Below are 57,671 nucleotides of genomic sequence, written 5' to 3' on the forward strand. Positions count from 1 at the left end.
TGGGTCTGCGCCCAGCGCCCGCCGTTGGAGGACTCCACGTTGACGTGTTTGACGCCCATGAGGCGCACGGTGATCTCGCCGTCGGAAACGCCCGTCTGGATGCGTACCGGGGTGGGCGAGTCGTTGCGGAACTGCAGGTCGATTGCGCCCTCGTAGACGGTGGCTTCGCGCCCGGCCGGGTAGCGGGAGATGTAGTAGGAGTGCGGCGTGTGCGCGATGTCGGTCATGCCGCCGAAGTAGGCGGCGTTGTACAAGGTGGTGGCGAACTGGGAGATGCCGCCGCCGACGGCCATGCCGGAGCGTCCGTTGATGATGATGCCGGATTCCACGTACCCCTGTGCTGTGCCGCGTGGGCCGGTGTAGCCGTTGAGGGAGAAGGTCTCGCCGGGGTTCACAATCGCGCCGTTGACGGCCTGGGCCACGAGCGCGATGTTGGTGCCTGAAGCTCCGGAGAAGCCGCCGGTGGAAAAGGAGCTGACCTCCTGGTCAAAGGTGGCGTTCTCGGCTTCCTCAGTGGTGAAGTCCGCTGGCACCGGTTTGTAGTCTGCGTCCCAGGTGCGCTCGCCGTCGCGCAGGAGGCGGTCCTCGAATCCTGTGAAGGTGGCGTCCCAGTCCACGGCGATGCCGTCGGTAGACGGCTCAACGCCGCCGCCTTCGAGCACGCGGGCGTTGCGCATCTCGGCCTGGGTGGCGTCGAGTGTTTCGCCCAGGATAGCGCCCGCGACGTCGCGGTGCACCTTGGGCACGATCGCGCCGTCCACGTTGGGAAATTCTACGACCTCGCCCATGCGCGCGGCTGGGATGACGGCGGTTGCGTCCTCGCGGCCGTTGACGGTCAGCGGTCCGGACAGCGCCGTTTTCACCGGCCCATCCATCGCTTCCTTGATCACTTCGTCGTTGATCGCTGGCTGCACGGGATCCGGTTCGACCTCGACGCCCTCGGGGTCGAGCCAGTTACTGGTCACGGCCTCGCGCAGCGTGCCCGGGTTGACCTCTTGGCCCAACTCCGGGTCCTTCACTTCGGCCTTGCCGCCTTCGATGTGGATGCTGCCGTCTTTCGGGGCGAGGTAGAGCTCGTCCTGCACGCGGACAAGTTCCGGGCGGAGCTTGGCCTCGTCGATGCTGCTTTGGGCCTCTACTTCGTGCGTCCGGAACAGTCCTACCAACCGAGGGATAGGGTTGGCGGACTGGGTACCGGCGGCGTCCACCGTGCCTTGCCAGTCAATGTCCAACCCCGCGTTGGCGGGCACGAGCTGCGCGCGCTTGCCTGCGGCGCTGATCTCTACCGGCGTGCCCGCTACCCCGCCGAGCTCCTCTTTGAGGTGCTCGCGTGCCTCGTCGGGGGACATCCCGCCGATGGCGACGCCGCCCACGGTGGTCCCGCGTGGGACGTTGCCGCGGTTGAGTGCCAAGTCCGCCAGGTAGATGGCCAAGACGACTGCGAGCAGGCCGAGGACGGTGCCGAGCGCGATCGTGCCCGCGCGGCCCCGGGACTTTTGCCGATGGGAAATACTCACCTCACACAGGGTACACAGGCCGCTATAACCCGACGTCGAGTAACTGCTGCTGGGTACGCACCGCAGCCTCGTCGACGCGCGCCTCGGACAGCTCCCCGGACTCCACAGCGGCGACCACCACATCAATCACGTGCGGGATATCCGCACCAGAGGACCACAGCGCCTGGTCGGCACCAGCGGCGATGGCGAGCTTGACAGCTTCCGGGGTCGGCGCGTAGTCCAGGATGCCGCGCATGCCGGACAAATCGTCGGTGACCACCACGCCGTCGAAGGGTGCCCCGCCCGGGTAGTCACCCTCGCGCAGGATGCGGTAGGCCTCAGGATTCAGCGAGCTGGGCACGCCCTCAGGCCCCATCCCGGGCACGATCATGTGCCCCATCATCACGCTGGCGCGCGGAAAGCGGGCAAGCAGCGGGCCGAAGGGGCGCATGTCTAGCTCGCGTACCTGGTCCAGCGGCGGGGTGACGGCAAGTTCGTGGTGCGTGTCGCCCGAGGCGCGGCCGTGGCCGGGGAAGTGTTTGAAGGTGGGGGTGACGTGGGCGTCGATAAGCCCTTGCGCGAAGAGGGTGCCGACCCGCACGACTTCCTCGGGGTGGCCGCTGAAGGCGCGGTCGCCGACGATGGCGAGCCCCGTGACGTCGAGATCCAAAAGCGGGGCGTAATCCACGTTCACGCCGCGGGCGCGCAAGGACCGCCCGATGTCGTAGCCGGTGCCTTGGATCACCTCGGGCGGGCGGGTGGCCAGCTCGCGTGGGGCCATGAACTGGCCGAGCACGTCGGTATGGCGCTGCACGCGCCCGCCCTCAAAGTCGATGGCGACGGAAAACGGGTAGCGGTACTCGGCGCGCAGCGCGTCGATGTTGTGGCCCTCGGCAGTAAGCAGCGCCGGGTCCGCCCAGCTAGGGATGATCAGCCCGCCGACGCCCTGGTCCAAAGCTGCGCGCGCCTGCCGCTCGTTGCTCACGCCCACCACCATCAGCGAGGCGACCTTGGCGCGCAGGTCTTGCGGCACCCGCTGCTGGGCAGGGCTCGGCGGGGGTGGTGCTGGCGGCGCGGGTGGTGCTGGCGGCTCTGGCGCTACAGACGGTGATTGCGGAGCGGGCGCTGCGACCTGGGGCGGTTCCGGCTCGCTGGGCACGCGCGCGCTCAAAGAGAAGGCGAGGACCGCCGCGACGACAACGCCGCCGACGGTGAGCGCCACCGCCCGCCACTGGGCCGGTTGCAGCGCCGGTTGTAGCTCCCGTGCCACGGACACACCCCCTCTACTTGTTCTGCGAAAACGCTACTAGTGTAGTCCTGCTGGTAGGCTTTCGCCCATGTCCCACCGAGTATTCAACCTGCCAGCGTCGTTGCCGCGTCGTGCGGCGAACCCGGTGCTCGCCTCCGCCGTCGTCGGGGTGATCCTGGGCGTGGCCGGGGTACTTGGCGTGGCGGCGGTCTCCGGGCAGAGCACCGTGCCGCAGGGCGGTGCCGTCACGGCAGATGAGGCTGTGCTCGGCGGGCCGGAGTACGGCTCCCGGGAGTAGCCCTTGCGCGCGCACGTCGTCGGCTGGCTGCTGCTGGCCTGCACCGCGTTGTTCCAGCCGCCAGGCGAGGTCGCCGCGGACACCAAGCTCAACCTGTTCGTCGACCCGGCGCGCTTCCTTTCCCGCGCCACCCACGCGTACACCGACGAGTTCCCCCTAGGCCAGGTGCAGAACCAGGCCTACGGTTACCTCTTCCCGCAGGGGCCATTCTTCTTGCTTGCCGACGCCATCGGCGCCCCCGAGTGGCTCGCGCAGCGCACGTGGTGGACGCTGCTTGTCTGCCTGGCGTACTCGGGCGCGCTCATCCTCGCGCGCCGCACGGGCGTGCGCGGGACACTGCCGCAGGCCAGCGCCGCCTTGTTGTACGCGCTCTCGCCGCGCATCCTCACCACGCTCACCGCGATCTCCTCGGAGGCCTGGCCGGTCGCGCTCGTCCCGTGGACGCTGATCCCGCTGACCCGCGCCCGCCCACGCGTGGCCGGTGCCGTGCTCGCGGTGGCGGCGATGGGCGCGGTCAACGCCACCGCCACCATCGCCGCCTGCCTGCCCGCACTCATCGTGTTGCTGTACCGCCGCGCCTACGCCCAGGCCGCGTACTTCACCCTGGGCGCGGCGGCGGTCTCCGCGTGGTGGATCGGCCCACTCCTCGTGCTCGGCCGCTACTCGCCACCGTTTACCGAGTTCATCGAATCCGCCTCCGTCACCACCGCCTGGCTCACCCCCATCGAGGTCCTGCGCGGCACCACCAGCTGGGCCCCGTTCGTCGACACGGAGCGCACCGCCGGCGTCCTGCTCGTCGGCGAACCGGTCTTCGTGCTGGCCACCGCACTCATCGCCGCCTTCGGCCTCGCCGGCCTCGCCCGCCGCAACACCCCGTGGCGCGGGGTCTGGGTGGTCATGCTCGCCTGCGGCTTCGCGCTGCTGTGCTCCGCCCACGCTTTCGCCCCGCTTCTCGACGGCCCACTCGCCCCCTTTCGCAACCTCCACAAATTCGCCCCACTCGTCCGCCTGCCCCTGGCCATGGGCGTGGGCCACTTGCTCGCGCGCGTCGACCGGCCCCGCGCCGCGGGCGTGGTGCTCGCAGGCGCGGTCGCCGTGGCCCCGGCCTGGTCGCTGCGCCTGCTGCCGGAGGGCACGTGGACGGAGATCTCCCCGCAGTGGGTCGCCGCAGGCGAGTGGCTTGACGAGCACGCCGCGGGCACCCGCGCCCTCGTCGTACCGGCGTCCTCCTTCGCCCGCCAGGACTGGGGCTGGACCCGCGACGAGCCGATCCAGGCGCTGACTGATACCCGCTTCGCCTTTCGCGACGCCGTCCCGCTCGTCGACCCGGAGGCCATCCGCGGCCTCGACGGCCAGGTCCGCGCCGTCGACCCGGAAGCGCTGCGCGCGATCGGCGTCGGCGCGGTGGTGGTCCGCCACGACCTCGAGGGTGCCGACCCGCACGCCGCCGACCGCGCCGCGCGCAACCTGGGCGAGCCCGCCGCCAGCTTCCGCGAAGATTCTGGCAGCGGTGTAGACATCTACATGCTCGAGCCAACCCGCGACGCCATGCTCACCGACGCGGAACCCGTGACTGTCGACGGCGGCGGCGAGGTGCTCCCGCTGCTGTGGGCTGAGTACGGGTATTTCCCGGCGCGGCTCGTCGAGAAGCAGGCGCAGCCCGACATCATCACCGACACCCCCGCCTTGGCCGAGCGCAACTACGGCACGCTGCGCGGCGCGCAGTCCGCGCAGCGTGCCGAGGGCGAGGGCGGCAACGTGGGCAACCGGCTCACCGACTACCCCTCGGCGGGTACGCGCGTCGCCGTGGCAGAAGACGGCGGAAAAGCGCGCGCCTCCTCCTCGGCGGCGGACGCGGGCGCGTTCGGGGGTGCTGTGCCCGGCGCGTCTCTGACCAGCGCCTTCGACGGGCTTGCCGAGACCGCGTGGTGGCCCGCGCCGGGTGATCGCGACCCCTGGATCGAGGTCCCGCCCGTGGACGCGCGGCTGACTCTTACTGCGACGCGCGATACCGTCGTCACGCTGTCCGGCGGGCCCGAGCGCCGCGTCACCCTGGTGGCGGGCGAGCCGCGCACGATCCACGCCCCCGGCACCACGCGCATCACGCTGACTGAGCGCACAGGCATCGCCGAGGTGGACGCGGGCCCATCCCGCATCGTGGAGGTCGAAGGCACCGCGGATACCTACTTCTTCCAGCGCCACTTCCCCGACACGCAGGTCATCCAGCGCCGCTTCACCACCGCCACCGACGCCACCTGGCACCTGAGCGCGCCCGCCACCATCGACGGTGTGCGCCACGCGGCCGGCGAGGTAGAACTGCCCGCCGGCACGCACGAGCTGTTCACCCGCCGCGAAACGATCACACTTACCCGCGACCGCGTGCCCACCGCCGCGTGGGAGCCGCTGCCCGCCACGATCGCGCCCGCCGACCACCCGCGCACCATCATCACCACCCGCGCCTTCAACTCCGGGCTGCGCGCCACCGTCGGCGGGAAGGAACTCGAGCCCTCGCTTATCGACGCCGCCACCCAGGCCTTCACCCTCCCCGCCGGAGCCTCCGGCGAGTTCCGCATGCACTTCGCCGGCGAGGCGACGTACCGGAACTCGCTGTTCATCGGCGGTGCGTTTTCCGCGCTGGTGGCGCTGGCCTGCCTGGTTGTCGTGGTGCGCCGGCGTAGTGGCGCGCCCTTTGCGCCGAAGGAGCTGCCCCGTATTGACCGCGCCGCACTACTGCTCGCCGCCTTCGCCGCAGGCCCCGTCACCGGACTGGTCGCCGGGGTGTCCGCGTGGGCGATCCGCCGCTACACGCTCCTGCCCGCCAGTTGGTTATCTTCGGGTGCGCTGGTGGTTGGCGGGCTGGTGCTGGCGCGGGCCCCGTGGCCGTCGGCAAGCTATGCGGGCTCGACGCTGCTCCCGGTCGTCGGCTGCTTCGCGGTGGCGTGCCTGGCGTGGCCGGACCGGGAGGAGTCGCGCCGCGCCAGCACCGCGCGCACCAGCCGCGCGCCGGGCACTTCCACCAACTCGTAGGAGATGTAGCCGACAGCCAGGCTGGCGGCCGCCGTCACCGCCAGGACGAGGACGAAGTTGCCGCCGAAGACGGGTACCCCGAGCACGGGGAAGACCAGGTCGAGCACCGCCATGTGCCACAGGAACACGGAGTAGGACCAGCGCCCGCTCAGAAGCGCGGGCCGCGAGGACAGAAGCGTGTCGTGGTCGCGGGGGCCGAGCGCGTAGGGCGCGACGAACATGGCGGCGAAGCACGCGCCGAGCAGGACGCGCACGTTGAACTCGGCCGGGGTGGGGTGGGTAAGCCCCTCCGGGCCGACAACGCCTGCGACCCACGCCACCGGCATCGCCAACAACGGGAACGGCCAGCGCGGCCCGCGGTAGCGCACCCCGGCGCGCTCGAGTTCCGCGCACACGAGCCCGACGGCAAACCAGGGGGTGTACGACGGCGGCCAGATCTGCAGGTTGACTACCTCGGGGTCGGAAAACGGCTCGATCGCCCACGGCCACACCAGGCCGACGACCACGCTGACGGCCAGCACCAGCCAGCGCGCCCGCCCACGAAACGCCAGGTAGAGCGGTAGCACCAGGTAAAAGGCCACCTCCACGCACAGCGACCACAGCTGAGTCAGTGCGGCGATGAGCCCATCGGGCACGTAGATCTGCACCATGAGCAGGTTCGCCACCGCCTGGCCCGCGCTCACCTCGCTGAGCGCGGGCAGCGCGAGCAGCACGACCGCCACGCACACCACGTACGCGGGCACGATGCGGGCTGCGCGCCGCGCGAAGTACCCGGGCCGCGGCCCGCGCCGGGCGAGCACGAACGCGGAGAGCGCGTAAAAAACAGCGACGAAGTAGTCGAAGCGCGCGAGCAGTGGCGAGTCGTTCGCGGTTTGGAAGGCAACGTGCGTGATGAGGATCCCGAGGGCGGCCACGCCGCGCAGACCCTCGAGTTCTGGCAGTAGGTTAGAGTTTCTGGTGTGGGTTTCGGTGAGCTGTTCGATGTGGACATTGTAAAGAAGCGCAAGCTGGCGTGGGCCGCCGGCATCGTGGTCGTCGCGCTGGCGTGTAACCTCGCTTCCCCCATCGTCATCGCTTACCAGCGCCCGCTTGAAACAGGCACGCAGTCCGTGATTTTTGACGGCCCCGACGGCCAGCAGTTCACGCGCACGACCACGCTGGACAAGTCCACCGAGCCAGACCCCGAGACAGGCAAGGAGAAGGACGTCTACACGCTGAGCACCGAGCAGGACGGCCCCGAGGCGTACACCGACTCCTTCCGGATCAACCCAACCACCGCGTTTCCGGAGAAGGAACGCCACGGCGTCGGCGTGTACCTGCCGTATCGCCCGGAGCGCCGCTCGTACCCGTACTTCGATCCGCGCTCGCAGACCATGGTGCCGCTCGACTACCTCGGCCCGGGCTCGGTCGGCGGGCTGGAGACCTACCAGTACCGCGCCACGCTTCCCGACGATGCCCAGCGCACCGTCGATGTGGAGCGCCGCACCGGCATGCTTCTCGACGAATCGTGGTCCCTCCCCTCCGGCGTCTGGACACTCAGCGAGGACTCCAAGGCCGACGCGGTCGACACCGCGCGCGGGAAGGTCACCTGGCTGCGGGCTTTACAGATCATGGCGTTGGTGACCCGGCTGATCGCGGTGGTTGCCCTTATCTGGGCGTTGGTGCTCCTTGCGCGGCGCAGCTAAATACCTGCTGCCCGCCTACGGCGCCCTGCTGGTACTCGGCCTGACCTGGCCGTTTTTCCTGCCCGGCGAGGCCCTTGCGCTGCGCGACATGATGGTGCTTCCCGACATGGCGCTCACCCGCGCTTCCCTCGGCTTCGGCGACCTGCCCGCGCGCAACGTCCCGCAGGACGCACTGCTAGGGATGGTCCCGTTCCCCGTTTTCTTCGTCCGCGCGCTGGTCATCAGCGCCGCCGCGGCCGCCGCCTTTGCCGGCCACCGACTCGGCACCCACCCGCTAGGCAAGGCCGCGGCGATGACGGTCGCGGTGTGGAACCCCTTCGTCATCGAGCGCCTCCTGCAGGGTCAGTGGTCACTCGCCGTGGCGGCGTGGCTTATTCCCCTGGTAGCGCTCGGCGGGCGGACTAGCCCGCTGGCGCAGTGGGTGGCGTCGCTGACCCCGACTGGCGCGCTCGCCGCGGCGTGCTTCGTCCGCAACCGGGCGGGCGTGGTCATCGCGGTACTGGCCTGCGCCCCGTGGGTGGTCTCGGGCGTGCTCGCCACCGGGGGTGGCACCGCCACTGCGGCAAGCGCCGCCGCCTTCGCCCCGCGCGCGGAGCAGTACGTGGGCACGCTCGGCGCGCTGATGGGCCTGGGTGGTATCTGGAATTCGGCAGCGGTCCCGGCCTCGCGTGCGGCAGGCTTTGCCCTCCTCGGCATTCCCCTGTTCATCCTGCTCGCGCTGGGCTGGCGCGCGGTCCCGCGCCGCTGGCTCGCCCTGGCCGGTGCGGGTTTTGCGGTCGCGCTCGCGTCGTGGGCGGGACTCACCGAGCCGGTCGTCACGCATGTACCCGGCGGCGGGCTTATCCGCGACGCGCAGAAGTCGCTCATCCTGGCCATCCCGGCCTTCGTCGCGGCGGCGGGCGCGCTGACCCCGCGTCGCGCCGCGGCCGCGCTCGCGTGTGCACTGTTGCAGGTGCCGGACGGTGCGGTGAGCGTCGAGAAGCTGCGGCCGACCGCGGTGGAGGCGCCGACCGTCGCGCACGCGGGCCGCGACGTCTTCTTCGCCGAGCGCGCCCCGCTGACGCTCGTGCGCGGCGAGCCGACCGTCGATCCGGCACCAAAGCAGATGAATGTGGTGGAGTCCGGGGCCCTGCTTGTCGACGGCACACTCGTCGACCCGCCCTCTCCCCGATGGGTCGCAGCGCACGAGGCCGTGGAGCAGGAGCCGGTGGATACGACGCGGCTGCGTGAGCTCGAGATCGGACTGGTGGTCTACCCGGACGGGCGCGTGCTGGAAACGGGTGCGGCCGCGCGCGGGCTGCCGCCGGTGGGGCTGGCGCTTTTCGCAGGTTACTTGGCGGCGCTGGGCTACGCCCTCGCTGCATTAAGGCGCTCGCGCAGTGCAGCGGCGAAAGTCGTGGGGTCCGCCACGGAAACGGCGTAGTCGCCATCTAGGGTGTTGATGCGTACTGTCGGGCCGCCGACGGAATAACACTCAGCGCCGTCGACCTCGCGTGGACCACTTACGTGCGGCGGGGAGAACATCCAGGTCCACACGCTCGGCTGCGGCCCCACCTCATCAACACCGGTGATGCGCGCAAGCGGAATTGCGGTTTCGCGGCCTGCCAGGCTCAAGTGCAGCGCTGTGTCATCTACGCGCACGTGCAGGGTGATGCGCGCGTAGAAGAAGGCGTACGCAGCGAAGAGCGCTAAAAGGAGCCAGTCGAACGGATCAGGACGGGGTCCACCTACAAGGGCCAAAACCAGCACCGTAGCCACAATCAGGATGGCTAAGGGAGCACCGTTTACCCTGCGGTTACCTTCGAGATTCGCCATACCACAAGCGTAACAACACTCACTCCTATTTTTATTCACAAAATCGTCCTCCCGCGAAAAACGCCGCTACCTGCACATATTTACACTTTAGTTGGCCGCTACCAATTAATGACAAAGTCCAATCATTGCCACCCTTGCACTATCTGCACGCCACGGCTAAAGTTAACTGCGGATGAACAAAAGGTTACATACCCGGTAGTCCGGGGGAACTACCACGAATAAAGGAGCACATCATGCAGGACATCAACAACATCGACTTTTCCATTATCCGCGAGCGCGCACTGCGCAACATCCGCGAGGACCTGATCACTGAGTGGTCGAGCGAGTTCCCCGCCGATGAGATCGGCGATGCTTTCGACGCGGTCCTCCGGGCCCACCGCCGTAGCGCCACCCTGGACCACTTCATCCCGGTCCTGGTTGAGGCAGAGATGAGCGCCCGTCTGCGCTCCGGCAACCTGTGGCCGGCCACCGCAGCCTAAATTTTCAGCAACCGCGGCCCTTTCTCCCAGCGAGAAGGGCCGCGGTTTTGTTATGCTTGTGCCCATCATGCTGTCGGTAGCGGGCATTCCCGGGACCCGCGGCGTGCGTCTTAGCGAACACTCACCCGCGCCAGTCCGGGCAATGGCTGGCGACTCTGATCAGGCCCTTCGCCGACGGGCTACCCCTGTACAACGCACCCGGCCTGCATCGAGTACACGAGCACTCCCCGCATGGGAACGCACGAATAATTGAGTATCACCGAAGTGTTGGAAGGCGCGCCCGCCCCTGGGGCCCGTGAGGGTTGGGATACGGGGACGCATACCTTTTAGCAGGAGGAAAGGGGCCACCATGTTGCTTGCAGAAGCACTCGCACAACGCGCCGAGGCGCAGCACCGCCTAGAAGAGCTGCGCTCCCGCCTGGTTGAGCAGGCGCGCGTGCAGGAGGGCGACGAGCCCGCCGAGGACCCAGCCGAGCTGCTCAAAGAGGCAGCGCACGTGCTGGAGCAGATCGAGGTGTTGGTGCGCCGCATCAACCACACCAACTCGGTCACACCGTTCGAGGGCGACGCCACGCTGACCGACGCAATCGCGCGCCGCGACGCGCTGGTCCGCGCGGGCCGCTTCTACTCCGCGGTCGCGGACTCGGCGACGGCGCGGATGGACCGCTACTCGCGTTCCGAGGTGCGCTACGTGCCCACCGTGGATGCGGCCGCACTGCGCAAGATGGCAGACGCCGCCTCCAAGGAGTACCGCCAACTGGATACGAAGATCCAGCAGCTGAACTGGTCGACCGAGCTGCGCTAGCGCCCCGCCACGTCACCAACCACGTCATCCAGCACCGCGGCGAACTTCGCCCCGGTCGCCTCCCAGGAGTACTCGCCCGCGCGCGCTTTGGCGGCGGTGCCGAGCCGGTGGCGCAGGGTGGCGTCGGCAAGCAGGCGCTCCACCGCTTTGCTGAACTGCGCCTTGGTGTCCACGAGCACGCCGGTTTCCCCATCGATGATGGAGTCGTTGACGCCGCCGGCGCTGCGGTAGCCGATAGTCGGCACGCCGTGCGCTGCCGCCTCCACGACCGCGATGCCCCACCCCTCCTTCGCGCTCGGCATGAGGTGCAGCGCCGCGCGAGAGAGCAGGGCGTGCTTGTAGGCGTCGTTGACGTGCCCGTGGAAGCAGATCTCGGCCCGGTCCGCCGCGTATTCGCGCAAGCGGTCCTCCCACCAGCCGGAGCCGATGATGTCTAACACCACATCCTTGCGCCCAGCGATCGCATCGATCGCGTGCTCGATGCGCTTGTGCGGCACCAGCCGCGACAGGGTCACCACGTGCACCTTCCCGTCGTTTGGCACCACGGGCAGCGCGTCCGGGATAGGGTCCACGCCGTTTTCCACGATCGCGATGTCGCCCGCGTCCACGCCGAGCGCAACCAGATCGCTTCTCGACGCCTCCCCCACCGTCACGTACCGCGCACCCCGATACACCCGCGGCGCCACCTTGGACTCCAAAAACCAGCCCAACCGCCCGATAATCGGGCCCGCCACCGGCCACTGATCCTTATGGCAGTGGTGCGTAAGCAGCACGACCGGCCGGCGCGTAAACAGGCGCGCGAAAAACGGGATCCCGTTCTGCGTATCCACGATCACGTCCGGCCGGTTGCGCCAAATAGACAGCGGTGCCAGCACGTACACGCCGTACTTACCCCCAGCACGCTCGAAGCGGATGCCGCCGCGCGTGCTGCGCCGTGGCGCGTCAGTGTGGCTGGAGGTGCGAAAAATAACCTCGTGTCCCTGCGCCGCGAGGTACTCGCCGACGCGCTCCAGGTAGCGTTCGCTGCCGCCGCCCTGCGGGTGGGTGGAGTCGCGCCAGCACATCAGCAGTATCTTCATTGCTATGTACCGTACCCGCCGCCTCGCCACGTTGACACGTTCGCTGCGCCTATTGCGCTCGTTCACCTACGAGCAGTTCCGCCCCGCCGTGTTCTACTCCGGCCTGGCGCGCGACACCCGTTCGCTTCTCGACGCCCTGTGGCAGGACACCACCTGTCCCTGCCCATCCGGCCTCACTGGGACTTCGGTGTTGGACGTCGGCGGCGGGCCAGGCTACTTCGCCGACGCCTTCGCGGACACCTTCTACGTCGGCATGGAACCGGATGTCTCCGAGCTTTCCGCAGCAGGACTTTCCGGCTTCGGCGCGGTGCGCGGCGACGGGGCGCACCTGCCCTTTGCCGACGGCTCCTTCGACCTCGTCTACTCCTCCAACGTGGCCGAACACATTCCTGATTGGCGCACCATGGGCGAGGAGATGCTGCGCGTAGCAAAACCCGGCGGGCTCGTCGTGCTGTCGTATACCGTGTGGCTGGGCCCCTTCGGCGGCCACGAGACCGGGCTGTGGGAGCACTACGTCGGCGGCGAGTTCGCCCGGCGTCGGTACGAGCGGAAACACGGAACACCGCCCAAGAACGTGTGGGGCACCTCCCTGTTCGCGGTCTCGGCCCGCGAGGGGCTCGAGTGGGCGGAGTCGACCGGACGGTTGCTCTTCGCCTTCCCGCGCTACCACCCACACTGGGCGTGGTGGCTCACACGCGTACCCGTGCTACGCGAGTTCGCGGTATCGAACCTGGTGCTCGTGCTGCGGGGGTAGGTTCGCCAGACTCCATTGCTCTTACCGGGTACTTGGTGGATAATCACCTTGATACGGCCGACAGTGGCAGCCCGTATCGATGATCCCCCTAAAGAGAAGGACAGCAATGCAACTCCCATCCCAAGTTCAAGCCGCCATGAAGCAATTGCCTTTCACCCTGCAAACTGTAGGAGCGCTTCTGGCCAGCGTGATTGCGCTGGTTTACATTGTGACAGCTATCGAGGTTGGGGGATCTTCCTCGAAGGCACCGACCGTAGAGCCCCGCGGCGAGAAGTCTGTAATCCAGGTCGTCACGGTAGATGGAAAGTCAGCAGGTGTATGCCAACTTGGAGGCCTGCGCCAGGAAAAAGTGCACTACACCGACAAGAATTCCGTCTACTACTGGGAGCTCAAGCCAGGCGAAGAACGCATTGACGCGTCCTGTTCTAACGCCGTTGCCCTTTCCTCCGGTAAGAGGCAGTTGGAAGGCCACGCGATAGTAAAGAGCTTCGAAGCACCACAAGTTGTCACCATCACTGTGCAATAGCGTCGAGCAGTAACGACGTACAAGGAGCATCGTGACACGGCAGTCCGTCTTCACTTCCGAACTTGTGGGATCTGCCAGCACGACGCGGCGATACATCACGATCGCGTGGTTTCTTAGCAGTCGACTCTTTAGGCCGCACACACCGTCTACCAGAGCGATGTTTGATCCTTGGGTAACTTGCGTTGAACCTTTCCATGGGTAAAATGGCGGTAGAGAAAGTGAGGACAAGGTCCCTCGCTATGAGTGAGGAAAGGTCTACAGGACAATTTGCGCCGGTAGGCTTTTCCTTTTTCTCTACTGGGGGCGGGCCGAGTAAATTTTCTTGACGGTGCTCGTGCCCGTGAGCCACTGCTCGAGAACTGGGTCTATGCTCCCAACCAGCGAAAAAGCGTCACCAATCACATCGAGCACGTCAACATTGAGCAAACTATCCATGTGCGACACTCGATTACGCAGCAAATGAAGGTGGGCTACTCTCCAGTACGTCGTGTGCCCGTCAGGATCTAATTCATACGGAAACGCTGCTTCTAGCGCTTCTTCCCACATCCGAACACGATTCCTGTTCTCTCTCTTCTCCGGATCAGCATCAGGGTGATGGTTAGGGAGAATGTCTTTCCACATCCCAAACATGGTGTTCGCCAATGCATCATCATGCGTAATCTCAGCCCCATAGCGAGGATGATCCATCGAACGATTGCCCGCAGACTTCCTCGCTCGTCTCAACGCCTCTCGTCGCTTGCCTTGAGTAAGGCCTCTCAGCGGGGAAGCCGGAGCGTCGAGAAGCCAACTAGGATTACCGGTTTCCCGACGGTTCCACTCCTGCAACTTCTCATTCATCGCGTTGCGAACAAGTACCTCAGTAATGCCCAATGTTACTTGAACCGATGCCCCCAACTCGACACTCCACCGATACAGCGCAAGAGCCCTTTTCTTGTTGCCGTCTGCAGCAGAAAGATATGGGGCCATCCGAGCTGCCCCCAGGGCACCAACTACCGCATCCCTCGTGACTGATTTCATAACTTGAATACTGCCACAGTAATGATGTAGAACAGCCCAAGTGAAGTGCCCAGGGATGTGATCAAAAGTCAACGCCCCGCCGCGAAACTCGCACAACAAAAGGCCCGCCACCTGGCGGGCCTTTTTGTATCAGCAAGTTAGGAGCGTGCTGCCTTCACGCGCTCGGAGAGCTGGTCGAGCTGGTCGAAGAGCTCCTTCGGCACGCGGGAGCCGAGGCCCTCGAGGTACTCGCGGGCGTCTTCCACATCGTGTGCCCACAGCTCCGGATCCGGGTACAGGGCTTCCTTGACGTCCTCGACTGGGGTATCCAGGCCGGTCAGGTCCAGGTCCTCCACCTTGGCGGTGTTGCCCACCGGGGTCTGGTCCGCGTCGACCTTGCCCTCGATACGGTCGACGATCCACTTCAAAACGCGGGAGTTGTCGCCGAAGCCCGGCCACAGGAAGCGGCCGTCCTCACCGCGGCGGAACCAGTTGACCAGGAAGATGGACGGCAGACGGTCGCCGCCGCGCTCGCCCATGTCCAGCCAGTTCTGGAAGTAGTCGCCGACGTTGTAGCCGATGAACGGCAGCATCGCCATCGGGTCGTGACGCAGGGAGCCAACCTTGGCCTCAGCGGAGGCGGCGGTCTGGCCGGAGGCGAGCATCGCGCCGATCAGGGTGCCGTGCTCCCAGCTCAGGGCCTGGGTGACAAGCGGGACGGTGTCCGGGCGGCGACCGCCGAACAGGATCGCGTCGAGCTTGACGCCCTTCCAATCGTCGAACTCGGGGGCTGCAGTCGGGCACTGCTCGATGGCCACGCAGTAACGGGAGTTCGGGTGTGCAGCCTTCTCGCTGGACGCCGGGGTCCAGTCGTTGCCGCGCCAGTCGATGAGGTGCTCCGGCGCCTCGCCGTCCATGTCCTCCCACCACACGTCACCATCATCGGTCAGCGCGACGTTGGTGAACAGGGTGTTGCCCGGTTCCATGGTGCGCATGGCGATCGGGTTGGACTTGTAGTTCGTACCCGGGGCGACGCCGAAGAAGCCGTTCTCCGGGTTGACGGCGTACAGGCCGTCCTCCTTCAGGTGCAGCCACGCAATATCGTCGCCGACGACCTCCGCAGTCCAGCCCTCCAGCGACGGGGTGATCATGGCCAGGTTGGTCTTGCCACATGCAGACGGGAACGCACCCGCGATGTAGTAGTTCTTGCCCTCCGGGCTGGTCAGCTTGAGGATGAGCATGTGCTCAGCCATCCAGCCCTCTTCCTTCCCCATCACGGAAGCAATGCGCAGGGCGTAGCACTTCTTGGCCAGGATGGCGTTGCCGCCGTAGCCGGAGCCGTAGGACCAGATCTCCTTGGTCTCGGGGAACTGGGAGATGTACTTCGTGTCATTGCACGGCCAGGCGACGTCCTCTTCGCCCTCAGCCAGCGGTGCACCGACGGAGTGCAGACAGTGGACGAACTTATCGCCCTGAATCTTGTCCAGAGCTTCCTGGCCCATACGGGTCATCACGCGCATGGACATGACCACGTAAGCGGAGTCTGTCAGCTGCACGCCCAGCTTCGGGTCCGGGTCGCTGATCGGGCCCATGCAGAAGGGCACGACGTACATGGTGCGGCCCTTCATGGAACCGGAGAAGTGCTCCGTCATCTCTTCCTTGAGCGCGGACGGCTTCATCCAGTTGTTGGTGGGGCCAGCGCCCTCTTCCTCCTCGGTGGCAATGAAGGTGCGGGACTCCACGCGGGCAACGTCAGACGGGTTAGAGCGGGCCAGGAAGGAGTTCGGGCGCTTCTCCTCGTTGAGCTTGATCAGGGTGCCCTTCTCCACCAGCTCTGCGGCGAGACGGTCCCATTCCTCCTGGGAACCATCGGCGAAAACCACCTTGTCGGGCTGGAAGAGTTCTACAGCCTCGTTTACCCAAGCAATAAGTTCTTCATTATCGGTCGGAGCCGGGCCTTCCAAGCGTTGTACGGCAGTGGTCATGTGCTCTCCTTCATAGTTTTCGTCCGCGTATGTTCCCGCACATATCCTCGGGATTTCCAGAGTATCTGAAATAGGCTCGCCTCGAGTCCCCTTAGCATTACCCCAGGTGGCAAGCGACGATCTTGCGTGATCCACACCATAAAAATGCGTGCGTTTTTACCCTCCAAACCGCCCCATTCAGGGGTAGATGGGGACACCAAATCGGCAAAAGAATGGCGCTTGGTACTGGGAAAATGGGGGTCAACCGTGGGGTCAAACGGAAATCCCTGCCCGACATGACCGCACGCTACCCCCAAAGGTGGGGGGCAAGGGGGCGTCGATAAGCACTGCCCAAACTTGCATCCGCGCACGTCATGTGGACAATAATGACAATGAATACTCCTGATTTTTCTCAAACTCCCCGCGAGGGGACTGGCGAGCTGCCCGCCGGGCGGCCGCTGCAAACCGATTTTGGCACCGGCCTTGACTACCCGCGCCTCGGCTCGGTGACCTTCCGCCGCGGCACGCTCACCGACAACCAAGAGGCCCTGTTCAACGAGCACTGGCCGCGCCTGGGCAAGGTGCTGACCAACGAGACTGACGAGCATATCGACGTCGACGCGTGGTTCGGCCGCAGCGGCCACCCCACGATCCTGGAGATCGGCTCGGGCACCGGCACCTCCACCGCAGCGATGGCGCCGCTGGAGGCAGACACCAACATCATCGCCGTGGAGCTGTACAAGCCGGGGCTGGCCAAGCTGCTCGGCGCAGTTGTGCGCGGCGGGATCGAGAACGTGCGCATGGTGCGCGGCGACGGTGTGGAGGTGCTGGCCCGCATGTTCGGCGAGGAATCGCTGGACGGCGTGCGCATCTTCTTCCCCGACCCCTGGCCCAAGGCCCGCCACCACAAGCGCCGCATCATCCAGTCCGGCACGCTTAACCTCATCGCTACCCGCCTCAAGCCGGGTGGGGTGCTGCACGTGGCTACGGACCACGCGGACTACGCCGAGTGGATCGACGAGCTGGTCGATGTCGAGCCCATGCTGGAGTTCAAGGGCTGGCCGTGGGCGGAGGCCCCGCTCCTGACGGACCGCCAGGTCATTACTAAGTTTGAGGGCAAGGGCCTCAACAAGGATCACGTGATCCGCGAATACCTCTGGGAGAAGAAGTAAGGCATGGTTTTGCAGGACAAGTCGCACCCGTACACCCCCGGCGCACCCGCCGGCCCCGAGTCTTACCTCCTCGTGTGGGACGCGCCCAACCTGGACATGGGCCTTGGTGCCATCCTGGGTAGCCGCCCCACCGCCGCTTACCGGCCGCGCTTCGACGCCATCGGCCGTTGGCTGATCGAGCTGGCGCAGGAGCGCTCCGCCGCCGTCGGCTCCGAAGTCGAGCCGGAGGCCACCGTCTTCACTAACGTCTCCCCCGCCAGCGCGGACGCCGTGCGCCCCTGGGTTGAGGCGCTGCGCAACGTCGGTTTCGCAGTCTTTGCCAAGCCGAAGGTGGACGAGGACTCGGATGTGGACCAGGACATGCTGGATCACATCCGCCGCCGCCAAGAGGAAGGCGTGCTGCGCGGTGTGGTCGTCGCCTCCGCGGACGGGCAGAACTTCCAGGAGCCGATCGAGCAGCTTGCCGACGCCGGCATCCCGGTCACAGTCCTCGGCTTCCACGAACACGCGGCCTGGGCGGTGCAGTCCGAGACCATCGATTTTGTGGACCTCGAGGACATCCCGGGTGTGTTCCGCGAGCCGCTGCCGCGCATCAACCTGGACCAGCTGCCCGAGGGCGGTGCCTGGATGCAGCCCTTCCGTCCGCTGTCCGCGCTGCTGCAGAACAAGGACTAGGGAGCCAACACAGTGTTTTACAAGTGGGGCCACGCGGCATACCGCTACCGCCGGATCATCCCGCTGGTGGTCATTGCGATCATCCTGGTCATGCAGGTGCTCTTCGGCTCGAAGCTGGGCGAGCGCCTCTCGCAGGAGGGCTGGGAGGATCCCGGCGCAGACTCCACGGCCGCGGCCACAATTGAGCAGGACACCTTCGGCCGCGATAATGCGGGTGATGTGATCGTGCTGGTCACTGCGCCGAACGGGGTGCAGGACGAGGAAGTGATGCGCGCCGCGAACGAGCAGATCGGTGCGCTGCAGGAGAAGTATCCTTCGCAGATCGATCACGTGACCAGCTACTTTGCCAAGCCGAACCAGCAGCAGATCAGCCCGGATGGCACCCAGGCCTTCGCCGCAATCGGGCTCAAAGGCGACGGCGAGCAGACGCTGAAGGATTTCCGCACGATCGAGGCGGACCTGCGCGCCATGGAGCTGCCAGGCGACGCGAAGGTGCAGATCGCGGGCGCGACCGCCGTCGCCGATGCGCTTGACGACGGCATGGCTGACGACATCGCCCGCGCCGAAAAAGTCGGCCTCATCTTCGTTGCCTTGATCTTGTTGTTCGTCTTCGGCGGCGTGATCGCCGCGGCGATGCCGCTGATCGTGGGCATCCTGTCCATCCTGGGTTCCCTGTCGCTGCTGTCGATCCTGGCGCAGTTCCAGCAGGTCAACATCTTCTCCCAGTCCGTGATCACCCTGCTAGGCCTGGGTCTGGCCATCGACTACGGCCTGTTTATGGTCTCCCGCTTCCGCGAGGAGCTCGACCGCGGCCTGGACACGCGCGAAGCCGTCGCCGTGACCACCACGACAGCGGGCAAGACCGTGTTCTTCTCCGCGCTGATGGTGGGCGTGGCCCTGTCCGGCCTGCTCATGTTCCCGCAGGCGTTTTTGAAGTCGGTGGCCTACGGCGCGATCAGCGCTGTCGTGCTCGCCGCGGTGATCTCCGTCGCGGTGCTGCCCGCCTTGTTCGGCATGCTGGGCCCCCGCATCGACATGTGGTCGGTGCGCCGCACCAGCCGCAAGGCACGCCGCCTCGAAGACACCGTGTGGTACCGCATCCCCGCCTGGGCGATGCGCAACGCAAAGAAGATGGTCGTGGGTGTCACCGCCCTGCTCATCCTCATCACCGTCCCCGCCACCGGCATCACCTTCGGCGGCATCAACGAGTCCTACCTGCCACCCACGCAGGAGACCCGCCAGGCCCAGGACGAGTTCAACGAGGCCTTCCCCGCCTTCCGCACCGACCCCGTCAAGCTCGTGGTCACCGGCGCATCGAATGAGCAGCTTGTCGACGTCGTCATGCAGGCCCGCAACGTCGAAGGCCTTGCCAGCCCGCTTAAGCCTTCGCACCCGACGCAGGACGGGACGACGATCCTGTCCGCCCCGCTCGCGGACCGCAACGGCGGCCAGGAGGTCGTCGACGCACTGCGCGCCATCGAGACTCCGGAAGGCGTGGAGACCTACGTCGCCGGCACTCCGGCCATGGAGGTCGAGTCCATCGAGGCGCTACTCGAGCGACTGCCCTGGATGGCGCTCTACATGGTGCTCGCCACCTTCCTGCTCATGGCGCTGCTTTTCGGCTCGCTTATCTTGCCCGCGAAGGCCGTGATCATGAACGTGCTGGGCATCGGCGCGACCTTGGGTTTCCTCACTCTTGTCTTCGTGGACGGTGTTGGTTCCGGCCTGCTCAACTTCACCGCCGGCCCGCTGATGAGCCCGGTGCTCGTGCTTATCGTGGCGATCCTCTACGGCCTGTCCACGGACTACGAGGTCTTTTTGGTCTCGCGCATGGTGGAGGCGCGCCACAACGGGGCGTCGACAGACGAGGCGATCAAGGACGGCACCGCGCACACCGGCGGCATCATCACCGCTGCCGCCGCCATCATGATCGTCGTCGCGGCCGCGTTCGCGATGAGCGACATCGTGATGATGAAGTACATCGCCTTCGGCATGATCTTCTCGCTGGCTCTCGACGCCACGATCATCCGCCTCCTGCTCGTCCCCGCCGTGATGCACCTGCTGCGTGAGGACAACTGGTGGGCACCCCGCTGGGTCAGGCGCGCCTACGAGTCGCTTGGTGAGGGGCGCGGCACTCAGCCTGCGCCTGCGGCGGCTAGTGCTCACGCCGAAGCGCGCGGCGGCGAGATGGCGGTCGGGGACGCGGTCGTCGATACGCAGCCGGCCCGCTCCGGCGTCACCGTTGCCGAGAACCGCGACCTGGTCCCCTTCGACGAGCTCATGCGCCAGCTGGAGGAGCGGCGCGCACTCGAGTACATGAGGAAGCGCGAGCTTGAGCAGTAACCTCGCCCGGTGGCTGCGCTGGCTCGCACCCGTGGCGCTGCTCGCGGTGCTGGCGGTGGTGTTCCGCAGCGAGCTCGGCTTCCTCAGCGAGGCGTTCGTGGCCCTGCGCCGCGCCGTCGCCACCTCACCCGGCCCGCTTGTCGGCGCAGTTATCGGCGCCTTCGGCGCGATTTTCGCCATGGCAGCGGTGATGAAAATCCTGCTCAACGTGGACGCCCCGCGCACCGACTTCAAGCGCACCGTCGCACTCACGCTCGGTTCCAACGCATGGTCGACCTCCGTGCCCGGCGGGCCCGCGCTCTCGGCGTGGCTGACCTACCGAGTGCAGCGCAGCTGGGGCGCATCAACCGGCCTGTGCGGCTGGTTCTTCGTCATCTCCGGGGCTCTGTCCACGGTATGGATGGTGCTGATCGGCCTGGTCGCCGTTGTCTTCCTCGGCGCTTCACTCTCCGTGACGACGCTGGTAAGCACGCTTGCGCTCACCCTCGCGGTCGTCGCCGGAATGTTCTGGGCCACGCGCAACCCCGACATCCTCACACGCTGGGCCCGCTACCTGCCGACGAGTGTGCGCGACCGGGTCACGAACGTGATCCAGCAGGTCTCACAGATCCGCATGAGCACCGGCCAGTTCGCGGCCGCTGCATTCTTTTCCCTGTGCAACCGACTCCTCGACTTGGTCGTGCTCTTCTTCTGCGTCTGGGCCGTCCTCGGCACGCCGCCAGGCATGCAGCCCGGACTCAACGAAGCCTCGCTCATGGGGGTCACGCTCGCGTTCATCATGACCAAGCTCGCCGGCGCCGCCCAAGTCACCCCGGGTGGTGTGGGCACCGTCGAGGCCGCCGCTGCCGCCTCGCTCGTTGCCGCGGGCATGACGCTTATCGACGCCACCGCCGCCACCCTCATCTACCGCATCATCTCGTTCGTACTCATCACCGCAATCGGCTGGGTCGTCCACGTGATCTGCTACGCCGGGCGCGGTTACATGCTGGGCGCACCGTCGCGGTCGGGGTCTGACTCCGGCGAGCAGTGACAGTTTTCGCATTCGTTGTTGTCACATGTTTGTCGGCGAAGTTGTCGCCGTAGTCTTCGAGTGTCAGATGCGTGTTTCTGGTGCCGGTGTGTCAGATGCAGGTTTTTGGTACCGGTGTTCCGAAGACTCGGTACTGCCCTGTTCCGAGTAGTTGGTACCGCCACCGTCACCGGAGCCGAACCGACTGTAGCGGCTCGGGCATATGAATTTGTTGTCGTCCGGATCTACTGGGGCAGAGGCCTTGCGCGTGGTGAGGTCTCCTTAGTGGGTTCGGTGGTCGCGCTGTTGCAACCGGCTATTCGGCAGCAGTGCCCGTGATCATTCGGTAGCGGTTTGGTGCACCTCCTGGCAGCTTAGAACGCTGCGAGGGTCCTCGGACGGAGCCACCGTAGAGTTGGCGGTCCGGTATCGCGACAGCGTTGCATTTCGCGAGCAGGTCTCCAGACTGTCCCTTCCAAGCGGGAGCTGACGCAGACACAGGCACCAACGAGCGAGCGACGGCACTTCCAGCATCCACAATCAGAGAAGTCAAACTGTGCTTGTGATGGATTTAATAGCCACAGTTGGGTGTCGTTTCCATGGGTTGCGCCATCGAACTGGCATAAGATACTGGAAACAGCCTGAATCCCCCTCAGGCTAGGCTCGGCGGTCGAGCACCCCCGCTCCCGTCGGGCACCTAAATTTCGCTCGTTCGTAACCTAGCGTCGGAACCGCTTAGCTTCCGGCTCGGCCATGCGCCGGGGTGCTGGCGCGCGTGGGCCGTTATCGGCCCGCCGTGCGAGACTGGAAGATTCCGTCGTACAGACCGGACTCGTTCACCGTTGTAACCTGTTGTGACCTACCCAAACTGTCGATGACCGAAGTACTACTTCGGTCATGTTCTTCTAGTCGATCTGCCACTATTTGAGGAGCTTGAAGCTCCAGAACCTCGCACACATCCTTAAGAACAAACCAAGGCTCTTTACGTTCATCCAGCACCACGCGCACGTTATGCCCGCCAAAGCCAAACAGCTGGTCGTCCCTTCGATGAATATATTATTCGTAGCATGAATGAGCACTCCCTCACGCCTAACGACCTCGCCCCCGAAGGACTAAGCAAAGCAGTGCTTCAGCAGGTGTCTAGCGAACTTGGACTGTACGTATACATGCTTGTCGATCCTCGTAACGGGTTGCCGTTCTACGTGGGTAAAGGGCAAGGTTTGCGGTTTTCCTCGCACGATGATGAGGCTGACGCTGCATCAGGGGACGCGCCCGAAGAGAACGATCCCGAAATGAGCGAGAAGATCGAGAGAATCCGGGAGATTTGGGCGTCAAGTTTAAAGCACGAGGTTTGGATCTTGCGGCACGGGATGACGACTAAAAGGGAATACACCGCTGTAGAAGCAGCTGCTATCGATCTCCTCCACTCATTCCCTCTCGAAGTCCGATCCAAACGCGAACCGGTACCCGAAAGCTTTATGGATCAGCTGACTAACGCTCGTCGTGAATCTTCAAAAGGGCATGGGATTATGCTCTTGAACGACCTCGTCGCCGAGAAAGCCGCGCCTGAACTCACCCTAACGGAAGTTCCGATGCTGCTGATCACGCTTAAAGGTTGGATCGATAAGCCTGAAGAACCTATCCCGGGTGAAGAAACGCGAGACGGGTACGGGTACAAGCGTGAGTGGTTGACAAGTTCTGTTAGAGAGCAGCACTTTGAGGAAATCGGACGCTCGGTTTGTGCATGGTGGAGAATCGATCTGGCGAGGGTCGAGCGCAACAATATCGAGTACGCCGTCGCGGTGCACAGGGGTGTGACTCGAGCAGTGTTCAGGATCCTCCCCGGTACTTGGGAAGAGCAGGGCGGCCGTCGCGGATTCCAATTTGAGCCTGTCACCCGTGACGATGACACACTACCCGACCTGTACGACGAGGTTGTTGGCCCATACGGTCACCGCATCCCAGAGAAGAAGAAGGGTGATATGGCGCCCCTCCGTTACTGGCCTTATTCTTGCTAAGGCCACACGACCTGCTGCGAGTGAGATACACACGCTATTTCCCGTACCGCGAGATTTTCTTCGACGTCTGCACTCCCAGCGCACGATGACGCCTTGAAGCGGAGAGATTTTCGCCGGAGCTTGAGTTCTGGCCGACCACAACTCTTAGATTCGGTTGTAGTCCTCAACCGTGATAGACGGCTCGCACCGCTTTACAGGCTCACCGTTGTCATCGAGGACAGGCTTGCCCTGGTACATCGTCCAACCCAGGTACACCTTGTTATTCAAGATCGACTGGATCGTCGTTGCGTGCCAACCCTGAGTTTTCTTTTCCTTGAATTCCTTGCGAATGCTTGCACCTCACCATTATTGAGATCTCTGGCGATGTGAGGCATCGGTCGGTTAAGTAAGGTCTGCTGGAAAATCCACTGGAGTACCTCTTGCTGCTCCGGATCTTTGACTAGCTCGCGCCCACCGCCCTCGCGTTCAGCACTCTTATACCCGAAAGGCGCAACCCCACCCTGAAACCTGCCAGCTTTACGCACCGCGCGTTTGCCCGCGGTCACACGCTCTGTAAGTGTCTCGAGCTTGCCTTCGGCAACATCAGCGATCACGTTGGCAATCACCAAGAGAACGATCCATGCCCATAACAATGAGCTGATTCCCTTTTCGCAAATTCCCAGAGGGAAAGACTAGCCCGTCTGTGTTGTATGAGGTTAGGGTGCTTGTTTGATGAGCAACATGCTGAACCTGCTCAGGTGGTAATCGGGTTAGGCGGGTAACTCTGGGGTGAACCCCTGCTCTGCAGGTGTCCGAACATAAGACTTCAAAGGTGCTCGGAGGGGGGCATGGAGTCAGTTGCTTCTGATGGACGAGAGTTCTCCGCCCATATCCTTATCCCCACGGAAAGAAAAACTAGGAGGACTAGAGATGTGGCCAATAGTCCAAACCCTATCGAGTGGGTTGCCCATAAAACGATTAGTGCTATCGCGAAAACTGATAGCACGGCTAGGGTACTGTTCTTAATCTTTTGCATTGTATCCATAGTTTTATTGTTGCGAGCACCCGAGCTGGTCTTCAATCTGGCGGTAAGAACGCTTCCTAATCAGCAGCGTCATCACCGCACGGTAATCCGTCATCAGCGGACTCCTTCCAGCACGCGCCGCACCCAAGTGGTGCGGCTACCGGAAGTATCATCCCGAGCGCCCTGAGCTGCTACCAGATACTCACTGAAGTGCTACCAGATGGTCACGCCACTGCTACCAAATAGCCGGTCGCAATCTTGCGCCCGAGCGAGCGGAATGGATCAGCTCGATAGTGGGCAGGGATGCCGGGATGTCCCGGTGATTAATGACGAAGCTGAGTTGCAGTGGAATCTATCGTCCTACCTGTTGCTTTCGAGTTCGTGGCGTTGATCATTCCCGTTTAATTGGGATTTCCAAGCGAAGAGCGCCCTGACCAGAGCGGTTCCCGGCCAAGGCCCTGAATGGGCGGAGCGCTTAGTCCTTGCTATTGCGTCCTGAGCTGAGGCTCCAGTAGATGCACATTGCTCCGATTACGGCGACAGTTCCAGCAGCCGCGATAACCGTAACCTCGCCTGTGCCCCGAGAGATTGCCAAGAGCACGCTCAGCAGCGAGAGCACGATAGCGATGACGCCAGCACCGAGCCCTACACGTTCTGAAACATTCATCTTCAACACCTCCTAGCTGGGATCAGTAGTGCTTAGTTGAGCGGGCCGCAGTTAACCTTGCAAGCAGAGATCTATTGCCATGGCAGTTCCAATATAGGTCGCGGCTGCCCCTCCGATAACCAAGCTACCACCGAGTGTGAGCTGTGCCGTTGCCTCTGCGGCGAGCCGGCCGGGCGGTAGCACGTCGACAGGCATTACTTCCGCCCCTACGGGATGAGTCTGACAAGACGCTGTACAACCAGCCGCTTGCTAGCATGGCGGCATGAAGAAAACGATTTCTAAGCCCTACGCAATCGCCGCTGACTACGTCGCTATCGCGGTGTTTGCGCTGCTCGCGCGCGCTGCGCACCAGACCGAGGAGATGCCCTTTAACTTCACGGGCTGGCTGTCTACGCTGTGGCCCTTCGCGCTCGGCGTGACGTTGGGGTGGCTGATTGCCCGCGATAACAAGGGCGGCATCATTTGGCCGATCACCGTCATCACGGGCCTGGTGATCTGGGGTATTCGGAACCAGTCGATCCCCCACTGGTCCTTCATTATCGTGGCGACCACGATGTCGGCGCTGCTCATGCTTGGCTGGCGCGGTATCGCCAAGCTGGTGAGCAAGCGCAGCTAGCAAAGCGGAGCTAGAAGCGAATACCGAAGTTGTACAGCGGGTCGCCGGTCTGGATACCGTTGACAAACCAGACCAGCATGCTCAGCAGGTCACCGACGATATCGAGGGTGGAAGACAACATTATTCGCGCTACCTTTCTTGCGTGATCAACGTACGCATAGCCTATCGGCTATGTCACGAAAGTGTTACAGCGGGCTGATCGTGTGCTTCTTCGGCAGGTCCTGCGCTTGCTTGGTGGAAAGCTGGTGTAGGGCACGTCGCAAAGCGATGCGTGTCTCGTTCGGCTCGATCATCTGGTCAATGTACCCGCGCTCCGCGGCCACGTACGGCGAGGTCATGTTCTCGTCGTAGAAGTCCATGAACATCTTCTTCATCGCCTCGCGCTGGACGGGGTCCTCGATGGCTGCGAGCTGCTTGCCCTGGATCATCACCACGGCGGCAGACGAACCCATCACTGCGATCTGGGCGGTGGGCCACGCCAGGTTGATGTCGCCGCATAGGTTCTTCGAACCCATCACGGCGTAGGCGCCGCCGTAGGCCTTGCGCACAATCAGCGCGACCTTCGGCACGGTGGCCTCCACACCCGCGAAGGCGAACTTCGCGCCGCGGTGGATCAGACCCTCGCGCTCCTGCGCCACACCGGGCAGGTAGCCGGGCGTGTCCACGACGTAGACGATGGGGATGTTGTAGGCATCGCAGGTGCGGATGAAGCGCGCGCCCTTATCGGCGGCGTCCGCATCGATGCAGCCGGCCTGGTACATCGGGTTGTTGGCCACAAAGCCGACGGGGCGGCCGTCGATGCGCCCGAAGGCACAGATGAGGTTTTCGGCGTAGTTGGCTTGGATCTCGATGAGGTCCTCGTCGTCGCCAAGCTGGACCAGCAAGTCCATCATGTCGTAGCCGGCGTTCGTGTCGTCCGGCATGAAGGTGTCCAGCGCGCTGTCGTCGAGCTCCTCGTCCTCCGGTGCCTCGACGAGCGGGGCCGGGTCGAAGGCTGAGGTCGGCAGGTGAGAAAGCAGGTCGCGAACGTAGTCGAAGGCCTCCTCCTCGGAAGCCACCACCGCCTGGATGTTGCCCGACTGCTCCTGCACACGCGCCCCGCCCAGCTCGGCAGACGTGATGTCCTCGCCGGTGACCTCCCGAATCACGTTCGGGCCGGTCACGTACATCTCGGACTCGCCGTCGACGGCGACCACGAAGTCGGTGGTCACCGGGGCGTAGACCGCACCACCAGCGGACTTGCCCAGCATGATCGAAATCTGTGGGCTGCGGCCGGACAGCGGCAGCTGGCGGCGCGCGATCTCGGAGTACATGGCCAGCGAGGTCACCGCGTCCTGGATGCGGGCACCGCCCGAGTCTTGGATACCGATGACCGGGCAGCCGATTTTGATGGCGAACTCCATCACCTCGACCACCTTGCGGCCAAAGGTCACGCCGACGGAACCGCCGTAGACGGTCTTATCGTGGGCGTAGATGGCCACCGGGCGGTCGTCGATACGCCCGTAGCCGGTGACCACGCCGTCCGAGTAGACGGCCTTCTCGTCACCGGGCGTGCGCGCGAGCGCCCCGATCTCTACGAAGGAGCCCTCGTCGAGCAGCGCGGCAATGCGTTCGCGCGGCGTGGTGCGCCCCGCGTCGTCGCGGCGTTTCCGGGAGCGCTCCGAGCCGGGGTCCTGGGCCTTTTCCAGCCGGGCGCGCAGGTCTGCAAGCTTATCGGCGGTTGTCATCCTCAATCCAATCATTCATGTGCTTGCCCACGATCCCCACCGCGGGCTCGTCCACTACGGCGAGGTGGTCGCCGGGCAAGTGCACGATCGTCAGATCCTTCACGATAGCGCCCCAGCCGCCGTCCTCGTCAATGTGCGCGTAGTTCGGCTCCAGCGCGATCGCGCCGTCGTGCATCCGCTCCGCGCGGAACAGCAGCACTGGCACGTTGACCTCGGCCCACTGGGTGAAGTCCAGGTGGTTGAGGATCTGGTTGTCCACAAAGGAGGCGCGCTGGTGCTCGAGCACACCGGCGGCCAGGCCGTGTTCGGAGGCGTCGGTAGTGGCGAGGAACTGCGTGAGCATCTCCAGCAGCGCGTCCTCACCAGCGGTTTCGAGCAGCTCGTACGGCACCTCGAAGTCCAGCCCGTACGTCTCCTTGGCAAACGCAGCGTAGCGGCCCCAACGCGCCTTCGTCTCTTCCGGCGTGTCCGGAATCGGCTCGCTCGGCTGCGTCGTATCCAGCAGCGCGATGAAGTCGATCTTGTCATTGCCCAGCTGGTGCGCCACCTCGTAGGCCAGCGCGCCGCCGAAGGACCAGCCGGCGAGCACGACCTTGCGGCCCTTTGCCAGCTTTTCGATGTCCTCCACGTACGCCGCGGCGCGCTCCTTGAGCGAGCCTTCGCGACGCTCCACGCCGTAGACCGGAACGTTCTCCTTCAGGCGGCGGGCCAGCGGCGCGTACACGCTCGAAGACCCACCCGCCGGGTGGAACACGAAGACCGGGTTGACCTCGTCCGAGCCGTCGCGGAAGACGCGAATATTGCCCTCCACCTCGGTCTCGAGCCCTTCGCGCACGAGGTTCGCCAGCGGCTCGAGCGTCTCCGCCTCGAGAACCTGCGCAGCCGAAACCTCGATGCCGGAGCGCTCAGAAAGGTGCGCCGCAATCTCTTCCGCCTGGGCCTCGCTTATCGACGCCAACGTTGATGTCACACCAGCCGCAGCCTTCCCCGCGTACTTCGCCCACGTGCCAAAGACAAGGCGCTCGGAAGCATCGCGCGGGGCGACGCCGACGCCCTGGCCGGGCTCAGCGGGCTCAGCGGCTGCCGGTTCCGACGCCTCAGGCGCAGCGCTTTCGCGGCCCGCGACGGCGTCTTCGACGATGCGGATGACGTCGGCGACGGAGGCGTCGCGAAGCGTCTGCACCTGCAGCGGCGGGATCTGGAAGTCATTTTCCACGCGGTTCTTAATGCGCATGCCCATCAGCGAATCCAGCCCCAGGTCGATCAGGGGCAGCTCGTCGGGCAGGTCGTCCGGGTCGTAGCCCATGGACTCGGTGACGATGCCGCGCAGGCGCTGCGCGACCGTCTCGCCGGAGGCCGGGTCCCAGCGCACTTCGTCCACGCCCTCGGTGCTGGGCGCTGCGACTACCGCGGGGGCAGCTGCAGGCTCAGGCGCGGCAACGCCCGCGAGGTGCCCGTCGCCGCCCAGGTCGAGCGTGGTGACGAAGCCCTCGGCGAGCAGGGTGTCCTCGTGGTAGACCTCGACGCTCGCGCCGCCGAGGCTGCGCCTAACCACGGTGGTCACTTCGCCGTCGGCAGGCAGGTAGCCGTGCTCCTCGCTGGCCACAACGCGCGAGTTCGGCAGCACCTCCGCGGCCGCGGCCTCGATGAGCTGGTAGGGGCTAAAGACCTGGTCCGCCTGGGTGGCAAAAGCCACCTGCCCGCCCGGCAGGTTCACCCGCGAGCCCAGCAGCGAGGTCGCGGCCGAGGAGGGGCGAGCCGCGGTCCAGTAGGAGTTGGCGTGGAAGACGGTGCGCGGGGCGTCGATACGCGGGCCCGGCCCGTACAAGGGGGCGAAGTCGACCGGCATGCCGCCGACGTAGAGCTTGGCGGCCAAGTCGATGAGCGAGCCGACTTCGTCCACCTTGCGCTTGGCGGTAAACAGCAGCTGCGCGTCCGGCTTGCCCACGGAGAAGGCGGTGTTCATCATGCCCATGACCGCGACCGGGTTCGGGGCGACCTCCACCAGCGTGGTGTGGCCCGCGGCGAACGCGGCCTCGGTGGCGTCCTGGAAGTAGACCGGCTGGCGGGTCATGCGCAGGAAGTACTCCTCGTCGTGCACAACCGCACCGGCGGGGTAGACCTCGCCGCGATCCACCGAGCTAAACAGCGGCACGCGCAGCGGGCGGGCCTCGATGCCTGCGATGCTGGCGGCCAGGTCGCCCAGGATCGGGTCCAGCGCGGAGGTGTGACCCGCGCCGCGCACGTTGAGCTTGCGGGCGAACTTCTCCTCCGCGGTCAACGCCTCCACGATGTAGTCGACCGCCTTGCCCGGGCCGCCGACCGTGGTCATGCCGGGGCCTGCGTAGACGGCGGGTTCCACGCCCGCTGCCTCCGGGTGAGCCTCGATGAACTCGGCGAGCTGTTCGCGCGAGAGCTCGACGACCGCCATGGCACCTTCCTCGTCGGTACCGGCGATCATGGCCTCGCCCTCGCCCATCAGGCGGGCGCGCTGGCAGGCGATCAGCATCGCGTCCTTGGCGGTCAAACCGCCCGCGGCATAGCCTGCGGCGATCTCGCCCATGGACATGCCCATCGTCGCCGCCGGGGTGATCCCTACCGAGGCGAGCAGGTCAGTCTGCGCGATCTGGATCGCAGTGATGGTGACCTGGCCGGTCTCCGTGTCGTAGGTCTGGCCGTCGTCGGTGATGATGTCCAGCATGGACCAGCCGGCCTCGTAGCGGACGTGCTCATCCAACTCGCGCATGCGGGCGGCGAACAGCGGGGACACGTCCAACAGGCGCTTTGCCATTTTGCGGTGCTGCGAGCCGAAACCGGAGTACACAAACACCGGGCCGGTCGCGCCGGGCGCGTCCGCGACGGACACGCCAGGGCCCACCTTGCCGTCGGCAACCAGGCGCAGGCGCTTGATCGCCTCCTCGACGGTGGTTGCCTGCACGACAGCAGCAGAGCGGCCGTGGTTGCGCTTGGCCAAGGAACGTGCCAGCGGTGCGAGCTCCTTGCCCGGGTTGGCTTCCAGATAGTCGGCGAGCTGTGCTGCCGCCTCCTTGCGGCGCGAAGGCAGAAGCCCCGAGACCGGCAGGGCGACCTGCTCGGAGGCGCCAACCACGAAAGCGTCGTCGGCAGCAGGTGCCGCCTCGTAGTCAGCCGCGTCAAAGTCGGCGACGACCACGTGCGCGTTCGTACCGCCGAAACCGAAGCCGGACAACCCGGCGACGCGGCGGCCCGAGTAGCGCGGCCACTCGCGCGGATCGGCGACGACCTCAATGCGCTCAGCGTCAAAGTCCACGAAGTGGTTCGGGGCCGTGAAGTTCGCGCTGGCGGGCACGATGTCGTGCTTGAGTGCCTCGATCACCTTGATCATCGCCACCACGCCGGCGGCGGACTCGGAGTGACCGATGCTCGACTTCGCCGAGCCCAGCAGCAGCGGCTCGGAGGCGTCGCGGCCGCGGCCGAGCACCTCGCCGAGCGCGGTCGCCTCAATCGGGTCACCCAGAATGGTGCCGGTACCGTGCGCCTCGACCAGGTCCACGTCGTGCGGGTCGATACCCGCGTCCGCGTACGCGCGGCGCAGCACGTCCACCTGCGCGTCCGGGTTCGGGGCGGTCAGGCCGTTGGAGTGCCCGTCGGAGTTGGTTGCCGAGCCCTTAATCACGGCCAGGATCTCGTCACCATCAGCCATCGCGTCGGCGACGCGCTTGAGCACGACGAAGCCTGCGGCCTCGGAGCGGACGATGCCGTCTGCATCGTCGGAAAACGCATGAATGCGCCCGGTCGGGCTAATCACGCCCAGCTCGGAGAACATCAGCGAAGCAAAGGGGTTGGCCAGGATGTTCACGCCACCGGCCAGGGCCAGGTCCGCCTCGCCGTCGCGCAGCGCGCGCACCGCGTGGTGCACCGACACCAGCGAGGACGAGCAGGCGGTATCCACGTTCATTGACGGCCCGCGGAAGTCAAAGGCATAAGAAATGCGATTCGGAATGATCGAGCTCGCCGCACCGGTCAGCGCATACGGGTGCGCCTGCGCCGGGTCCGCGCCCATGAGCATGCCGTAGTCATTGGCCGAGGAACCCACGAACACACCAACCGGCGTGCCGCGCAGCGAGTCCGCCGGGATGTGCGCGTCCTCCAGCGCCTCCCACGCCACCTCGAGCATGATGCGCTGCTGCGGGTCCATGTTGGTGGCTTCCAGCGGGGAGAGACCAAAGAACTCGTTATCAAAGGTGGAGATGTCGTCGAGGTAGCCGCCGTCGGTGGCCTCCTCCGCCATCTTCGTGCGCAGGTACGGATCACCCGAGTACTCGCTCCACCTGCCCTCGGGGAGCGGCCCGGTGGACACGTGCCCGTCGAGAAGCAGCTGCCAGAAGGCCGCCTGATCCTTCGCACCCGGGAAGCGGCCGGCGGAGCCCACGATCGCGATGTCGCGCTCGGCCGGAGCCAATGCTTCTCGACGCCCCGTCGTCCCCACCTTCGCGCCCCCGGAAACCGGGGCCTGCGTGAGCGCCTTGGCCAGCGCCAGGATCGTCGGGTGTTGGTAGGCAATCGTGGGATCGACGCGGCGGCCGAGCGTGCGCTCGAGCTCGCCGGAAAGCACCACGGCGTCTCGAGACGACAACCCGTAGGACTCAAGCGAGCGGGCCGGATCGACCTCTTCGGCGCTGGCAACGTCGGTGGTCTCGGCCACCCACTGGCTCAGCCAGCGGATCAATTCAGTCTCAGACATTTTCATAACATCCAAGACTATCGCCCTACTGCGCGTTTTCGTTAGCACGCTCCTGGTAGCGTTTCGCGTTCACGCGGCGGGCGATCTTGCCGGAGGAGGAACGGGCGATCTCGTTCGGCGCGAAGAACTCCACCACGTCCGGAGAAATGCCATGGTGGCTGGACACGGCGGCGCGGATTGCGTCCACCGCAGCGGCGTCGTCGGCCTCGTCGGCGGTGTCGCCGCGCTCGACCAGAATGATCAGGCGCTCCACGTCCTCGCCCGGGATGGAGAAGGCGGCGACGGAGTCCTTGCGCACCTGGTCGGAGGACTCCATGACGGTGGCCTCAATGTCCTGCGGGTAGTGGTTGCGCCCGGCAATGACCACGAGATCCTTCACGCGGCCGGTGATGAACAGCTCGCCGTCGACAAGCACGCCCAAGTCGCCGGTGTTGAGCCAGCCGTCCTTCGGCAGCCCCTCCTGGAGCGTGGTACCGATGGTGTTGGAGAAGGTGTCGGCGGTCTCCTCCTTGCGCTCGAGGTAGCCGCCAGCGACGTTCGGGCCGTGGACCCAGATCTCGCCGACGTTGTTCTCGGCCACCTCGTCCTTGGTCTCCGGGTCGACGATGGCAAAGTGCATCCAGTTGACCGGCTGGCCGTTGGCGGCGAACTCCACGCCCTTGCCCTCGGCAACCGGGGTGGCCTTGCCCGCGGCGAGCTCCTCGCGGTCGAAGGTGGCAAAGCGCGGGATCTCGGCGCTCTTACCGGCCTGCGGGGTGGTCACGATCAGGGTGGCCTCGGCCAGGCCGTAGGAGGGGCGCAGCACCTCGCGACGCAGGCCGTGCTCGCCGAAGGCGTCAAAGAAGGCGTCCACGCCCGGCTTGGTCACCGGCTCGGAGCCGATGATGATGCACTCGAGCTGGGAGAAGTCGTAGTCCGGCATGTCCGGGCCCGGCGCGGCGTAGCGTGCCGCCATGTCGAGCGCGAAATTCGGGACCACGGTGTAGACGTGCATGTCCTCCGGGTCGCCCTCGCGGCGGGAGAGGCGCTCGACCCAGCGCTTCGGCTGCTGCACGAAGGCCTGCGGGGTGAAGATCTCCATCTCGTTGCCCAGGATGATCAGCAGCGTGCTCACCACGATGCCCATGTCGTGGTGCAGCGGCAGCCAGGACACCAGGCGCATCGGCTGGTGTACGCCCACGCCCGCGTAGATCTGGATGACGTTGGAGACGATGGACTCGTTGGTCAGCTCCACGCCCGCAGGCGTGCGGGTAGAACCGGAGGTGTACTGCAGAAACGCGGTGTTCTTCGAGGTATCGGTGCCCGGGGCGACCTCGAGCGGTGCCCAGCTTTCGGCGAGCGTGTCCGGCAGCGCGTCCACCGCGATGACGCGGGGGCGCTCAGCGGACGGCACGTCGGCGAAGTAGGCGCGCACGGCAGGCGCGCCCTTCTTGTTGGTCAGCACCGTGGTCGCGCCCGAGTCGTAGAGCACGGCGCGCAGGTGATCCTCATGGCCGGGCTCGTTCGGGTCGTACAGCGGGATGGGAACCTGGCCCGCGTACATGCCGGCCATGAAGCCCAGGATGTACTCCGGCGAGTTGCCTGCCAGGATGGCCACGCGATCACCGGGCTTGCCCACCTGCATCAGACGCGCTGCGATCGCCTTGATGCGGGTGTTGACCTGGCGGCGGGTGTACTCCACCGTCTCGCCCTCTGCGGACTCGGAGTAGTCCCAGAAACGGATGTTCACCGCGTCTGCCTGGCCCGCCTGGACGGCGGCACCGTAGAGCATCTCCGTCATGGCGGGGATGGTGAAGTTGGGCGGCAGGGCGATCTGGCCCTTCTCGTCAAGGAAGCGGGCGATGATTGCTTGGAGATCCATGAGGTGGGTTCCTTCTAAACTAGTTAGTTCCTACAAAGAATCTATAGTAGTGCGTGCCCACTCCACCGTCCACTGTGGAGTAGTCGTACCCGGAATCACATCCGGGTTTGTGGCATACATCGCATGATTCCCGTTCGCCATTACTAGCTCTTGCGCACGCTCCAAGGCATTGCCCACCCGCGAGGGTGCATCGCACACCGCATCTGCAGGCGCGCAGATCTCAAAGGCGCGGTCCGCAACCTCGCCGAAACCGCCCGGTCGCGCCCCCGTCATCGTCGCGCCCGGCGTCGCCCCGTCCACCACAAACTGCAGCGGTTGCAGCGCGATCTCCGCGCCCACGCCCTGCAGCGGCACGCCCGGGTTGACGCCGACGCCGTTCTCGCGGCGCCCGTCAGCAATCATCACCGCGCCTAAAAGGCGCTCCGGCGGCACGGCGTTCGCGCCGGTACCGATCTCGTTGGCCACATCGCCGACGATCACCGCGCCCTGGCTAAAGCCGGCGATGATGAACTTCGTGCTCGGGCACGTCTTCGCCACGTGCGCGAGCTCCCCGTTGAGCTTGGCCTTGCCCTCCGCGCGCGAAGCGTCGTAAGTCATCTCGCGACGCCCGCGCTCCGTCTGAATATTCCGAAACTGCGCGGTGTACGGCACGGTAAAGACTCGCACGTGGTTGATGTCGTAGGCCTGCTGCAGCGGCTGCGTAATAGAGAGCATGAAGCTCTTCGGATTCGCCTGCGGATTGAACGGGTCATCGTCCACCGCGGACTCCCAGGTCCCCGGCACCGAGACAAACTCCACCGCCGGGCACCAATCCGGCTCGGCCGGTGCCTGCGCGCTCGTCTCCGCCCCCTCATCTTGCCCCGGGACCGGGGAAAGCGAGGGGCCAGAATCCTGTGCAGTCTGCCACTGGTAAATGCCCAGCCCGATCACCCCAAGGACGACGAGCACGGCAGCAACAATAAACGCGTTGCGCCCTTTGCGCATGGAAACCCTTTCTTAACAGAGGTTCGCGCGCGCGGTATCCGCAATCAGCGTGCCCAGGGTCGCGGCGTCCATATCGGTTCGCCGCTGCTCCACGAGCTGGCCTGCGACCGCGTCGCGCGTGACAGTATCGTCCGCGCATACGGTACGCCCCGTCGCTGTGAGTTGATCCTCAACTCCCTCAATGTTCAGCCCGCGCTCGCTGAGCTGCTGCAAGTACGCTTCCTCCTCCGGACTAAAGCCCGAGGACTGCTCCGGCGCGACCGACACCTCTTGCGCGGGCTGGTCGCGCGGGCCAGTGTTCGCCGGCGGTGCGGAGCTGCGCGTGGCCTCGCTTGTCGACGCCTCCGTGTCCTTCGCCGCCGACGCCTCCGATGTCACCGACTCCGTCGGCGTGACGTCGTCGCCCTCGACGGTGGTGGAGCCGGAGCAGGCGGTGAGGGTACACGCGAGCGTCGTCAAGCAGATGAGACCTGTAAGGCGCTTCATCGCTTCACCACCACGCCATTGACCTGCTCCAGGGTGCCGTGCTGGAAGTCAATGGTGAGACCGCCCGCGCGGATGTCCTTCATGTCGCTGACCGGCCAGCCCAGCTCGCCCTGCTCGTAACCGCGCTTGCCCCACTCGTCGAAGATGTCGCCGTAGTAGATCACGTGCGCGCCGGTGCCAGCGGAGAAGTAGATGTTGCCCTTCTCAAACGGCTGGAAGAAGCCGCCCTTGATGGCAATCTCGCCACCGGTCGGGTAGCCCAGCGCCGAGGTAGCGGTGCCCAGCTCCCCGTACTTCTTGCCAATCGCGCCGTGCACGATGTGGTGCGAGCCGTCCGGGTTGCGGGTGAGGTAGCCGCCCTGGAACTGCTGGACGTAGCCGTTGCCCACCTTGGTGGCCTCCGCGACCGGGTACTTCAGGTCACCGGTCTCGTAGCCGTTCTTGCCCCAGGCCTTGAACATGTCGCCCGGGATGGCGTAGGCACCCGTGTCCGCGGTCCAGTAGATGGAGCCGTGCTCGAAGTGCACGAAGCGGCCCTTGCCGTCCGGCGCGGTGATCTCACCCGTGGTGGGGAAGCCGAGCCAGCCCTGGGCACCGCCCAGGCCGGAGTACTTGGCCAGGATCGCACCGAAGAGCGCGTGCGCGCCGGTGTCCGGCGACCAGAAGGCGGTGCCGCCGCGGAAGTCCTGAGCCTTACCCTTCTTGTCCTTGCCCGCGTCGTACTCGTTGTTCACACACGTGCCGATGACGCCCGACTTGGTCACCTCAGCGATCGCGCCGACCGGGGTGCAGTCCGCGCCGCGATCCGCCTCAGCCACCTCGAGCGAGTTGGCGATGTACGGCCACGCCTGCGTCATCTCGAACTGCCAGTACTCCCAGGAGTGCACGCCCGAGGGGCGGAACTTCACAATCGGCTTGATGTTGGTGCGGCTCGCGTAGTCCACGAAGGTCTGGGTGGACAGGCGAGAGATGACCTCCAGGCCCACACCAGCCGGGTTTGCAGCACCCTTGGCCACCGACTCCGGCTTGCCAAAGTCGTCGCGGCCCGAGCCGGAGGAGACATAAACGGTCATGCCCTCCAGGTTCTCAATGCCCAGCTTCGGGTCGTGGTCGATCCAGTCCTGCGAGCCCAGCGGGCCCCACATCGCCTCGGCGTCGTAGCCACCCGCGTCCAGCTGTGCCGCCTTGATCGCGGTCGGCATGCCAGTAGTGGTGGTGTCCAGGTAGCCGGAGAACGAGCCGACAAAGTTGAACAGGTGCGGGTTGCGCTCCGCCAGGTTGACCGCGGCGGTGCCACCCATAGAGATGCCGGTCAGCGCGCGCTTGCCGTTGGAGCGGAAGCGGTTGTGCAGAATCGGCACGAGCTCCTTGGTCAGGAAGGTCTCCCACTTGTAGTGCTTGCCGTTGTTCGGGCGCTGCCAATCCGAGTAGAAGGAGGACTCGCCGCCCACCGGCAGGATCACGTTGACGTTCTTGTCCGCGTAGAACTGCTCGATGTTGGTCTCGATGGTCCAGCCGTTCTCGTCGTCGCGGGCACGCAGACCGTCAAGCGCCCACACCTCCGGGAACTTCGCCTCGGGGTTGGAGTGCCAGTCGCGGGCCAGGAGGATCTGCACCTGCACCAGCTCATCCGGCATCGCGGCGGACTTGATAAAGACGGCGACGCGGCGGTTGGTCAGCCACTCGATGCGGTCCACGCTCACGCCATCGGGCAGGCCCGGGATCTCCGGGTGCTCATCCACCTCGATCGGGGTGCGCTTCGGCGGATCCTTCGGACGGATCGCGTCCGACAGGCCGCGGGAATCGCCGAAGGTGCTGCTACCGCTGCTGCCGCTGCTGCTCAGCTGTGCTTGCGCCTGCGGTGCGACGGCGGGGAGCGTCGATGCGATCATGAGCATCGCGGTCGGCACTGCCGCCGCGCGGGCGGCACGCTGCCACATCTTGGGGGAACGGTGTTCGCGCATGAAGGTGTCCTGCCTCATCTTAAAAACGGTCATGTGAGCATCGCGCCGCCCGCTCGGCCAGTCCGGGGGTTCCCCTCCCCCGGCATAAGCCAGTTCGGCGACGCTGCAATAACCCAAAGGTTAAGTTTCACTTGAGACTTTACACGGTGACACGCCGGGAACTTCCGGGACATTTGTTTTTACGCCTACACACGCAAAAGACCCCGCCCCCGCGGCAGGCGGGAACGGGGCTGACAGAAAGTGCTGCAGACTACCAGGCGTTCATCACATTCAGGATGCGCGGCTTGGTTGCCACCAGCTGGGAGCCGAACTGGTCCCAGTTGTGCAGACCGGTCGGCGTGAACACGGCCGTGTGCTTCACACCGGTCACGTTCGCCTTCGCGCTCCACAGGCGCGTAGTGAAGCTGGCGACCTGCTCGAGCGCGATACCGGCGGCGCGGTGCTCCGGCTTGTACTTCGCATCAGCCGGGCCAGGCGTACCGCTACCCGCGGAGACGTAGACGTCGCGCCCGCGCAGGTTGCCCATGTTCAGGAACGGGTCGTTCTCGTAACGACGCGGGTTGAAGATGGAGCCCCACATCGCGTTGAGGTTGTACAGGCCGCCGTCGAGAAGCGCGATGCGCAGGGCGGTCTGCCCACCCGGGATCGTGGTGGTGAGGTACCCGGAGAACGACAGGGTCTGGCGGAACTGCTGCGGGTGCAGCGCAGCCAGGTTGATCGCGGCGGTGCCACCCATGGACAGGCCCACGATCGAGTTATTGGTGGGCGAGACGCCGAAGTGGCGCTGCAGGTAGGCCGGCAGCTCCTTCGACAGGAAGGTGTCCCACTTGTAGGTCACCGGGTGGTTGAAGTCGTACGTGGCCGGCGCGTTCCAGTCCGTGTAGAAGGAGGACTGGCCGCCCACCGGCATGACCAGCGTGATGTTGTTGTCCTTGAACAGGCGAGCCGCGTTGACGTCATTGACCCAGGCGTTGGTGCGCTCGGTGGCGCGCAGGCCGTCGAGCAGGTACAGGCCAGCGTTGCCGCCGCGCTGGGCGGGCTGGATCTGCACAGTGATGTGGCGGCCCATCGCGGGCGACCACACGGTGCATCGCTGCACCCAGTACTTCACCCGATCCCACTCGCAGTGGCCGGTGGAATCCGGGCGCAACCAGTCACGGTTGCCTGCCTGCGCCTGCGGTGCCGCGACCACCGTGGTGATCGCGGTGAGCAGCGCCATGAGCAGCGCGAGCAGGCTCCGCTTCGTTTTGGATGCGGACATGACTCTCCCAACGTCGATGTTGATTCTCAGCTTTTGGTTACAGCAACGTTACCAAGTCGAGATGGGAAGGGCCATTTAATTGCGCGGCCAGGCGATCTGTGTGCCCGAAAGCCCAGGGTCTTCGCCCTTTTCGATCGCTTTCAGCGTGTCGTCATCAAGGTAGACCGATGGATCCGCATCCAACTGAAGCGAGCGACCGTCTCCCAGCGAATATTTCACATTCTCCCAGAAACGGTGGCGGCTCATCGGCTCGCGCGAGCTAGCAAGCAGTGCCGAGATCTCCTCGGAGCGCAGCGCGGCGCGCGCCTGCCGCGCCTCTTCACGGTCCACGCCCTTGGGCATCGAGTCGATCTTGGTAGCCGAGTCAGCCACCTGCCACTCCAGGTGCAGGTACTTATCGTGCCCGATGCGCCCCTCCGGGTCGCGCGGCATGCGGCCTGCCAGCGGAGTCGCTAGGCCGACGGTGTCCAGCACGCGCATCTCCAGCGGCGCGTTCATGCTCGTCATGCCTAAGTTGGTCAAGTACGCGGTCATCGGCAGATCAGCCAAGTCGCTGCCCGCAAGCTCGTCCGCATCCATTCGCGGGCGCCAGTACCAGTTGAAGCGCTCCGGGTCTTTTTCCACCAGGGCAATGTTGAGCTGGCCGGCGTTGTGCTCCATGCCGGACTCAACCGTGGGGACCCAGTTCTGCATGAGCTTGGAGCCCAAGAAATCCGTGGCATAGAGCGGCGGGTCGGCCGGGCTGTTGCCGGTGGCGTAGGACCAGAACTCGCGCTCGTCGACAATATTGAGCTCTTTTTCGCCGCGATCATAGGCAAACCAGTCGATGGGGTGCGCGCGTACGACGGTCACCGTCGCCCACACCACGATCGCCGTGGCCACCGCGGCCGTGACCCGGGTAAAGGGAATCGCCATCACGGGCAGCAGTAGCGCGAACAGCGGGAAGAGCCACATCCGCCCGTGCATGAAATCGCCGCCCACGCGCAGCACGTACAGGATGTGCACGAGCGCGCAGCCGCTAGTCAAAAGGACGATGGCCAGCCTGCGTCCCCGCTCCTGTCGCAGCAGCCACACCGCTACCGCAGCCACGGCGATGACCGGCAGCCACAGCCAGTAGTAGCCAACAAAGTCCACAAAGTAGTTCCAGCCGCGGGCCCACTCGGAATCCGAGGCAGACTTGGCCACCGCGGTGTGCGGGGTGAGCAACCCGTAGTAGCCCATGCGGAAAATTTGGTAAGCGGCGGGCACGGGCAGCGCCGCCCCGAGAATCCCCAGCGTCTTCTTCGGGCTGTACGCCAGCAGGACGATGCCGGTGACCCCGCCGTAGAGCGCCAGCTCCGGGCGCACCAGCCAAGACAACCCGCACCAAAACGCCAGCCAGTAGCCGGGGATCGGCTTCGCCCGCTTGCCCTGCGGGCTGGCCCAGTGCACCAGCAGCACCCACCACACCGCGATCCAGCTTAAGCTTAAGCCCCACTCCAGGCCGGAGGTGGCGAAGTCGCGGGCGGGCGGAAGCGCGAGATAGACGATGATGCCGAAGGGGATAACGGGCGCGACCTGCTGTACCTGCCAGAACTTGCCCGCCCCGTAGGTGGCGCACACGGCGGCGACAACCGTGCAGGCGAGCGCAAGCCACATCGCCACGCTCTCCAGCCGGGCTCCGGTAAGCCAGCCGAAGGCAGCAATCAGGTACTGCCACAGCGTGGAGGTATTCGCTTCGACCCGCTCGCCGACGTTAAAAACTGGTCCGTTGCCGGCAAGCAGGTTGCGCACCGTACGCAGCACGATGAGCCCGTCGTCGGACATCCAGCGCCGGGTGTAGCCACCCCAAAACGCGAAGATGCCCGCAATTGCCGCTGCGACGAGCAGGGAAAGGCGGGCCTGTTTATTCATTCCAGCGATACTACTAAGCCAGCGCTGGAATGACGTAAACAGCCATGACGATGCACAGGATCCACGCGAGCGCGAGCAGCTGCAGCACGCGGTCCTCCAGCGCGATCTCGTCCGGCGCGCCACCCTGGCCGCCGTCGACTTCCGCAGCGTAGCGCAGGATAGCGATGACGAAGGGCACCATGGAAATCTGGTACCAGATCGCGGCCGGGCCGTCGGTGGCATTCGAGAGCTGGAAGCCCCACAGCGCGTAGCTCATCACCACGGCCGTGGCCGAAAGGGTCCAGACAAAGCGCAGGTAAGTAGCGGTGTAGCCCTCCAGCGCCTTGCGGATCTTCGCGCCAGTTTCCTGTGCCAGCAGCATCTCGGCGTAGCGCTTACCCGAGGCCATAAACAGCGAGCCGAAGGCCGCGACCAGCAGGAACCACTGCGACAGATCGATGTTGGCGGCCACGCCGCCGGCCATGGTGCGCAGCATGAAGCCAGACGACACCAGCGCGATATCGATCACCGGGATGTGCTTCCAGCCGAAGCAGTACCCCAGCTGCAGGGCGATGTAGATGCCGATGACCAGGGCGAGCGCCGGGCCGTCGGTGGCAAGGAAGGACAGGCCAATCGCACCGACGATGAGCGCCACCGCCATGCCGAAGGCCAGCTTGATCGGCAGCATGCCCGAGGCGATCGGGCGGAAACGCTTCGTGGGATGCTCCCGGTCGGACTCCACATCCAGGGCGTCGTTGACCAGGTAGATGGAGGACGCACCGAGGCAGAAGACGATGAAGGCGAGCGCGACGTCGAGAAGCGTCTGGCCATTAAAGTTACCGGCGGCGAGCGGCGCGGCGAGCACCAGGACGTTCTTGACCCACTGCTTCGGCCGCAGGCCCTTGATCATCGCATCCGGCAGGTTCTTCGGGGGCTGGCGCTTCGTGCTGATATCCACCCCGGAGGTGTGCGGCTCCGGCTTAAACAGCGGCTCGTCGTACACCTTATCTGTGCCCTGCTGGCTCTCGGTCATCGAGTTTTCCTTTCCGCCTCAACTACAACCCTGGCCACTACCGCACCAAGCGCGGCACCCGCCAGCGTGTCCGTAGGGTAATGCACCCCGAGCACGTTACGCGAACACATCATCACCGGCACGAGCAGCCACGGCCACTTCTTCCCCGTAATATCCGCCAGGTGCACCGCCGCCGCGGCCGTGTTCGTGGCGTGCGAGGAGGGGAAGGACAGCTGCGAGGGTGTCTTCACGCCGATCTTGATACCGGCGTCATGCGGGCGCGGCCTGCGCACGATGCGCTTGAGCACCACGCTCGCCGCGTGCGCGCAGAAGGTGCCCACGCCGAGCGCGAGCCACTTGCGCCGATTTTTGCTTGTCGACGCCGCGCCCACCGCCGCAACACCCATCCAGCCCAAGTCATGCTCGCCGAAGTGGCTCAGCGTACGGGCCGCCTTGACGGTGGCCGGGGCGTAGACGCGGTTCTGCAGGGCGATCAGTGCTTTCGCCTCGCGGGTATCGAGTGCTGGAAAAGGACTACTGGGCATCGAAAATCTTCCCCCACTCCTCGTGGCTGGTCAGACGCGGCAGCGCCGCGCGGTATTCCTTCTGCAGCTCAGGCCAGCGCTGCTTGATCTCCGCCTGCAGCTCCTTCGTCTGCTTCAGCAGGGCGTCGCTGGTTGCTTTGTCGCGCTTACGGAAGGCCACGCCAGTGCCACCCGCGGTAGAGACGGTGGCCGAATCGACGCGCGCCAGCGTGTACCAGCGGGCTTCTTCTGCAGTGAGGTTGAGCTGCGGGGCGTCCCAATGCGCGCGGTCCTCGGCGCGCAGCTGGTGGCGCAGTGCCTTGAACGCCCACGGCAGTTTCTTCACCTTGGCCAGTCGCCCACCAATGTTCTTGGTCGGCACGCCCGGCGCGCCGGTGGGCGCGGGCAGCTCGGAGGCGGAAGCGACGACCTTGGCGTCCGGGTACTGCTGGCGGACCTTCTGGATGCGCGGCAGGGAGGACTCCAGGACGTCGAAAAGCTGGTCGGGGCCCTTGAGGAAGTCCTTCATCGCCTCGACCTGAATGGCCATGGTGGAGTACTCCATGCACATGATGTGCTTGTAGGTGGACTTCAGCATGTTGCGCAGGATGCCGTCGGCGGCGTCCGGGCCGTACATCGCGGCGACGATGAGGCGGTTGCGCAGGTGGAAGTACGCCTGCCAATCAATCGCGTCATCCTTATCTGCCCAGGCCATGTGCCAGATCGCCACGCCCGGCCACGTCACCGTGGGGTAGCCGGCCTCCTTGGCGCGCAGTGCGTACTCGGTGTCGTCCCACTTGATAAACAGCGGCAGCGGCAGGCCGAGCTGCTCGGCCACGGCGCGGGGGAAGAGGTTCATCCACCAGCCGTTGTAGTCCACATCGATGCGGCGGTGCAGCGCGCGCGAAGTGGTCTTGCGCGGGTCCAGTTCCTCCTGCTCGGTGCCGACGTAGCCGAGTGGGTACTTGGAAAAGTCGTGGTCGTAGACCGCGTGCTCGGCCGCGCCCCACATGAAGGTGGCGCGGTCCACGGCTTCGCCGGTCGTGCGCAGCTGCGCGCGGTCCTGCAGGTTGAGCATCTGGCCACCGACCAGGATCGGGGTGCGCGCATAGCGGGCTGCCTGTACTGCGCGGAGGATGGAGTCAGGCTCGATCGCAATGTCGTCGTCCATGTAGAGGATGTACGGGGCGTCCGTATTATTCAGCCCCTCGTACATGATGCGGCTGTAGCCGCCCGAGCCGCCCAGGTTGCCCTGGGAGAAGATGCGCAGCTTGTCGCCGAGTGCCGCCTGCGCCTCGGCGAAGTCCGGCTCGTCCGCCGGGTGCTGGTTGCCCTGGTCCGGCATGAGCACGTGGCTGATGTGCGCTTCGACCTCCGGGTCCTCCGCCAGCGCGTGCAGTGCGTTGACCGCATCGCGGGGGCGGTTGAAGGTGGGGATGCCCACGGCGACCTGCTTGGGCTGGGGTGGCAGCGACGTGCCGTCGTGAAGCTTCTGCGCCTCCGGGGCCCGATCGGCGCACCATGCTGCGTTCGTGATGGTGGTCTCGGTCTCCGCGGTCACGTCGAACCAGATCCAGCCGCCGTCCTCGAAGTTCTTCAGCTCCAGCGGGATCTCCACGTGCTCGTCAGCGACCTCGACGTTCTTGACGCTGATGCGCACGCCGTCGTGCTTGGAGCGGTAGAGCGAAATGGTGGCCGCGCCCTGCACATCCATGGCGAGCACCACCCGGTCCAGCTGGGACCAGCGACGCCAGTAGGAGGCCGGGAAGGCGTTGAAGTACGTCTCGAAGCTGACCTCCTGCCCCTCCGGCACCGTCAGGCTCGTCCGGTCGGCCCACCGCAGGCGCTGCTTATTCTGCTCCGCTTCGATCAGATAGAGCGAGCGCACGTCGTGCGGCTCCCCCTTGCGCGGCATGAGCACGCGCGCCAGCGTCTCCACGGCAATCTGCGTATCCAAGAGGTCTCACTTCCAATGTCGGTGTACTGGATGCACTTTCAAGACAGTTCCACCCCAGCGTAATGGCTTGGAGCCCAATTGCCTCGCGCGGCTCGCGCGGCGGCGGGGTTTTCAGGCGGGAATACAGGACCGGTTGCGCAGCGCCGGAATAGTAACAGTAGTAAGAATAGTAAGAATAGTAACGAGTAAAAACGAGGTGCCTCATGCCACAGCTGCCGCGACGCCCCCGCAACCCGTACACCGCCACCATGGGCAAAACCCCTCCCGTTGTGGCGGGCCGCGACTCCTACGTCCAGGACTTCGCCGAGGCGCTTTACGACGGCCCCGGCACCCACGAGCGGATTTCCATCGTCACCGGCCCGCGTGGCATTGGCAAGACCGTACTCCTCAACGAGTTCGAGGAGGCCGCACGGCAACAGTCTTGGATTGTGATCTCGGAAACCACCACCGAGCATTTCAACGAGCGCATCCGCGACACGTTGCTCCGGAAGATGCGAGAAGCACAGCCGGATAATGCCCGGCTTGGCAGTATCAATCTCCCCTTCGGCTGGGGCGGCCTGAGCTTCGATCGTACCGCCGACCAAGCCCCGCCTCCCTCGCTGCGGTCCACGCTGGAGGAGTGCTTTGCGCTTCTAGAGCAGATGGATCAGCAGCGCGGCCAGGCACCCACCGGCATCCTCATCACGCTGGATGAGCTGCATTACGCGTATATGAGCGACATCATTGAGTTCGGCACAACAATGCAGCACATGATCCGCGAAGACCGCGAAATCGCCGTCGCGATGGCGGGCATCCCTGGCGCAGTGAAGCCCCTGCTCGCTGCAAACGAGGGACGCAATCCGGTCACCTTCCTTCGCCGCGCGAATCGGATCGAGATGGGGCTCGTGCCGCTTGCCGACGTCGCTGACGCCCTCGAAGCTCCCGCTCGCGAAGTGGATATCGCGTGGACCCCAGAGGCGCTCGCGCTCGGTACCGAAGCGACTGGCGGCTACCCGTTTATGATCCAGCTCGTCGGGCAACACGCGTTCCGCAGCGCACACGAGGGCATTATCGACGAATCGGCAGTGCGTGCGGGCATCGTCACCGCCCGCCGTAAGCTTGGCGAGCTCGTGCACGAGCCGTCCTTAGCTGATCTCTCCGATGTCGACCGCACGTTCTTGACCGCCATGTCGCAAGACGACGGCCCGTCGCGTATGGCAGACATCGCCGAGCGAATGGGCGTGGATACCCAGTATGCAGGCACGTACAGGAGGCGCCTCATCGAAGCCGAGATGATCCGGCCGACCGGGCGTGGCTTTGTGGATTATGAGCTCCCCTATATCCGGGAGTATCTCCGCGACCACCCGGCGGCTGATGCAATGGAGCAGCTGTCCTTTCCCCCAGAAAACCACAAGGCCTAGCGCTGCCCACTAGACTGTCCGCATGACGATTTTGCACTCTGTAGACTTTGGCCCCCGCGACGCCCAGCCGGTGGTGTTCCTCGGCTCCATCGCCTCGACCACCGATATGTGGCTGCCGCAGCTGGATTCCCTGTCCAAGGACTTCCGTGTCATCGCCATCGACCACCCCGGCCACGGCCAGTCCCCCGACCCGCAGGCACTGCCGGGCGAGACCACCATCAACGACCTGGCCAACAACGTGCTCGACACCCTGGATGTGCTCGGGGTCGACGAGTTCGCCATCGTCGGGCTCTCCCTCGGCGGGGCGATCGCACAGTACCTCACCGCGACCAGCGGGCGAGTGACCAAGGCGGTCTTCATGTGCACCGCTCCCTACTTCGGTGGCCCGGACAAGTGGGTGCCGCGCGCGGAAGAAACCCGCGCCGAGGGCATGGAAACCCGCGCGCGCGGCGCGATCGAGCTGTGGCTCACGCCTGAGTACCGCGCCAGCCACCCCGCACTTACCGACGCGCTGACCAGGATGATCCTGTCCACCCGCGGCGAGGGCTACGCCGTCGGCGCCGATGCCCTGGCCGGGTGGGACTACACCGAGGAGCTTGGCAACATCACCGTGCCAGTGCTCACTATCTCCGGCGCGGTCGACCCCTCCACCCCGCCCGAGGTGGTCCACGCGATTGCGGAGCACGTCGGCGGCGAGGCGGAGTCCATCACCCTCAGCTCCGGCGGGCACGTCCCCACCGTGGAGGTGCCGGAGGAAGTCACGCGCGCGCTGCGTACCTTCCTCTCGGCTTAGGAACAGAGGAAGGGTATTAGTCGAAGCCTCGGAACAAATGGTTCCGGGGCTTCGCTTACCCCGGAACCAACGGGGCGTCTAGCAATTATGGTTCCGTACTCAGTTTCAACGACCCGCTAGTCCCGTCGAGAATCGTTTAGTGTACGGCTACTCTTTCTCATGGAGATAAGCAGCGCCGGGAAGGCGACTTCCACTTTCCACAAAGCTCAGATGCGTTGCCTTGCGTTCATCACTCTGGTTTCCTTCATTCTCCGCCGCACCGAAAAGCTCATCTTCCTTGACTGGATCGACTCCGCGACGTTGCTGCCACTTCGCGATGAAAGCAACAAGGAACGGAGTAAGGAACGTAGTAACAACTACTGCAGTTGCCACTTGAGCAGTAGCTTCGCCAACGATTGACTGGTAGGCGGGGTCAATTTGCGCAATAGCTGCCGGAGTTGCAATAGCATTTCCTGCCACTGCTGATTCGGCAGCTCCACCGACCAAGTTTCGAGTTTCTTTGGGGTGTCGCTTAACTCGATGCCACAGGTAGATCGCGCCAATGGTGGCACTACCGGAAAACAGGAGAACCACGAATCCCAGGAATACGCCCGCCAAACCGGAGCGAATCAGTTCACCAAAATCAATCCCTGCGCCGATCGCAAAGCCCGCGAAAGGGATAATGAGCTGCTCGCCTGGCTTCAGAAACTCTCGAGCCAGAGTAGAGGTGTTTCCGAGAACGAATCCAATTACTAACGGAAGAATCGCTGCGACTAGTGACTGCACAGGAAAATCTGCCAATCCCGCAGCACCAAGCGCAATCATCGTCAAGAATGGTCCGTCATTTATTGAAAGAACCGAAATGGCTCCCTTATCGGTTTTCGAGCCAAACTGCGAAGTAAGCGCTACGTAAAGTGAGCCGCTCGAATTCGACATTGCTGCCACTACGGCCAGCGGGAGCAGCCCCCACAATGTGCCATCGGGAGTAAGAAACGCGATCCCGAGTCCAACAGCGACGGCAACGGCGAGCTTTGCCACCAGCAAGACAGCCCCTTTCTCCAACGAAGGAACTGCCGATTTGATATTGATCTGAGAGCCTACTGCAACGAAAAACAGCGCAATCAGCACCGTTGTCCCATCGCGGAAAAGAGCCGTGGTAAAACTACCAATCTCAAGAGCTTCACCGGCAAATGTATTTGTCAACGCTCCGGCGAGTAGCGGCACCACCATTAGGGCACCGGGGATTTTCCCAATTTTTCTCAATAATGTATCCACAATGGTTCTCCAGTTTCAGTTGTCTAATGACGAACTACATTTTCTTCCTGCTACCTAAATTGATTTCGATACTGCTGATTGGTTGGACTGTCCTTCGTCCTTCTGCAGGGGAGCATCCTCACTGGCCGCCGCTCCCAATTTCAACGACGGATTCGCGAAGTAAAGAGCCACTTAGAAATTGAGCTCAGGTGCGGAACCCGATGTACAGATTCCGCACCCCTGACTTATCAGTGAGATCTAATGCGCCCAAGTCCATCGCAGATCACCCGACTACGCGAAGGACCTGGCACTCAAAAATCATTGCCGCGTGAAGTGCTCGATCTTGTCCCAGTCCGGCTCGAGCCCGAGTCCCGGACCTTCGGGCAGGCGCACCACGCCATCGGAGTAGTCCAGCTGCTCGGTGGTGTAGCTCTCCTTGAGTAGCAGCGGGCCAAAGAGCTCCGAGCCGAAGGTGATCTCCGGGGTTGTGCAGGCAAAGTGCAGCGAGGCGGCGGTGCCGAACGGCCCCTCGAGTGAGGTCGCGCCGTGGCAGGCCAGGCCTGCTGCGCCTGCGATGGCCGCGGCTTTCTTCGATTCCAGCAGGCCGCCGAGCTTGGTGGTCTTGATCGCCACGACGTCGGCAGCTTTCGCCTGCACGACCGCGAGCGCATCGGCCGGGGAGCAGACGGACTCGTCCGCCATCACGGGCACGCCGATGCGAGTGGTCAGCTCTCGCAGCGTGTCCAGCTCGTGGGCTGGGGTGGGCTGTTCGAAGAGTTCCACGCCGGCGTCGGCAAGCCGCGGGAGGTAGCGCAGCGCGGTGAGGCGGTCCCAGCGCGCGTTGACGTCGATACGCAGGCCCACCTCCTTGCCGGAGTTACGCAGCTCGGCGGCGAGGCTGGCGATGCGACGGGTATCCCGATCCGGGTCGCCGGCCCCCATCTTCAGTTTGAAGGATCGCGTGCCCATAGTCTCCATGCGCTCGGTGATCTCCGCGACAGCCTCCTCGAGCGGGAGCACGCCGAGCGCCCAGGTCAGGTCGATCTCGTCGCGGACGCGCCCGCCGAGCAGGTCGCGCACCGGGACGTCGAGCGCTCGCGCCCAGGCGTCGTGCATGGCGACGTCGCAAGCGGCCTTGGCAAAGCGCATGTTGGCCACTACGGCCTCGAAGTCCTGCATGATACCGGCGAGCTCGTTGACCTGGCGGCCCACCATGACGGGCGCGAGGTAGCGCTCGACGATCACCTGCATGGTTTCGGCGGATTCGCCACCCCACCATGGGCCACCGGGGACCACACCCTCGCCGTAGCCGGTCACGCCTCCGGAAAGATGCACACTGACCAGCAGGATCGGCTGCGCGGTGGCGGTGTAGGTGGCAAAACCGTGGGGACGGAAGAGAGGGACGTCGAGAAGGCGGGTTTCCACGCGTTCGATGCGCAGATCAGCATCAGTATTCATAGTTGTCACGCTGTTGTCCTTATATATGTTGTGGGGCAGAGTACGGGTCAAGGCCCCACGCCAATGTATGGCGGGGGCCTTCATCCAGGTAAGGAAGCGACGAAACTAGCTTGTGACTAGCTCTTGTCCAGTGCGAAGTTGTAGGTGACCTCGTCCAGACCGGACTCGCCCGGCGTCGGATCCAAGATCAGCTCCGGCTTCACAGCGGTTGCCACGTCGTTGTCCACGTAGTCGCCACCACGGAAGTACAGCTGCGTGGTGATCTCACGGAAACCAGGCTGCTTGACACGCAGGTGCAGGTGCGCCGGACGCCACGGGTGACCACCATAGGACGCGATGAACCAACCAGTCGGGCCATCGTGCGGAATCATGTACGGCGCAGGCTTGACCGTGGTGATCTCGTACTCGCCATTCTCATTGGTCACGATCGTGCCGCGCAGGTTCCACTCCGGAATCCCCGGCGCGTACTGGGAGTAGTAACCCTCCTCATCCGCGTGCCACAGCTCCACGGTCGCACCACCGAGGCCGTTGCCGTCGACATCGGTGACCTGGCCTTTAAAGATCAGCTGCTCGGACTGCTTGTCAGACTCACGCATCGGCATGGTGGTCTTCCACGGCAGCTCCGGGGCATCCGGGACGTAGTACGGGCCCTCAATCGAGCCCTTGGTGCCGGTGTAGTCGTGGCGGTTGTAGTTGATCTCCTCGATCTCGTGCTCAACGAACACGTCGAGCCACAGCGGCCACTCGCCGTACTCGCCGACCTTGATCATCCAGTCCTTGAGCACGCGGTACTCGTCATAGGTCACCTGGTGCTTGTGCGCGACATCAGCAATCGCCTTGAGCAGATCCGTGTAGATCTCGTTCGCGCGCTCCTTGGACGTATCCGACTTGTAGATGTGGTTCTGGAACGCAGCAGTCGCCGCGTTACCCGAACCCTTCGCGGTCGGGTCTTCGTGCTGCAGGTTTGCCTCGGTCATGGTTCCTCCTTGGTAGGGCGTGAATCCTGATTGAGTGAGTGGCACCACTCGGTGAAGCCAAGTGTGTTGCATCACACCGGCAAACACAAGGAGTTTTTGCAAATGCAGGCACCACAAAACACCACTTGGCGCACCTACCAGCACAAACATCATGCGCCCCTAGGTAAGAGCTAGGTTCTCCCCTAGGGGTAAGGGGTAGATCCATTCCACAACAGCCATATCGGCCATTCGTGCAGCACATTGACCATTTTCCCAACAACCCTGGGCCAACCCTAGAAATTTCCCTAATGCAAGCCCCTGGCACCCGGGGGCATCATTGCTGCCAGCCGACTCGCAGTGAGTCAGATCACGTTCACGACAGAGTTTGAAAGGGGCCACCCGATGACGGCCGCGACATCCGCACGAGACATCCTTTCCCGCGCACTCGACGACCGCCCGGAGGAGGGCATCGTCCGCGTCAACCGCGAGATCTTCACCGATGAGGAGATCTTTGAACTGGAAATGAAGTACATCTTCGAGGGCAACTGGCTCTTCCTCGCCCACGAATCCCAGATCCCCAACCCAGGCGACTACTTCACCACCAACATTGGCCGCCAGCCGGTGGTGATCACCCGCTCCAAGGACGGCGAGCTCAACTGCCTGATCAACGCTTGCTCCCACCGCGGCGCAATGCTCTGCCGCAAGAAGGTAGATAACCGCCTGACCATCACCTGCCCCTTCCACGGCTGGACCTTCTCCAACGACGGCACCTTGATCAAGGTCAAGGACGAAAAGGACGGCGGCTACCCGGATAACTTCAACACCGACGGCTCCCACAACCTGCGCGTTGTACCGAAGTTCGAGTCCTACCGCGGCTTCCTCTTCGGCTCGCTGAGCGCCGACGTCGTCCCGCTCGAGGATCACCTGGGCGACGCCAAGGTCTTCTTGGACATGCTCATCGACCAGTCGCCGGAGGGCCTCGAGGTGCTCAAGGGCGCTTCCACCTACACCTTCGACGGCAACTGGAAGCTGCAGGCAGAAAACGGAGCCGACGGCTACCACGTCTCCTCCACCCACTGGAACTACGCGGCAACCACCTCACGCCGCACCACCGGCGACTCCAAGAACGACACCAAGGCGATGGACGCCGGCAAGTGGGGCGAGCAGGGCGGCGGCTACTTCTCTTTCCCCAACGGCCACCTTGCACTCTGGTCGACCTGGTCCAACCCGGAGGACCGCCCGCTCTTCGACCGCCTGGACACGCTCAAGGAGCTCCACGGCGAGGCCCGCGGCGAGTTCATGGTGGGCGCTTCGCGCAACCTGTGCCTGTACCCGAATGTCTACATCATGGACCAGTTCTCCACGCAGATCCGCCGCTTGGAGCCGAAGGGCGTCGACCAGACCGAGGTGACCATCTACTGCATCGCCCCCAAGGGCGAATCGGCTGAGGCGCGCGCAAAGCGCATCCGCCAGTACGAAGACTTCTTCAACGCCACCGGTATGGCCACCCCGGACGATTTGGAGGAGTTCCGCTCCTGCCAGAAGACCTACCAGGCATCCTCTTTCCCCTGGAACGACATGACACGCGGGCAGAAGCAGCAGGTCGAGGGCCAGAACGAGAAGGCCAAAGAGCTCGGCATGAACACGGTGCTCTCCTCCGGCGCCCGCACCGAGGACGAGGGTCTCTACCCCATCCAGCACGGCTACTGGGAAGAAGTCATGCTGAGTGCGATCGAGCGCGAAGAGTCCGGCGAGGCTAAGGAAGTAGCTAATGACCGGGACTCCTCAGCGGCGACCGTCGAAAAGGCGAAGCAGCGCGCCGCAGCCAAGGCCGCAGCCGCCTCCGAGCGCCCAGCACGTCGCCGTCGTCGTAGGTAGCCAGCCCCCTCAACTTTTCAAGGAGAACCCCCATGTCACAGACCATTTCCCGCACCGAGATTGAAGACTTTCTCTACTACGAGGCGCGCCTTCTGGACGACCGCAACTTCGAAGAGTGGCTCGAGTGCTACCGCGAAGACGCCGAGTACTGGATGCCAGCCTGGGACGTTGACGACACGCTCACCCAGGACCCGCAGCAGGAGATCTCGCTGATCTACTACCCCACCCGCGCGGGACTGGAAGACCGCGTTTTCCGTATCCGCACGGAGCGCTCCTCGGCAACCTCGATCCCGGAGCCGCGCACCAACCACAACATCACCAACGTGGAAATCCTCGAGCGCCGCGACGGCGAGGTGGATATCCGCTTCAACTGGATCTCCTACTACTTCCGCTACAACCACACCGACCACTACTTCGGCACGACCTTCCTCACCCTGGATACCAGCGGGGAGAAACTGCGCATTGCGAAGAAGAAGATCGTGCTGAAGAACGACTACATCCACCACGTCGTGGACATCTACCAGGTCTAAGGAGCCCACCATGACTGCACCAGAAATCACCCAGTACAAGGTTGCGCTCGCCTTCGAAGACGGTGTCACCCGCTTCATCGATTGCGCCGAAGACGAGACGATCGCGGATGCCGCCTACCAGGCCAAGATCAACATCCCCTTCGACTGCCGCGACGGTGCCTGCGGTACTTGCAAGGCGTTTTGCGACGCCGGCGACTTCGAAGAAGGCGACTACGTCGACGACGCCCTGAGCGCCGATGAAGCTGCCGACGGCTACATCCTCGCCTGCCAGACCAAGCCGCTGACCGACATGGTCGTCCACATCGCCTCAACCTCCGAGATGGCCAAGACCGGCACGCAGACCTTCGAAGGCGAGATCGTGGATCTCACCCGCCTGGGCAGCTCCATCTACCGCCTCGGCGTGAAGGTGGACAATAACGAGGCGCTTAACTTCCTGGCCGGCCAGTACGTCAACATCACCGTCCCGGGCAGCGAGGACCACCGCTCCTATTCCTTCTCCTCGGATGTCTCCGACGACGTGGCGACGTTTTTGATCAAGCACACCCCGAGCGGGCTCATGTCCACCTACCTGGATGAACGCGCAAAGGTGGGCGATCGCCTCAAGCTGGAAGGGCCGGTCGGTTCCTTCTTCCTGCGCGAGCCGCTCGACCCGATCCTGCTGCTCGCGGGTGGTACCGGACTTGCCCCCATCATGGCAATCCTGGAGAAGCTCTCCCGCGACGAGAAGCTCGACGTGCCGGTGCGTCTGATCTACGGTGCAACCTTTGCCGACGAGCTGGTGGAGCTGGAGCGCCTCGACGGGTTCAAGGAAACACTCCCGGACTTCGACTACACCACCGTGCTGGCCGACCCGGAGGCGGAGCACGAGCGCAAGGGCTACGTCACTGACCACTTGGATGCTTCCGAGCACCTGCACGATGGCGAGGCCGACGTCTACCTGTGCGGCCCGCCGCCGATGGTGGAAGCCGTGCGCACCTACCTGGAAGCACAAGCCACGCCGCCGCGCAACTTCTACTTCGAGAAGTTCAACCCGACCGTGCCATCCGCGCCCAAAGAGTCGCAGGAGGTGTAAGCACAAGTGGCTGGACACCACGAGACGCAAAGTGAAGTGGGCGCAGTTCCCGCCGCCGATGTGGACGACCAGGCCACCGGCCTGTTCACCCCAAGTCGCTTCCGCCACCAGAGCGTACTGATTACCGGTGCCGCCCAGGGCATCGGCCGCGCGGTGGCAGAGCGAATCGCGCGCGAAAACGGCTCAGTGTTCCTAGTGGACCGCTCCGAGATCGTACATGAGGTCGCCGAGTCGCTCTGCGAGCTCACCTGTGGCGCGGTTGGCTCGGCCACAGCGGATCTGGAGACCTTCGCCGGAGCGCAGGACGCGGTGGCGCAGGCACGGGAGGCCGTCGGCTCTCTCGACGTGTGCATCAACAACGTGGGCGGCACGATCTGGGCCAAGCCCTTCGAGCACTACTCGGAAGAGGAGATCACCAAGGAGATCAACCGCTCGCTGTTTACCACCCTGTGGTCAGTGCGCGCGGAGCTACCGGAGCTGATTGCCAACGGCGGCGGCACGATCGTCAATGTCTCCTCCGTGGCCACGCGCGGGGTCAATCGCGTGCCGTACGCAGCCTCCAAGGGCGGGGTGAACGCGCTGACCTCAGCGCTTGCGCTGGAGGCGGCAGAGAAAAACGTCCGCGTCGTGGCCACCGCCCCGGGCGGCACGCTCGCCCCGGAGCGCCGCGTGCCGCGTGGCCCGGGCCCGGAAGGCGAGCAGGAAAAGCAGTGGTACCAGCAGATCGTGGATCAGACTATCGATTCCACTGTGATGGGCCGCTACGGCACGCTCGACGAGCAGGTCGCGCCGATCGTGTTCCTCGCCTCCAAGGAGGCCAGCTACATCACTGGTTCCGTCCTCCCCGTTGCGGGCGGCGACCAAGGTTAGCGTAAGTTACACAACATGCAGGATGGGATGTTAACTGAGTCATACCTCGAGCGGGAGATCCAGCATGCACTGCTCTCCCTACCTGAGGGCGTCGGCTACGCCGCCCTAGTCTCTGGCCCAGCAGGGGCGGGCAAGTCCGACATGGTGGCACGGCTGACTACCCCGTTGACCGACTGGAAGAGAGTCCAGGTTGGCGCACTCGAGTGGGAGCAGGACAACGAGGGCTACATCCAACGCATCGTGGAAGGCCGACTCGGCCACCCACTTGTCCCCGCCCCGGATGAGGGATACGACCCGGCGCCGCTGATTTGCGTGGATCACGCGCAGTGGGCTGACCGGGCGTCGATACGTGCCCTGCTCAGCGCGGTCCGCTCGGTGTCTGCGGGTAACGCTGCGCTACTGCTTACCGTCGATTCCGACGCGGACCCGCTCGAGCTGCGCAGCGCAGTCGACGCGGTCTTTGAGATCCCGCCAATGGACACCGGCGAGGTGCAGCGCTTCATATCTCAAGCGGTCGGCGCAAGTATCACGGCGCAAACTGCCACGCAGATGCGCGTGATCACCGGCGGCAATCCCGCCTATGTTCGCCAGCTGCTGGGGCAATATCCGGCGGACCACTGGAGCACCGAGGCCCCACTTTTGCGCGTTCCCGACGACTGGCACGCCGCACTTTTGCGCCGCTGCCCAGAGGCGGAGCAGCGGAAAATGCGGGAGCTTCTTCTCGCCACTGCGCTGGTCAGCTACGACGATGGCCCCCAGCCGCTTACCCTTTTAGAGTCCATCCTGCCCGGGATGGAGGAGACGTTTTCCGCCGCACTCAACGCCGGAGTACTGGGTATCCACCTGTTGGGTGGACAGCGCTTCGTCTACTTCCGCCACACCACCGATCGCGCCGCCGTGCGCGCCGGCGCCGACATCCCGTTTATGCGGGCGCTCCACGCAAAAGCCGCCACGTTCTATACCAACCGCGGTAACCTGAACGCGTCTACCTTCCACTGGGCGCAGAGCCAGCCCGCGCGCGATCCGAACGTCACCCGCGCGCTGCTAGAGCGCGCCGCCGCACTCGGCAGGGCCGGGCAGTGGTTAGACGCCGCCCGTTTCCAGCTGCTCGCAGCTACCATTGCCCAGAACGTGAACTTGGAGGAACGCCACACGCTCTCGGCCGTCGAGTCCCTCATTTCTGGCTCCGATATCCGGCAGGCCAAACTGCACGCGTCCACATTGCCGGCCACGGATGTCGACCCGCACGTCGATTCGGTCCGAGGCTTCTTGGCCATCCATGAGGGCCAGCGCAACGCCGCCGACACGCTGCTGGAACGCGCCTGGAACGAGGCAGGCAAGGCAGAGGAGACAGCCCCGCTGCGGGCGTCGATAGCCGCGCGCCGCACGCTGTTCCACCTGCACGAGTGGGAGCCGGAAGAGATCATCCGGTGGGCGAATATCACCCGCCGCGAAGCCGGCGAAGACTTTCTGACCATCGCCGACACCCGCTACCTTTCCACGATGGCCGAAGGCGTGCTGCGCGGCACGATCCCTACTTACGAAGAGGAGCCGCGTGAGACTCCGGTGCTCGCGTTTCGACGCGAGATGACCCTGGGCTGGTTCAACACAGTCCACGACAATCTCGCCGAGGCACGGCAGCGCCTCCAGGTCACCACCCGGCAGGAGGGCGCGCACCGCATCGTGGTGTGGATGGATGCGTGGCTCGCCCGCACCCTTTACTTGCTGGGCGAACCGGGCAACGCGCTGCAGGTCGTCGAGCGGGGACTCTCCCGCGCGGAGCAGCACGGACTTGAGTTCCTCTCCCCGCTGCTGCTGTGGACGGGCACCGCCTGCGCCCAGCTACGCGGTGAGCACTCGCTGGCTGCCTCGTATACCAACCGTCTCACGCTCAACGAGGACGCGTTCGTCATTCAGCGGGTTCCCGCGCTGCTCACCCAGCTGCGCAGCGCGCTTGCGAAGAGCGATTACCGCACGGCGGTACGCTTCGGCCGTGAGCTCGCCGTCATTCAGGAGCGCACGGACATCTCCCAGCCCGGCTTCTGGCCCTGGGAGGACCTCTACGCCCGGGCACTTTTGGCCACCGGGGAGCACGAGAAGGCAGAGGCCGTGCTCGAGGAGGCCGAGGCGCGCGCTGCGACAAGCCACATCGACTCCGTCCACGCGCGCCTGGCCGTGCCGCGCGCCAATCTCTTGATCCAGCGGGGCGACACCGCAGCTGGGCTGCGCACCTTCCAGGACGCGGTCGAGCGCCTGCAGTTCCGGCAGCTGCCCGCGGCCGAGTCGACCTTGTTATTTGCCTATGGGCGCGCTTTACGACGCCTCGGGCGACGCAAGCAGGCCGACGACGCACTCGCCCAGGCCTCTTCTCTCTTTCAAGCGATGGGCGCGCACGAACTCGTCGCCCTGGCGGACCGAGAGCGGCGCGCAGGCGGGCTCGGCGAGCGGGTCAATGGCTTTGCCGGGCTGACCCCGCAGGAGGAAGAGATCGCCCGGGCGGTGGCGACCGGCGCTTCAAATAAGGAGGTGGCAAACGAGTTCTACCTTTCCACCAAGACTGTGGAATACCATTTGACCAGGGTGTACCGGAAGCTTGGGATCCGTTCCCGCAACGAGCTTGCGAGCGCACTCGAACGTAAATAAGACATATCGAAAGGACACACACATGCTGTTTCTCGCACGAATGGACGTCACCTTCCCCGAGTCCCTGACCCCTGAGCAGGTGGCCGACTTCCAGGCACAAGAAAAGGAGTACTCGGGCAACCTCCAGCGCCAGGGCACCATGAAAGGTATCTGGCGGGTAGTTGGCGAGTACTCCAATTATTCGATTTACGACGTTCGTGACAACGATGAGTTGCACGCCGTGCTCTCCGGGTTCCCCATGTACCCCTACATGAAGATTAAGGTCACCCCCTTGGCCGACCACCCGAACGTGACGGACGCCGTGGCGTACTAGCTGGCGCTAGTGGGCGCTACGGCTGGCCGCTGCGATCGCACGGAGAACAGTGTTGGTCTCGTGGGTCAGGAAGATCTTCCAGAACTTCATTGCACTTCTCCTTTCAATTCGCCTGTTGTTAACTTTGTGTTAACCATAGGGAATTAGTTGGTGGATGTCAAGCATTGTGCCACGCCTACTATCGGAGAAAACAATAAAACACCCCGCCGACCACGGAAAACGTGGTTGACGGGGCGTCGATAATTGCGGGCCCTACCTCGCAGCTACACGGCAACCTCGAAAGGAGCCTCGGTTGCCTCGCGGACGGACTCGACGGTCTCGCCCGGCGCGACCTCGAGCAGGGTGAGCCCCTTCATCGGATCCACCTTGAAGACCGCAAGGTTGGTAATGATCAGGTCGACACACTTCGCGCCGGTCAGCGGCAGGCGGCACTCCTCGAGCACCTTGGATGCGCCCTTTTTGGTGGTGTGCTCCATGA

Annotated in this window: 46 protein-coding genes and 1 pseudogene (1 of these 47 running past the window's edge); 22 read left to right on the top strand and 25 right to left on the bottom strand. The window is 64.7% G+C overall.

Annotation, left to right across the window (positions count from 1 at the left end):
• Together HMPREF2550_RS02570 and HMPREF2550_RS02575 are read right to left on the bottom strand one after the other, a co-directional pair.
• Positions 1–1,517 (bottom strand): VanW family protein (locus HMPREF2550_RS02570; RefSeq protein WP_070789514.1); only part of this gene is annotated, 1,517 nt, incomplete at its 3' end.
• 22 nt (positions 1,518–1,539) lie between these two features.
• Complete coding sequence (locus HMPREF2550_RS02575) at positions 1,540–2,766, bottom strand: glycoside hydrolase family 3 N-terminal domain-containing protein (RefSeq protein WP_246819726.1); 1,227 nt, start codon at positions 2,764–2,766, stop codon at positions 1,540–1,542.
• A gap of 67 nt (positions 2,767–2,833) precedes the next feature.
• On the opposite strand from HMPREF2550_RS02575, the gene HMPREF2550_RS02580 reads away from it, so the two are divergent.
• Positions 2,834–3,043: a DUF2613 domain-containing protein gene (locus HMPREF2550_RS02580; RefSeq protein WP_070789516.1), complete on the top strand. Its 210-nt coding sequence runs from the start codon at positions 2,834–2,836 to the stop codon at positions 3,041–3,043.
• A gap of 48 nt (positions 3,044–3,091) precedes the next feature.
• A pseudogene (locus tag HMPREF2550_RS12600) lies at positions 3,092–4,798 on the top strand (alpha-(1->3)-arabinofuranosyltransferase family protein); the annotation flags it as partial.
• 1,136 nt (positions 4,799–5,934) lie between these two features.
• On the opposite strand, the gene HMPREF2550_RS11755 reads toward HMPREF2550_RS12600, so the two are convergent.
• The gene (locus HMPREF2550_RS11755; protein WP_256380811.1) at positions 5,935–7,053 is read right to left on the bottom strand and encodes an acyltransferase family protein; all 1,119 of its coding nucleotides are present in this window, start codon (positions 7,051–7,053) and stop codon (positions 5,935–5,937) included.
• Here HMPREF2550_RS11755 and HMPREF2550_RS12430 point away from each other — a divergent pair.
• Entirely contained in the window at positions 7,030–7,755 is a 726-nt protein-coding gene (locus HMPREF2550_RS12430) for a porin PorA family protein (protein ID WP_070789519.1), read from the top strand. The two genes, HMPREF2550_RS11755 and HMPREF2550_RS12430, sit on opposite strands and share 24 nt — an antisense overlap.
• Positions 7,739–9,178, top strand: coding sequence for an MmpA family trehalose lipid delivery protein (locus tag HMPREF2550_RS02595; protein WP_070789521.1), 1,440 nt, complete (start codon positions 7,739–7,741; stop codon positions 9,176–9,178). Before HMPREF2550_RS12430 ends, HMPREF2550_RS02595 begins: the two co-directional genes overlap by 17 nt.
• Here HMPREF2550_RS02595 and HMPREF2550_RS12000 read toward each other — a convergent pair.
• The gene (locus tag HMPREF2550_RS12000) at positions 9,103–9,570 is read right to left on the bottom strand and encodes a hypothetical protein (RefSeq protein WP_141760494.1); all 468 of its coding nucleotides are present in this window, start codon (positions 9,568–9,570) and stop codon (positions 9,103–9,105) included. The genes HMPREF2550_RS02595 and HMPREF2550_RS12000 overlap by 76 nt on opposite strands.
• Positions 9,571–9,803: 233 nt before the next feature.
• On the opposite strand from HMPREF2550_RS12000, the gene HMPREF2550_RS02600 reads away from it, so the two are divergent.
• Both HMPREF2550_RS02600 and HMPREF2550_RS02605 read left to right on the top strand, forming a co-directional pair.
• A complete protein-coding gene (locus HMPREF2550_RS02600; RefSeq protein ID WP_070789523.1) occupies positions 9,804–10,049 on the top strand; it encodes a three-helix bundle dimerization domain-containing protein in 246 nt (81 codons plus the stop codon).
• Between the two features lie 349 nt (positions 10,050–10,398).
• On the top strand, positions 10,399–10,854 hold the full coding sequence (locus HMPREF2550_RS02605; RefSeq protein ID WP_070789525.1) for a DIP1984 family protein: 456 nt from the start codon (positions 10,399–10,401) through the stop codon (positions 10,852–10,854).
• Here the strand turns inward: HMPREF2550_RS02605 and HMPREF2550_RS02610 are convergent.
• On the bottom strand, positions 10,851–11,933 hold the full coding sequence (locus HMPREF2550_RS02610; RefSeq protein WP_070789527.1) for a glycosyltransferase family 4 protein: 1,083 nt from the start codon (positions 11,931–11,933) through the stop codon (positions 10,851–10,853). The genes HMPREF2550_RS02605 and HMPREF2550_RS02610 overlap by 4 nt on opposite strands.
• Positions 11,934–11,937: 4 nt before the next feature.
• On the opposite strand from HMPREF2550_RS02610, the gene HMPREF2550_RS02615 reads away from it, so the two are divergent.
• Together HMPREF2550_RS02615 and HMPREF2550_RS02620 are read left to right on the top strand one after the other, a co-directional pair.
• Positions 11,938–12,687 carry a class I SAM-dependent methyltransferase gene (locus tag HMPREF2550_RS02615; RefSeq protein WP_070789528.1) on the top strand — a complete coding sequence of 250 codons (750 nt, stop codon included), beginning with the start codon at positions 11,938–11,940 and terminating at the stop codon, positions 12,685–12,687.
• 106 nt (positions 12,688–12,793) lie between these two features.
• Entirely contained in the window at positions 12,794–13,213 is a 420-nt protein-coding gene (locus HMPREF2550_RS02620; protein ID WP_038592799.1) for a hypothetical protein, read from the top strand.
• A 294-nt stretch (positions 13,214–13,507) separates the two neighbouring features.
• On the opposite strand, the gene HMPREF2550_RS02625 is transcribed toward HMPREF2550_RS02620, so the two are convergent.
• Together HMPREF2550_RS02625 and HMPREF2550_RS02630 are read right to left on the bottom strand one after the other, a co-directional pair.
• Positions 13,508–14,230: a hypothetical protein gene (locus tag HMPREF2550_RS02625; RefSeq protein ID WP_239246562.1), complete on the bottom strand. Its 723-nt coding sequence runs from the start codon at positions 14,228–14,230 to the stop codon at positions 13,508–13,510.
• Positions 14,231–14,367: 137 nt separating this feature from the next.
• A complete protein-coding gene (locus HMPREF2550_RS02630; protein ID WP_070762590.1) occupies positions 14,368–16,194 on the bottom strand; it encodes a phosphoenolpyruvate carboxykinase (GTP) in 1,827 nt (608 codons plus the stop codon).
• 371 nt (positions 16,195–16,565) lie between these two features.
• Between HMPREF2550_RS02630 and trmB the strand changes: the two genes are divergently transcribed.
• The 4 genes from trmB to HMPREF2550_RS02650 are packed head-to-tail and all read left to right on the top strand — an operon-like array spanning position 16,566 to position 21,393.
• The gene (gene trmB, locus HMPREF2550_RS02635; RefSeq protein WP_070789529.1) at positions 16,566–17,345 is read left to right on the top strand and encodes a tRNA (guanosine(46)-N7)-methyltransferase TrmB; all 780 of its coding nucleotides are present in this window, start codon (positions 16,566–16,568) and stop codon (positions 17,343–17,345) included.
• A gap of 3 nt (positions 17,346–17,348) precedes the next feature.
• The gene (locus HMPREF2550_RS02640) at positions 17,349–18,020 is read left to right on the top strand and encodes an NYN domain-containing protein (protein ID WP_070789532.1); all 672 of its coding nucleotides are present in this window, start codon (positions 17,349–17,351) and stop codon (positions 18,018–18,020) included.
• Between the two features lie 12 nt (positions 18,021–18,032).
• Entirely contained in the window at positions 18,033–20,363 is a 2,331-nt protein-coding gene (locus HMPREF2550_RS02645; RefSeq protein WP_070789534.1) for an MMPL family transporter, read from the top strand.
• Positions 20,353–21,393 carry a lysylphosphatidylglycerol synthase transmembrane domain-containing protein gene (locus HMPREF2550_RS02650; protein ID WP_070789536.1) on the top strand — a complete coding sequence of 347 codons (1,041 nt, stop codon included), beginning with the start codon at positions 20,353–20,355 and terminating at the stop codon, positions 21,391–21,393. Before HMPREF2550_RS02645 ends, HMPREF2550_RS02650 begins: the two co-directional genes overlap by 11 nt.
• 762 nt (positions 21,394–22,155) lie before the next feature.
• On the opposite strand, the gene HMPREF2550_RS12605 is transcribed toward HMPREF2550_RS02650, so the two are convergent.
• The gene (locus tag HMPREF2550_RS12605) at positions 22,156–22,380 is read right to left on the bottom strand and encodes a BRO-N domain-containing protein (RefSeq protein WP_371441163.1); all 225 of its coding nucleotides are present in this window, start codon (positions 22,378–22,380) and stop codon (positions 22,156–22,158) included.
• A gap of 59 nt (positions 22,381–22,439) precedes the next feature.
• On the opposite strand from HMPREF2550_RS12605, the gene HMPREF2550_RS02655 reads away from it, so the two are divergent.
• Complete coding sequence (locus HMPREF2550_RS02655) at positions 22,440–23,390, top strand: GIY-YIG nuclease family protein (protein WP_141760495.1); 951 nt, start codon at positions 22,440–22,442, stop codon at positions 23,388–23,390.
• Between the two features lie 144 nt (positions 23,391–23,534).
• Here the strand turns inward: HMPREF2550_RS02655 and HMPREF2550_RS12610 are convergent, their stop codons facing one another.
• Both HMPREF2550_RS12610 and HMPREF2550_RS12005 read right to left on the bottom strand, forming a co-directional pair.
• A complete protein-coding gene (locus HMPREF2550_RS12610) occupies positions 23,535–23,657 on the bottom strand; it encodes a hypothetical protein (protein ID WP_366105919.1) in 123 nt (40 codons plus the stop codon).
• Complete coding sequence (locus HMPREF2550_RS12005) at positions 23,654–23,998, bottom strand: serine integrase family protein (RefSeq protein WP_141760496.1); 345 nt, start codon at positions 23,996–23,998, stop codon at positions 23,654–23,656. Before HMPREF2550_RS12005 ends, HMPREF2550_RS12610 begins: the two co-directional genes overlap by 4 nt.
• A gap of 1,324 nt (positions 23,999–25,322) precedes the next feature.
• Here HMPREF2550_RS12005 and HMPREF2550_RS02665 point away from each other — a divergent pair.
• On the top strand, positions 25,323–25,676 hold the full coding sequence (locus HMPREF2550_RS02665; protein ID WP_246819728.1) for a DUF3054 domain-containing protein: 354 nt from the start codon (positions 25,323–25,325) through the stop codon (positions 25,674–25,676).
• Between the two features lie 185 nt (positions 25,677–25,861).
• On the opposite strand, the gene HMPREF2550_RS02670 is transcribed toward HMPREF2550_RS02665, so the two are convergent.
• The 11 genes from HMPREF2550_RS02670 to HMPREF2550_RS02720 form a co-directional block, all read right to left on the bottom strand.
• Positions 25,862–27,403: an acyl-CoA carboxylase subunit beta gene (locus tag HMPREF2550_RS02670; protein WP_083319744.1), complete on the bottom strand. Its 1,542-nt coding sequence runs from the start codon at positions 27,401–27,403 to the stop codon at positions 25,862–25,864.
• Complete coding sequence (pks13, locus tag HMPREF2550_RS02675; RefSeq protein WP_070789541.1) at positions 27,387–32,126, bottom strand: polyketide synthase Pks13; 4,740 nt, start codon at positions 32,124–32,126, stop codon at positions 27,387–27,389. Before pks13 ends, HMPREF2550_RS02670 begins: the two co-directional genes overlap by 17 nt.
• A 25-nt stretch (positions 32,127–32,151) precedes the next feature.
• Positions 32,152–33,987 carry a FadD32-like long-chain-fatty-acid--AMP ligase gene (locus HMPREF2550_RS02680; RefSeq protein WP_070762272.1) on the bottom strand — a complete coding sequence of 612 codons (1,836 nt, stop codon included), beginning with the start codon at positions 33,985–33,987 and terminating at the stop codon, positions 32,152–32,154.
• A 30-nt stretch (positions 33,988–34,017) separates the two neighbouring features.
• A complete protein-coding gene (locus HMPREF2550_RS02685; RefSeq protein ID WP_070762271.1) occupies positions 34,018–34,971 on the bottom strand; it encodes a cutinase family protein in 954 nt (317 codons plus the stop codon).
• 12 nt (positions 34,972–34,983) lie between these two features.
• Positions 34,984–35,457, bottom strand: coding sequence for a DUF732 domain-containing protein (locus HMPREF2550_RS02690; RefSeq protein ID WP_070789543.1), 474 nt, complete (start codon positions 35,455–35,457; stop codon positions 34,984–34,986).
• Positions 35,454–37,421, bottom strand: coding sequence for an alpha/beta hydrolase-fold protein (locus tag HMPREF2550_RS02695; protein WP_070789610.1), 1,968 nt, complete (start codon positions 37,419–37,421; stop codon positions 35,454–35,456). The genes HMPREF2550_RS02690 and HMPREF2550_RS02695 overlap by 4 nt, the downstream gene beginning before the upstream one ends.
• A 250-nt stretch (positions 37,422–37,671) precedes the next feature.
• Positions 37,672–38,682 carry an alpha/beta hydrolase gene (locus HMPREF2550_RS02700; protein WP_070762269.1) on the bottom strand — a complete coding sequence of 337 codons (1,011 nt, stop codon included), beginning with the start codon at positions 38,680–38,682 and terminating at the stop codon, positions 37,672–37,674.
• A 75-nt stretch (positions 38,683–38,757) separates the two neighbouring features.
• Positions 38,758–40,575 (bottom strand): arabinofuranosyltransferase AftB family protein, encoded by a 1,818-nt coding sequence (locus HMPREF2550_RS02705; protein ID WP_070789545.1) that lies wholly within the window; start codon positions 40,573–40,575, stop codon positions 38,758–38,760.
• Positions 40,576–40,588: 13 nt separating this feature from the next.
• Positions 40,589–41,587 (bottom strand): decaprenyl-phosphate phosphoribosyltransferase, encoded by a 999-nt coding sequence (locus tag HMPREF2550_RS02710; RefSeq protein ID WP_070789547.1) that lies wholly within the window; start codon positions 41,585–41,587, stop codon positions 40,589–40,591.
• Entirely contained in the window at positions 41,584–42,111 is a 528-nt protein-coding gene (locus HMPREF2550_RS02715) for a phosphatase PAP2 family protein (protein ID WP_070762266.1), read from the bottom strand. Before HMPREF2550_RS02715 ends, HMPREF2550_RS02710 begins: the two co-directional genes overlap by 4 nt.
• Complete coding sequence (locus HMPREF2550_RS02720; protein ID WP_256380810.1) at positions 42,101–44,047, bottom strand: glycosyltransferase; 1,947 nt, start codon at positions 44,045–44,047, stop codon at positions 42,101–42,103. Before HMPREF2550_RS02720 ends, HMPREF2550_RS02715 begins: the two co-directional genes overlap by 11 nt.
• 203 nt (positions 44,048–44,250) lie before the next feature.
• On the opposite strand from HMPREF2550_RS02720, the gene HMPREF2550_RS02725 reads away from it, so the two are divergent.
• Together HMPREF2550_RS02725 and HMPREF2550_RS02730 are read left to right on the top strand one after the other, a co-directional pair.
• On the top strand, positions 44,251–45,447 hold the full coding sequence (locus HMPREF2550_RS02725; RefSeq protein ID WP_083319745.1) for an ATP-binding protein: 1,197 nt from the start codon (positions 44,251–44,253) through the stop codon (positions 45,445–45,447).
• Between the two features lie 22 nt (positions 45,448–45,469).
• Positions 45,470–46,240, top strand: a complete 771-nt coding sequence (locus HMPREF2550_RS02730; protein WP_070789549.1) for an alpha/beta fold hydrolase — start codon at positions 45,470–45,472, stop codon at positions 46,238–46,240.
• Between the two features lie 147 nt (positions 46,241–46,387).
• Here HMPREF2550_RS02730 and HMPREF2550_RS11775 read toward each other — a convergent pair whose 3' ends face one another.
• From HMPREF2550_RS11775 to catA, 3 genes are all read right to left on the bottom strand, one after another.
• Entirely contained in the window at positions 46,388–47,494 is a 1,107-nt protein-coding gene (locus tag HMPREF2550_RS11775) for a 2-keto-3-deoxygluconate permease (protein ID WP_210399945.1), read from the bottom strand.
• Positions 47,495–47,791: 297 nt separating this feature from the next.
• Positions 47,792–48,931 carry a muconate/chloromuconate family cycloisomerase gene (locus HMPREF2550_RS02740; RefSeq protein WP_070789553.1) on the bottom strand — a complete coding sequence of 380 codons (1,140 nt, stop codon included), beginning with the start codon at positions 48,929–48,931 and terminating at the stop codon, positions 47,792–47,794.
• Positions 48,932–49,047: 116 nt separating this feature from the next.
• Positions 49,048–49,908 (bottom strand): catechol 1,2-dioxygenase, encoded by an 861-nt coding sequence (catA, locus tag HMPREF2550_RS02745; protein WP_070789555.1) that lies wholly within the window; start codon positions 49,906–49,908, stop codon positions 49,048–49,050.
• A 381-nt stretch (positions 49,909–50,289) separates the two neighbouring features.
• Between catA and benA the strand changes: the two genes are divergently transcribed.
• Genes benA through catC form a run of 6 tightly spaced genes read left to right on the top strand, consistent with a single transcriptional unit; the run spans position 50,290 to position 57,193 of the window.
• Positions 50,290–51,765 (top strand): benzoate 1,2-dioxygenase large subunit, encoded by a 1,476-nt coding sequence (benA, locus tag HMPREF2550_RS02750; protein WP_070789557.1) that lies wholly within the window; start codon positions 50,290–50,292, stop codon positions 51,763–51,765.
• 32 nt (positions 51,766–51,797) lie between these two features.
• On the top strand, positions 51,798–52,295 hold the full coding sequence (benB, locus tag HMPREF2550_RS02755) for a benzoate 1,2-dioxygenase small subunit (protein WP_070762931.1): 498 nt from the start codon (positions 51,798–51,800) through the stop codon (positions 52,293–52,295).
• 10 nt (positions 52,296–52,305) lie between these two features.
• Positions 52,306–53,367 (top strand): benzoate 1,2-dioxygenase electron transfer component BenC, encoded by a 1,062-nt coding sequence (gene benC, locus HMPREF2550_RS02760; protein WP_070762930.1) that lies wholly within the window; start codon positions 52,306–52,308, stop codon positions 53,365–53,367.
• Positions 53,368–53,427: 60 nt separating this feature from the next.
• Positions 53,428–54,237, top strand: coding sequence for a 1,6-dihydroxycyclohexa-2,4-diene-1-carboxylate dehydrogenase (locus HMPREF2550_RS02765; RefSeq protein WP_070762940.1), 810 nt, complete (start codon positions 53,428–53,430; stop codon positions 54,235–54,237).
• A 27-nt stretch (positions 54,238–54,264) separates the two neighbouring features.
• The gene (locus HMPREF2550_RS02770; protein ID WP_070789559.1) at positions 54,265–56,880 is read left to right on the top strand and encodes a LuxR family transcriptional regulator; all 2,616 of its coding nucleotides are present in this window, start codon (positions 54,265–54,267) and stop codon (positions 56,878–56,880) included.
• Positions 56,881–56,902: 22 nt separating this feature from the next.
• A complete protein-coding gene (gene catC / locus HMPREF2550_RS02775) occupies positions 56,903–57,193 on the top strand; it encodes a muconolactone Delta-isomerase (protein ID WP_038592875.1) in 291 nt (96 codons plus the stop codon).
• Between the two features lie 263 nt (positions 57,194–57,456).
• Here catC and HMPREF2550_RS02780 read toward each other — a convergent pair whose 3' ends face one another.
• On the bottom strand, positions 57,457–57,671 hold the 3' portion of the coding sequence (locus HMPREF2550_RS02780; RefSeq protein WP_070762928.1) for a 3-oxoacid CoA-transferase subunit B. 424 nt of this gene lie beyond the right edge of the window; 215 of the gene's 639 nt are visible here — the last part of the coding sequence; the start codon falls outside the window, past its right edge — the gene reads right to left on this strand; the stop codon is at positions 57,457–57,459.

Origin of the sequence: Corynebacterium sp. HMSC074A01 (genome assembly GCF_001831515.1) — a bacterium.
GTDB lineage: Bacteria > Actinomycetota > Actinomycetes > Mycobacteriales > Mycobacteriaceae > Corynebacterium.

What these genes read in the sequence shown, in the direction of transcription:
- HMPREF2550_RS02580 (WP_070789516.1), top strand. Translation starts at nt 2,834, where the DNA reads ATGTCCCACCGAGTATTCAACCTGCCAGCGTCGTTGCCGCGTCGTGCG.
- HMPREF2550_RS12000 (WP_141760494.1), bottom strand. Translation starts at nt 9,570, where the DNA reads ATGGCGAATCTCGAAGGTAACCGCAGGGTAAACGGTGCTCCCTTAGCC.
- HMPREF2550_RS02600 (WP_070789523.1), top strand. Translation starts at nt 9,804, where the DNA reads ATGCAGGACATCAACAACATCGACTTTTCCATTATCCGCGAGCGCGCA.
- HMPREF2550_RS02605 (WP_070789525.1), top strand. Translation starts at nt 10,399, where the DNA reads ATGTTGCTTGCAGAAGCACTCGCACAACGCGCCGAGGCGCAGCACCGC.
- HMPREF2550_RS02610 (WP_070789527.1), bottom strand. Translation starts at nt 11,933, where the DNA reads ATGAAGATACTGCTGATGTGCTGGCGCGACTCCACCCACCCGCAGGGC.
- HMPREF2550_RS02615 (WP_070789528.1), top strand. Translation starts at nt 11,938, where the DNA reads ATGTACCGTACCCGCCGCCTCGCCACGTTGACACGTTCGCTGCGCCTA.
- HMPREF2550_RS02620 (WP_038592799.1), top strand. Translation starts at nt 12,794, where the DNA reads ATGCAACTCCCATCCCAAGTTCAAGCCGCCATGAAGCAATTGCCTTTC.
- HMPREF2550_RS02625 (WP_239246562.1), bottom strand. Translation starts at nt 14,230, where the DNA reads ATGAAATCAGTCACGAGGGATGCGGTAGTTGGTGCCCTGGGGGCAGCT.
- HMPREF2550_RS02630 (WP_070762590.1), bottom strand. Translation starts at nt 16,194, where the DNA reads ATGACCACTGCCGTACAACGCTTGGAAGGCCCGGCTCCGACCGATAAT.
- trmB (WP_070789529.1), top strand. Translation starts at nt 16,566, where the DNA reads ATGAATACTCCTGATTTTTCTCAAACTCCCCGCGAGGGGACTGGCGAG.
- HMPREF2550_RS02640 (WP_070789532.1), top strand. Translation starts at nt 17,349, where the DNA reads ATGGTTTTGCAGGACAAGTCGCACCCGTACACCCCCGGCGCACCCGCC.
- HMPREF2550_RS02655 (WP_141760495.1), top strand. Translation starts at nt 22,440, where the DNA reads ATGAATGAGCACTCCCTCACGCCTAACGACCTCGCCCCCGAAGGACTA.
- HMPREF2550_RS02665 (WP_246819728.1), top strand. Translation starts at nt 25,323, where the DNA reads ATGAAGAAAACGATTTCTAAGCCCTACGCAATCGCCGCTGACTACGTC.
- HMPREF2550_RS02670 (WP_083319744.1), bottom strand. Translation starts at nt 27,403, where the DNA reads ATGACAACCGCCGATAAGCTTGCAGACCTGCGCGCCCGGCTGGAAAAG.
- pks13 (WP_070789541.1), bottom strand. Translation starts at nt 32,126, where the DNA reads ATGTCTGAGACTGAATTGATCCGCTGGCTGAGCCAGTGGGTGGCCGAG.
- HMPREF2550_RS02680 (WP_070762272.1), bottom strand. Translation starts at nt 33,987, where the DNA reads ATGGATCTCCAAGCAATCATCGCCCGCTTCCTTGACGAGAAGGGCCAG.
- HMPREF2550_RS02685 (WP_070762271.1), bottom strand. Translation starts at nt 34,971, where the DNA reads ATGCGCAAAGGGCGCAACGCGTTTATTGTTGCTGCCGTGCTCGTCGTC.
- HMPREF2550_RS02690 (WP_070789543.1), bottom strand. Translation starts at nt 35,457, where the DNA reads ATGAAGCGCCTTACAGGTCTCATCTGCTTGACGACGCTCGCGTGTACC.
- HMPREF2550_RS02695 (WP_070789610.1), bottom strand. Translation starts at nt 37,421, where the DNA reads ATGCGCGAACACCGTTCCCCCAAGATGTGGCAGCGTGCCGCCCGCGCG.
- HMPREF2550_RS02700 (WP_070762269.1), bottom strand. Translation starts at nt 38,682, where the DNA reads ATGTCCGCATCCAAAACGAAGCGGAGCCTGCTCGCGCTGCTCATGGCG.
- HMPREF2550_RS02705 (WP_070789545.1), bottom strand. Translation starts at nt 40,575, where the DNA reads ATGAATAAACAGGCCCGCCTTTCCCTGCTCGTCGCAGCGGCAATTGCG.
- HMPREF2550_RS02710 (WP_070789547.1), bottom strand. Translation starts at nt 41,587, where the DNA reads ATGACCGAGAGCCAGCAGGGCACAGATAAGGTGTACGACGAGCCGCTG.
- HMPREF2550_RS02715 (WP_070762266.1), bottom strand. Translation starts at nt 42,111, where the DNA reads ATGCCCAGTAGTCCTTTTCCAGCACTCGATACCCGCGAGGCGAAAGCA.
- HMPREF2550_RS02725 (WP_083319745.1), top strand. Translation starts at nt 44,251, where the DNA reads ATGCCACAGCTGCCGCGACGCCCCCGCAACCCGTACACCGCCACCATG.
- HMPREF2550_RS02730 (WP_070789549.1), top strand. Translation starts at nt 45,470, where the DNA reads ATGACGATTTTGCACTCTGTAGACTTTGGCCCCCGCGACGCCCAGCCG.
- HMPREF2550_RS02740 (WP_070789553.1), bottom strand. Translation starts at nt 48,931, where the DNA reads ATGAATACTGATGCTGATCTGCGCATCGAACGCGTGGAAACCCGCCTT.
- catA (WP_070789555.1), bottom strand. Translation starts at nt 49,908, where the DNA reads ATGACCGAGGCAAACCTGCAGCACGAAGACCCGACCGCGAAGGGTTCG.
- benA (WP_070789557.1), top strand. Translation starts at nt 50,290, where the DNA reads ATGACGGCCGCGACATCCGCACGAGACATCCTTTCCCGCGCACTCGAC.
- benB (WP_070762931.1), top strand. Translation starts at nt 51,798, where the DNA reads ATGTCACAGACCATTTCCCGCACCGAGATTGAAGACTTTCTCTACTAC.
- benC (WP_070762930.1), top strand. Translation starts at nt 52,306, where the DNA reads ATGACTGCACCAGAAATCACCCAGTACAAGGTTGCGCTCGCCTTCGAA.
- HMPREF2550_RS02770 (WP_070789559.1), top strand. Translation starts at nt 54,265, where the DNA reads ATGTTAACTGAGTCATACCTCGAGCGGGAGATCCAGCATGCACTGCTC.
- catC (WP_038592875.1), top strand. Translation starts at nt 56,903, where the DNA reads ATGCTGTTTCTCGCACGAATGGACGTCACCTTCCCCGAGTCCCTGACC.